Origin of the sequence: Streptococcus marmotae, from assembly GCF_001623565.1 — a bacterium.
Taxonomy (GTDB): Bacteria; Bacillota; Bacilli; order Lactobacillales; family Streptococcaceae; genus Streptococcus; species Streptococcus marmotae.
The window spans coordinates 2,175,584-2,233,254 of sequence record NZ_CP015196.1; the positions used below are offsets into that span (position 1 = coordinate 2,175,584).

At 40.0% G+C, this 57,671-nt stretch carries 48 protein-coding genes and 10 pseudogenes (2 of these 58 running past the window's edge); 8 read left to right on the plus strand and 50 right to left on the minus strand.

What is annotated here, in order from left to right; all coding sequences use genetic code 11:
• The 9 genes and pseudogenes from A4H00_RS10690 to A4H00_RS12245 form a co-directional block, all read right to left on the minus strand.
• Positions 1–26: pseudogene (locus tag A4H00_RS10690) on the minus strand (ATP-binding cassette domain-containing protein) (it extends 1,570 nt beyond the left edge of the window).
• Positions 27–399: 373 nt separating this feature from the next.
• Entirely contained in the window at positions 400–549 is a 150-nt protein-coding gene (locus tag A4H00_RS11550; protein ID WP_157771006.1) for a putative cross-wall-targeting lipoprotein signal domain-containing protein, read from the minus strand.
• Between the two features lie 684 nt (positions 550–1,233).
• Positions 1,234–1,929: a CPBP family intramembrane glutamic endopeptidase gene (locus A4H00_RS10700; protein ID WP_067090969.1), complete on the minus strand. Its 696-nt coding sequence runs from the start codon at positions 1,927–1,929 to the stop codon at positions 1,234–1,236.
• Between the two features lie 464 nt (positions 1,930–2,393).
• Positions 2,394–2,666, minus strand: a pseudogene (locus A4H00_RS12240) (thioredoxin family protein); the annotation flags it as partial.
• 117 nt (positions 2,667–2,783) lie between these two features.
• Entirely contained in the window at positions 2,784–3,086 is a 303-nt protein-coding gene (blpZ, locus tag A4H00_RS12455; protein WP_418080448.1) for an immunity protein BlpZ, read from the minus strand.
• A 200-nt stretch (positions 3,087–3,286) separates the two neighbouring features.
• Positions 3,287–3,409 (minus strand): hypothetical protein, encoded by a 123-nt coding sequence (locus A4H00_RS12305; protein ID WP_257721978.1) that lies wholly within the window; start codon positions 3,407–3,409, stop codon positions 3,287–3,289.
• Positions 3,410–3,835: 426 nt separating this feature from the next.
• Positions 3,836–4,060 (minus strand): Blp family class II bacteriocin, encoded by a 225-nt coding sequence (locus tag A4H00_RS10720; protein WP_067090978.1) that lies wholly within the window; start codon positions 4,058–4,060, stop codon positions 3,836–3,838.
• A 40-nt stretch (positions 4,061–4,100) separates the two neighbouring features.
• The gene (locus A4H00_RS10725) at positions 4,101–4,520 is read right to left on the minus strand and encodes a hypothetical protein (RefSeq protein WP_067090981.1); all 420 of its coding nucleotides are present in this window, start codon (positions 4,518–4,520) and stop codon (positions 4,101–4,103) included.
• A gap of 175 nt (positions 4,521–4,695) precedes the next feature.
• Positions 4,696–4,791 carry a ComC/BlpC family leader-containing pheromone/bacteriocin gene (locus A4H00_RS12245; protein ID WP_157771007.1) on the minus strand — a complete coding sequence of 32 codons (96 nt, stop codon included), beginning with the start codon at positions 4,789–4,791 and terminating at the stop codon, positions 4,696–4,698.
• Positions 4,792–5,319: 528 nt separating this feature from the next.
• Between A4H00_RS12245 and A4H00_RS11565 the strand changes: the two are divergent.
• A pseudogene (locus A4H00_RS11565) lies at positions 5,320–5,544 on the plus strand (transposase); the annotation flags it as partial.
• 129 nt (positions 5,545–5,673) lie between these two features.
• Here A4H00_RS11565 and A4H00_RS10730 read toward each other — a convergent pair.
• Both A4H00_RS10730 and A4H00_RS10735 read right to left on the minus strand, forming a co-directional pair.
• Complete coding sequence (locus tag A4H00_RS10730) at positions 5,674–6,033, minus strand: hypothetical protein (protein WP_067090984.1); 360 nt, start codon at positions 6,031–6,033, stop codon at positions 5,674–5,676.
• 39 nt (positions 6,034–6,072) lie between these two features.
• Positions 6,073–6,306, minus strand: coding sequence for a bacteriocin-type signal sequence (locus A4H00_RS10735; protein WP_067090986.1), 234 nt, complete (start codon positions 6,304–6,306; stop codon positions 6,073–6,075).
• A 301-nt stretch (positions 6,307–6,607) separates the two neighbouring features.
• On the opposite strand from A4H00_RS10735, the gene A4H00_RS10740 reads away from it, so the two are divergent.
• From A4H00_RS10740 to A4H00_RS11570, 3 genes are all read left to right on the plus strand, one after another.
• The gene (locus tag A4H00_RS10740; RefSeq protein WP_067090990.1) at positions 6,608–8,761 is read left to right on the plus strand and encodes a peptide cleavage/export ABC transporter; all 2,154 of its coding nucleotides are present in this window, start codon (positions 6,608–6,610) and stop codon (positions 8,759–8,761) included.
• Between the two features lie 11 nt (positions 8,762–8,772).
• On the plus strand, positions 8,773–10,125 hold the full coding sequence (locus A4H00_RS10745; protein WP_067090993.1) for a bacteriocin secretion accessory protein: 1,353 nt from the start codon (positions 8,773–8,775) through the stop codon (positions 10,123–10,125).
• Between the two features lie 102 nt (positions 10,126–10,227).
• Positions 10,228–10,386 carry a ComC/BlpC family leader-containing pheromone/bacteriocin gene (locus A4H00_RS11570; protein WP_082815641.1) on the plus strand — a complete coding sequence of 53 codons (159 nt, stop codon included), beginning with the start codon at positions 10,228–10,230 and terminating at the stop codon, positions 10,384–10,386.
• Positions 10,387–10,436: 50 nt separating this feature from the next.
• On the opposite strand, the gene A4H00_RS10750 is transcribed toward A4H00_RS11570, so the two are convergent.
• The 23 genes and pseudogenes from A4H00_RS10750 to cdaA all read right to left on the minus strand — a co-directional run.
• Entirely contained in the window at positions 10,437–11,774 is a 1,338-nt protein-coding gene (locus A4H00_RS10750) for a sensor histidine kinase (RefSeq protein ID WP_067090995.1), read from the minus strand.
• Positions 11,775–11,787: 13 nt separating this feature from the next.
• A complete protein-coding gene (locus A4H00_RS10755) occupies positions 11,788–12,525 on the minus strand; it encodes a response regulator transcription factor (RefSeq protein WP_067090997.1) in 738 nt (245 codons plus the stop codon).
• Position 12,526: 1 nt separating this feature from the next.
• On the minus strand, positions 12,527–12,868 hold the full coding sequence (locus tag A4H00_RS10760; protein WP_067090998.1) for a LytTR family DNA-binding domain-containing protein: 342 nt from the start codon (positions 12,866–12,868) through the stop codon (positions 12,527–12,529).
• A gap of 605 nt (positions 12,869–13,473) precedes the next feature.
• Positions 13,474–13,837, minus strand: a pseudogene (locus tag A4H00_RS11700) (helical hairpin domain-containing protein); the annotation flags it as partial.
• 545 nt (positions 13,838–14,382) lie between these two features.
• Positions 14,383–14,511 (minus strand): annotated as a pseudogene (locus tag A4H00_RS11930) (transposase); the annotation flags it as partial.
• 41 nt (positions 14,512–14,552) lie between these two features.
• A pseudogene (locus tag A4H00_RS11705) lies at positions 14,553–14,636 on the minus strand (TIGR01457 family HAD-type hydrolase); the annotation flags it as partial.
• Between the two features lie 9 nt (positions 14,637–14,645).
• A complete protein-coding gene (locus tag A4H00_RS10770) occupies positions 14,646–15,266 on the minus strand; it encodes an NUDIX hydrolase N-terminal domain-containing protein (protein WP_067090999.1) in 621 nt (206 codons plus the stop codon).
• Positions 15,250–15,992, minus strand: a pseudogene (locus tag A4H00_RS10775) (acyl-ACP thioesterase domain-containing protein). The gene A4H00_RS10770 and the pseudogene A4H00_RS10775 overlap by 17 nt, the downstream one beginning before the upstream one ends.
• Positions 15,992–17,131, minus strand: coding sequence for a radical SAM family heme chaperone HemW (gene hemW, locus A4H00_RS10780; protein ID WP_067091626.1), 1,140 nt, complete (start codon positions 17,129–17,131; stop codon positions 15,992–15,994). The pseudogene A4H00_RS10775 and the gene hemW overlap by 1 nt, the downstream one beginning before the upstream one ends.
• A 314-nt stretch (positions 17,132–17,445) precedes the next feature.
• The gene (locus A4H00_RS10785; RefSeq protein ID WP_067091000.1) at positions 17,446–19,710 is read right to left on the minus strand and encodes a glycogen/starch/alpha-glucan phosphorylase; all 2,265 of its coding nucleotides are present in this window, start codon (positions 19,708–19,710) and stop codon (positions 17,446–17,448) included.
• A gap of 167 nt (positions 19,711–19,877) precedes the next feature.
• Positions 19,878–20,588: a purine-nucleoside phosphorylase gene (gene deoD / locus A4H00_RS10790; protein WP_067091001.1), complete on the minus strand. Its 711-nt coding sequence runs from the start codon at positions 20,586–20,588 to the stop codon at positions 19,878–19,880.
• 11 nt (positions 20,589–20,599) lie between these two features.
• Positions 20,600–21,409 (minus strand): purine-nucleoside phosphorylase, encoded by an 810-nt coding sequence (locus A4H00_RS10795; protein WP_067091002.1) that lies wholly within the window; start codon positions 21,407–21,409, stop codon positions 20,600–20,602.
• Entirely contained in the window at positions 21,400–21,939 is a 540-nt protein-coding gene (locus A4H00_RS10800; RefSeq protein WP_067091004.1) for a ClbS/DfsB family four-helix bundle protein, read from the minus strand. The genes A4H00_RS10795 and A4H00_RS10800 overlap by 10 nt, the downstream gene beginning before the upstream one ends.
• 1 nt (position 21,940) lies before the next feature.
• Positions 21,941–23,152, minus strand: a complete 1,212-nt coding sequence (locus tag A4H00_RS10805; protein WP_067091006.1) for a phosphopentomutase — start codon at positions 23,150–23,152, stop codon at positions 21,941–21,943.
• 86 nt (positions 23,153–23,238) lie between these two features.
• The gene (gene rpiA, locus A4H00_RS10810; RefSeq protein ID WP_067091012.1) at positions 23,239–23,913 is read right to left on the minus strand and encodes a ribose-5-phosphate isomerase RpiA; all 675 of its coding nucleotides are present in this window, start codon (positions 23,911–23,913) and stop codon (positions 23,239–23,241) included.
• A 128-nt stretch (positions 23,914–24,041) separates the two neighbouring features.
• On the minus strand, positions 24,042–24,620 hold the full coding sequence (locus A4H00_RS10815) for a LemA family protein (protein WP_067091014.1): 579 nt from the start codon (positions 24,618–24,620) through the stop codon (positions 24,042–24,044).
• 109 nt (positions 24,621–24,729) lie between these two features.
• Positions 24,730–25,512 carry a TPM domain-containing protein gene (locus A4H00_RS10820; RefSeq protein WP_067091016.1) on the minus strand — a complete coding sequence of 261 codons (783 nt, stop codon included), beginning with the start codon at positions 25,510–25,512 and terminating at the stop codon, positions 24,730–24,732.
• Positions 25,513–25,549: 37 nt separating this feature from the next.
• Entirely contained in the window at positions 25,550–26,134 is a 585-nt protein-coding gene (locus A4H00_RS10825; RefSeq protein WP_067091018.1) for a uracil-DNA glycosylase family protein, read from the minus strand.
• A gap of 72 nt (positions 26,135–26,206) precedes the next feature.
• Entirely contained in the window at positions 26,207–27,604 is a 1,398-nt protein-coding gene (gene pepV, locus A4H00_RS10830; RefSeq protein ID WP_067091020.1) for a dipeptidase PepV, read from the minus strand.
• A 246-nt stretch (positions 27,605–27,850) separates the two neighbouring features.
• Positions 27,851–29,392, minus strand: coding sequence for an ABC-F family ATP-binding cassette domain-containing protein (locus A4H00_RS10835; protein WP_067091023.1), 1,542 nt, complete (start codon positions 29,390–29,392; stop codon positions 27,851–27,853).
• A 101-nt stretch (positions 29,393–29,493) separates the two neighbouring features.
• Positions 29,494–30,846, minus strand: a complete 1,353-nt coding sequence (gene glmM, locus A4H00_RS10840; protein ID WP_067091025.1) for a phosphoglucosamine mutase — start codon at positions 30,844–30,846, stop codon at positions 29,494–29,496.
• Between the two features lie 18 nt (positions 30,847–30,864).
• Complete coding sequence (locus tag A4H00_RS12250; RefSeq protein ID WP_335339465.1) at positions 30,865–31,581, minus strand: CdaR family protein; 717 nt, start codon at positions 31,579–31,581, stop codon at positions 30,865–30,867.
• Positions 31,582–31,590: 9 nt separating this feature from the next.
• A pseudogene (gene cdaA / locus A4H00_RS12255) lies at positions 31,591–32,424 on the minus strand (diadenylate cyclase CdaA); the annotation flags it as partial.
• Between the two features lie 234 nt (positions 32,425–32,658).
• Between cdaA and murT the strand changes: the two are divergent.
• The 4 genes from murT (at position 32,659) to A4H00_RS10865 (ending at position 37,577) form a co-directional block, all read left to right on the plus strand.
• A complete protein-coding gene (gene murT / locus A4H00_RS10850) occupies positions 32,659–34,002 on the plus strand; it encodes a lipid II isoglutaminyl synthase subunit MurT (RefSeq protein ID WP_067091630.1) in 1,344 nt (447 codons plus the stop codon).
• Position 34,003: 1 nt separating this feature from the next.
• A complete protein-coding gene (gene gatD / locus A4H00_RS10855; protein WP_067091027.1) occupies positions 34,004–34,792 on the plus strand; it encodes a lipid II isoglutaminyl synthase subunit GatD in 789 nt (262 codons plus the stop codon).
• The gene (locus tag A4H00_RS10860) at positions 34,789–35,085 is read left to right on the plus strand and encodes a lipopolysaccharide assembly protein LapA domain-containing protein (protein ID WP_067091030.1); all 297 of its coding nucleotides are present in this window, start codon (positions 34,789–34,791) and stop codon (positions 35,083–35,085) included. The genes gatD and A4H00_RS10860 overlap by 4 nt, the downstream gene beginning before the upstream one ends.
• 956 nt (positions 35,086–36,041) lie before the next feature.
• A complete protein-coding gene (locus tag A4H00_RS10865; RefSeq protein WP_067091033.1) occupies positions 36,042–37,577 on the plus strand; it encodes an ATP-binding cassette domain-containing protein in 1,536 nt (511 codons plus the stop codon).
• Positions 37,578–37,610: 33 nt separating this feature from the next.
• Here the strand turns inward: A4H00_RS10865 and A4H00_RS11710 are convergent, their stop codons facing one another.
• The 16 genes and pseudogenes from A4H00_RS11710 to A4H00_RS10935 all read right to left on the minus strand — a co-directional run.
• A complete protein-coding gene (locus A4H00_RS11710; RefSeq protein ID WP_099092176.1) occupies positions 37,611–37,772 on the minus strand; it encodes a hypothetical protein in 162 nt (53 codons plus the stop codon).
• A 711-nt stretch (positions 37,773–38,483) separates the two neighbouring features.
• Positions 38,484–39,796: pseudogene (gene obgE, locus A4H00_RS10870) on the minus strand (GTPase ObgE).
• Between the two features lie 74 nt (positions 39,797–39,870).
• A complete protein-coding gene (locus tag A4H00_RS11580; RefSeq protein ID WP_082815644.1) occupies positions 39,871–39,996 on the minus strand; it encodes a DUF4044 domain-containing protein in 126 nt (41 codons plus the stop codon).
• A gap of 69 nt (positions 39,997–40,065) precedes the next feature.
• Positions 40,066–41,850, minus strand: a complete 1,785-nt coding sequence (gene uvrC, locus A4H00_RS10875; RefSeq protein ID WP_067091043.1) for an excinuclease ABC subunit UvrC — start codon at positions 41,848–41,850, stop codon at positions 40,066–40,068.
• 100 nt (positions 41,851–41,950) lie between these two features.
• Positions 41,951–42,691 (minus strand): LD-carboxypeptidase LdcB/DacB, encoded by a 741-nt coding sequence (gene ldcB, locus A4H00_RS10880; RefSeq protein WP_099092177.1) that lies wholly within the window; start codon positions 42,689–42,691, stop codon positions 41,951–41,953.
• A gap of 32 nt (positions 42,692–42,723) precedes the next feature.
• Entirely contained in the window at positions 42,724–43,119 is a 396-nt protein-coding gene (locus tag A4H00_RS10885) for a PaaI family thioesterase (protein WP_067091047.1), read from the minus strand.
• Complete coding sequence (pynA, locus tag A4H00_RS10890; protein ID WP_067091050.1) at positions 43,113–43,826, minus strand: pyrimidine 5'-nucleotidase PynA; 714 nt, start codon at positions 43,824–43,826, stop codon at positions 43,113–43,115. The genes A4H00_RS10885 and pynA overlap by 7 nt, the downstream gene beginning before the upstream one ends.
• 768 nt (positions 43,827–44,594) lie before the next feature.
• A pseudogene (locus tag A4H00_RS11585) lies at positions 44,595–44,746 on the minus strand (putative holin-like toxin).
• Between the two features lie 173 nt (positions 44,747–44,919).
• A complete protein-coding gene (locus tag A4H00_RS10895; RefSeq protein ID WP_067091053.1) occupies positions 44,920–48,189 on the minus strand; it encodes a DEAD/DEAH box helicase family protein in 3,270 nt (1,089 codons plus the stop codon).
• A 1-nt stretch (position 48,190) separates the two neighbouring features.
• Entirely contained in the window at positions 48,191–50,071 is a 1,881-nt protein-coding gene (locus A4H00_RS10900; RefSeq protein WP_067091056.1) for an Eco57I restriction-modification methylase domain-containing protein, read from the minus strand.
• A gap of 284 nt (positions 50,072–50,355) precedes the next feature.
• Complete coding sequence (locus A4H00_RS10905; protein WP_067091060.1) at positions 50,356–51,240, minus strand: DUF4300 family protein; 885 nt, start codon at positions 51,238–51,240, stop codon at positions 50,356–50,358.
• A gap of 372 nt (positions 51,241–51,612) precedes the next feature.
• Positions 51,613–52,718 (minus strand): IS3 family transposase gene (locus A4H00_RS10910; protein ID WP_099092148.1). Its coding sequence is split into 2 segments (ribosomal slippage): positions 51,613–52,442 and positions 52,442–52,718, totalling 1,107 coding nucleotides; the frame shifts between segments, so codons are not numbered across the junction.
• A gap of 148 nt (positions 52,719–52,866) precedes the next feature.
• Entirely contained in the window at positions 52,867–55,332 is a 2,466-nt protein-coding gene (locus A4H00_RS10920; RefSeq protein WP_067091064.1) for an FAD-dependent oxidoreductase, read from the minus strand.
• Between the two features lie 98 nt (positions 55,333–55,430).
• Complete coding sequence (locus A4H00_RS10925; protein ID WP_067091067.1) at positions 55,431–55,691, minus strand: metal-sensitive transcriptional regulator; 261 nt, start codon at positions 55,689–55,691, stop codon at positions 55,431–55,433.
• 229 nt (positions 55,692–55,920) lie between these two features.
• Complete coding sequence (locus A4H00_RS10930) at positions 55,921–56,475, minus strand: NADPH-dependent F420 reductase (RefSeq protein WP_067091070.1); 555 nt, start codon at positions 56,473–56,475, stop codon at positions 55,921–55,923.
• A protein-coding gene (locus A4H00_RS10935; protein ID WP_067091075.1) for an NtaA/DmoA family FMN-dependent monooxygenase crosses the window boundary here: on the minus strand, positions 56,472–57,671 show its 3' portion. 144 nt of this gene lie beyond the right edge of the window; the window shows 1,200 of its 1,344 coding nt (coding positions 145–1,344); its start codon lies off the right edge, out of view; the stop codon is at positions 56,472–56,474. Before A4H00_RS10935 ends, A4H00_RS10930 begins: the two co-directional genes overlap by 4 nt.

Consider the following 57,671-nt stretch of genomic DNA (forward strand, 5'->3'; position numbering starts at 1 on the left):
AGAATCTCAACTATTTTCTTCGGCATCCTATACAACCTCACTTTTCCCACTTAATATCGTTTCTTTGCCCGTTATTACACCGTAGAACGGCAAATAATCCTTTTAAAAGTATATCATAAAATTATATTCTCTATACCAAAAGTGGTGCATTATAGCACGCCGTACACATGAAAACTTTCTCTTCATCCTTTTGGGCCCTGACATCAATTTTGAAAAGATAGCTTTTTAAATCAATCATCGTAGTCACCTCATAATATAGTATACCACTTTGATTGATTTTGTCATGATGAATCTAGTTTTCTGAAATCAAAAGTTTCTTCATGCGTTTGACGTGCTTAGCATGATAAACGTTTTTTCATCAGTCGTGTTCGTATAAAGTCAAACCACCATTTTAGGGCTTCATTCTGATGGAACACAAGCAACAAAATCCGTAACCACTGTCCCAAGGGCAACTGAACAATGCAGGCGATACTTCTTACTTTTACGAAAGACAGACTTTCCTATTTTTATGGACTGACAAGAAAATGATGATTCCTTTGGTTCGGTCATAGACATTCCTTCTTTTGATTAGGAGTTGCATAAAGTTAGACTTGCTGTCACTCTTTTCCTCATCATAAAAAGAAGGTTTGATTTTGGTATCACAGAAAAGAAGGCAAAAAAATACCTATAAAATATGGATAATAAACTGATATTTCCTCATAGACTATTCATTAAAAATCTTAAGAACTCTTCTGATATCCAAAAGCATCTCAGAGAGATATAATTGTAGCGTTGCTTGTCTAAAGAAAGTAAAAACGCTACTCAGCAACTACTCACATTTATTGAAAACCGGATTAACCACTATCCAAAGAAGATGGTGAGTTACAAATCTCCTAGAGAATTTTTACTCGCTGACTAACTTGAAGTTGAAATTTAGCTTTCACAACACTCTCCAGTTTTTAACCTCGTTATTAAGAGTGAAAATTTTCAAGAGTTTTACCGCTTATCTTACAAAAAATAACAAAAGACGATAAAGCAACTGCTCTATCGCCAAATAGATTAACTACATCATTACCTTTGGTGGTTCTATCGGTTTGGGAATCGGAATCGGTTTACGAAATTTTGGTTTGGAAGGAGACTTGCAAATACAATGACAATTCCCGACATTTTCAAGTTCTCCTCCTGTAACATGAGTCAACTGACTCACGGTAAGTTCTTTCATCATAAATGATACCTCTTAATAATATCTATTTTTTACATAAAAATTAAGATTAAATAATTCACCACAGAAAAAACAACTAACAAACTATTGTTAAGAAGATGAACAGCAATTGAATCGACAATATTACCTCGACGGGCATAAGCTAGATAAAATATCGCTCCAAGAGCAAAATAGGTAACAAATTCAATCGGATAGACAACATGTAGGATAGCAAATATAGCAGAGCTAACAAGCAACTTCAGCCATTTATGATGTTCCTTAAAGAAATAGTGACTGAAAAAACCTCTAAATATCAATTCTTCCATAATAGGGGCAAAGACACCAATTGCAATATGAAAGGCTATGAAATACAGCGGAAACATCTTCATCACCTGTTCATTTGTTGCAAGCAAGGCCGCATCATTCGCAGATGTTTGATTGCCTGTAACCAGTTGAGTGAGGATTGTCCCACCGATTGCTACGACACGGGTGGCTAAGTAAAAGAGCAAGGCTATCCCAAAATCTTTCCAGCCAAATCTGTATTTTTTCTTACCCGATTTCTTTTGGTACTGTTTCCAAACTATTACGACAATGGATATGGCCACAATTAAGTACCCGATACTCGCTCCCCATCTCATCGGTTCTGCCGTTGTTTCTTGCGTCCCAATCAGCCTCATGGGAAATATATTGATGAGCAGACTGAGCATGATGAGACCGATTAACTTCATGATATTTTTAAACCGTTGCATTGATTATTCCTCCATCTTTAATCCCAAATATTTTATTCCAATTACTACCAAAGACATGTCCAGTCCAACTCCTAAACAAAATAGACTATTCAAATATCGCTCACCTGTTTTGAGGAACATCCCTTTTTTATCCGTTTCTAATGACGTGTTACTAAGAGGGAGGACCTGAGAAGAACAGCCTTTTGTTCCCATCTTATTAAAAGAAACTTCTTCTCTTACTTCCATCACTTCTTTAGAAAACTGAACAATATTTAAAGAAGTCGATACCAATCTTTGGATTTTTTGATTTGTACTCGCTATTTGATGAGAAGCTGATGTAGCGAGTTTATCAGATACTACTCTGTCTTCGGAGAACATTTGTTTCTCACTTTTCTTATCGGTATCCGACATCTCGACTATCTCTTCAGAATGTTTATCGAGCTCATTTTTGAGTTCCTCTTTTTTATCTTTATTATCATTTGGTTGCTCTGGAGCTTTGCCAAGATAAAGATAATCATAAAGTTGTTGCGGAGTCACTCCTCCACCAACCCAACCAGAAATAGGCTTGCCATTTTTTAGGTACAGTACCGTAGGTGTTCTTGGAATCCCAATTGTTTTAAAGACAAATTCTTTAGCTGTATCATTAAAATCTTACCGTCAGTATTATAATACTCCAATCGATTATCAATAATCCGATTAAATTCTTTTAAGTCTAGAGAAAATTGACGGCAATAATAGCAAGTCCCACGACCAAAGTGAGCTGATCACTATTTTACAAAATACTTCTAAATAGATTTCATATTTTTAATTATATTGCAGTATATAAAATTCAATTAAAAATAGCCAGTTCTATGCTTAACTTATTATCTTACTTTTTACTGAATCCTATCTTTATTTTGTTTCTCTTTTATCAACAATCTTTCGAGTACATATAGTCTAAGAATAAATGGTATAAGTATGCAATGTATCCCACACACCATTATGATAAACGATAGCATAGGTATAAAATAAAATATAGCGACCATTGTAGTCGTCAACAATAGTATATTTGATGCAACTTCATCTGAAGCAAATTTTATTATGTACGGAGTTAGGCGATCTAATATTACTGAATCTGGAAAAAAGATTATTTTGCACATCTTGCACCTCCAAACTAATTCTGATATTTGTTCAACCATAATTAATTTTGTAAAATTTTAATATATATAAAAGAGAGGAAAACAACTACTCATATTTTACACAAAAGAGTATTCGTCCTCATCTATTAAATCTCTATCTACTTTCTAATGTAGGAAAACGATAGCAGCTGCAGCTCCCCCTGCTGCACAAATAGCATAAATCTGTGGTGTTGGAAAAGGCACTGTTTACAAACAGAAACTTAAACCTTCAACTGCTCCACCAACTCCTGACAGGAATAAATCTGCCCCATTTTTATCTCCACCTTGGATAATAGATAATTCTTCTTGTGATAAATCACAAATTTTAAAAATAGATTTTCCATCTTAGTCCTACCTCTTTCTCTTTAAATCAATATCACATATGCATAAAATATATCCTACAGCATTGAAAACAATGAAAATATGGCTATAAAATAGAATTAACTTCGAATCCAACCCAAGAAATAGCCTAACTATAAAATAAAGAAGCAATAACATCTGAACAAATTTTGTATATTTCAAAAATTCTTTGAATCGATCTAATGTCTGTTTCAGAGTAAATTTTGTCTTAAGACTTTTATTTAAAAATAGAAAAACAACTATCTCAAATAATGAACTATATAAAGCCAACATTAATAGATTCAAATAACTAATTTTTAAGCTCATACCTAAGATTATTGTTATTAATACTGTCACAGAAATTGGAATAATAATTTTAAATTTAGCCATTGTCTGTCCTTCTACTCATTGTCTAAATCTCTGGTAAACTATTAGTTAGCTCTAATAATTGCCCAAGTTCCGGTACAATACTGAGCACCTAAAATTGCTTCCCCTAAGGTTCCAACAACAGGAAAAACACTACCAGCAGCACCTGCTGCCGTACAAACTGCTAAGACATGAACAAACTCCTCAACTCCTACTTTTTCTCCACCTTCAACAGATGTCAGTTGCTCAATATCCATACGTTTAAATTGTGAGATAATTTGTGTATTCATAATGAATACCTCTTTTTTTATTTTTAGTCTCAGGCTCAGTTCAATCCTGAAGTCTATAATACTTTAATCCCCAAGCTAGTAAGCTAGCAAGTAAGAAACTAATAAAAGCACAAATAAAGCCAATAATCTGTTGATAGGTTTCCAAAGCTGTAAAGCCACGGAAAATACCTAGGCCCCCTAAACAAATAAATAGAAGGATAAACATTATTTGAATTGTTCTAGGGCTTACCACAGGCGAAAATTTTAATTTATTTTCCTGCTCGTATTTTATCTCTCTAATAAAGTAAATATTACTTACCACATTAGCTAAAAATAGAATTCCAAATGCTACCCGAATAAACAGAGAAAGCTTTAATAATTCTCCAGAAAATATTATTACCAAAAAGAAAAAAATAGGTATTTGTCCTGTTATAAAACGCATTATTTCTAATTTTTGTCGTCTAGAAATACTTTTTTTCATGCAAACACTTCCATTCTATGCATTAAAGGTATAATTAACAAGTTAATGCCCCGCCGATACCTCCAATCACAGCCCCCACGGCTCCTGTTCCAATTTCATAAGGGCCTAAAAACACCGTTCCACCAGCTGTTGCCATATAGGCTTCACCGGCACACTTTCCAATACTTGGAGCACTTTATCCCACTTGACCCCAATTAACTTTACCACCCACTACAGTATCAAGATCATTGGAGTTCAAAGAATTAAATTGTTCTACTGTTTTTGTATTCATAATGAATACCTCTTTTTTATTTTTAGTTTCTGTCTTGTTGCAACTTTGACAAGTTTAGTATAACACGATAAAAAATATTTTATTTTTAAAATCTTCAAATGTCTTATTTTCATCATGAAATGTAGTTTTTCAAAAATTTTCAAGAGTTTAATACTTAGTGAAAATCAAAGTTAGCATTTTGGAAACTTACCTAGATGGTTTCGTCAGCAGCTAGCTATTTTTTACTATCTGTTGCATTTGCTGAAAAAACATCCTATTTGACTCACTTAGCCTGCTCTATTTTATAGCAAAAAATGACTAGTTATAGATAAAAAGGCTATTTTTAAAATTAAATGAGTATAAAGAACGAATGACAATCAAAAGGCTTGTCCGCTGGTAAAAGTTTTCAAGAGCTATTAATAGCTTATTATCTACCCGCTTACTGTCCTTCAAAACTGTTAATATCTCCAGTATATTTTCTTAAAATTTTATTGTGTCATAGTTCGTCTGATGATCTGCACCTTGAAAAATATGCTTTATCTCATTTCAGGCTACTCATGGTTTGAAAACTATAAAATCGGTCGTCTACGAAAACCAATTGAGACTGTATTTTCAAGCCTAGAACAATTTGGAATAGAAGATTTACGCTGTCGCAATTTAAGAGCACTAAAATTTAGGGTCGAAGCAATATTGCTCACCTACTCACTCATGCTTAAAACAAGTCATGGGGACTTTGGTTTGAGTTTGAGATACTCTCTAGCTTATGTATTATAATCAACTAGCACAACAGGTTAAATTTAGTAATATGCTAAAAGCTACAGTTGGAAAGTTGAGAAAATGTAATAGACAAAAGTTATTCACTATTCAAAATTAGTTATTAAATTTCATTCCTTGGATTGATATTCAACTATTTCTATTTTTTTTGTATATTCTCATGATGGATGCAGTTATCAACATAATTCCAATCCCTAAAGCAAGCAAAATCATTATGGAATTCACCACAATAGGTACTATTGTAACACGATTGATAAGACGCATTACAGATAGAGACGCCAAGAAAAGGAAAGCGTATGATTCTAGTCTAAGCAAAGACTGCATTTGATTATCAACTGCCCTTAAAAATGGTGGCAACAAAAACAAAGTGAGTATTATAAGAAATATATTAGATGTAATTTCTTCCCCATTGTTAAAAAACAAAATCATGAGCATATTTGTAACAATTATAGTAACTGCACATATAATGAAAGAACTTTTTTTTACCATTTTTCTCACCTCCAACTTTATACTCTTTACTAAACGATGTTATGTTGCAAGTCCATAGCCCATATAAGCTCCTGAAGCAGCACATGTAGCAAGATAAACTGCTCCTGCACCCCAACCAATCGGATTAGTAGCCATAACAACCGCCATTGTTGCTCCTAGGTAAACAGAACCACCAGTAAAAACACGATCCCAATTGGCTCCAGCTTCAATTGCCATCAGTTCTTCTGTAGTAAGTGATGTAAAAACACTTGAATCAAATGTAATTGTATTCATAGTGAATACCTCCTTATATAATTATTTCTATTTTGTCTTGTTGCAACCTTGACAAGTTTAGTATAGCACCTTCTTTTAAAAAATTTTCGCCATTTCCTGAACAGTCATTTAACTTTCCTAAACAGGAAAAATTTTCCGTTTGGTACTAATAACTAATCATTCAAGAATCATATTGATAAGACTACCCAATTTCTAATTTACCATTCGAGACGTTTCAATAACCATTTAAGATTTAAAGCTTCCTTGCTTAGCTGTTCATGACATAATAGACTTGTAAATGAACACGAAAGGACCTATACAAATGACATCCTACAAACGAACATTTGTCCCACAGATTGATGCTAGGGACTGTGGTGTCGCTGCGTTAGCTTCCATCGCAAAATTCTACGGTTCGAACTATTCTCTAGCCCACTTGAGAGAGTTAGCCAAAACGAATAAGGAAGGGACGACTGCTCTTGGGATTGTAAAAGCCGCTAATGAGATGGGATTTGAAACAAGGGCTATTCAAGCAGATATGACCCTTTTTGATATGGAAGATGTACCTTATCCCTTTATCGTCCATGTCAATAAGGATGGGAGACTTCAACACTACTATGTCGTCTATCAAGCAAAAAAAGACTATCTGATCATCGGTGACCCTGATCCGACAGTCAAAATCACGAAGATGACTAAGGAACGCTTTGCCTCCGAATGGACAGGGGTTGCCATTTTTCTAGCCCCTGAAGCAAGCTATAAGCCGCATAAAGATAAAAAGAATGGACTATTGAGTTTTCTTCCTTTAATTTTTAAACAGAGCTCTCTTATCTTCTATATTGTACTAGCAAGTCTCCTAGTCACTCTCATCAATATTAGCGGTTCTTACTATATTCAAGGAATTTTAGATGAATATATTCCTAATCAGATGAAGTCCACTTTAGGAATTATCTCTATTGGCTTGATTGTCACCTATATTCTCCAGCAGATAATGAGTTTCTCTCGAGACTATCTTCTCACTGTATTGAGTCAGAGACTAAGTATTGATGTCATTCTGTCTTATATCCGCCACATCTTTGAATTACCCATGTCCTTTTTTGCCACACGGCGGACAGGGGAAGTAATCTCCCGCTTTACAGATGCCAACTCCATCATTGACGCTTTAGCATCCACCATTCTATCCCTCTTTCTGGATGTCTCTATCCTCATCATCGTTGGTAGTGTCCTTCTGGTACAAAATACCAATCTTTTTTTACTATCACTGATTTCCGTCCCTATCTACATTGCCATTATTTTCATCTTTATGAAACCATTTGAAAAGATGAATCATGATGTCATGCAAAGCAATTCCATGGTCAGCTCCGCTATTATTGAAGATATTAACGGTATCGAAACCATCAAGTCATTAACTAGCGAAGAAAGGCGCTACCAGAAAATTGACAGCGAGTTCGTTGACTATCTAGATAAGTCCTTTAGATTAAGTAAGTACTCTATCCTACAAGGAACTCTAAAACAAGGAGCTCAATTAATCCTTAATACGGGTATTCTCTGGTTTGGAGCTAGATTAGTCATGGATAACTCGATTTCTATTGGTCAACTAATTACCTTCAATACACTGCTCAGCTATTTTACCCATCCTCTGGAAAATATCATCAACCTTCAAACAAAATTACAATCTGCAAAAGTAGCTAATAATCGTCTAAATGAAGTTTACTTGGTTGAATCAGAATTTAGCGATAGTCAGACACTAACAGATAGCCAATTTCTTTCTGGTGATATTCAGTTTGAAGACCTTTCCTACAAGTATGGTTTTGGTCGTGACACCTTATCAGACATCAATCTGACAATCAAAAAAGGCGACAAGGTGAGTCTCGTAGGGATTAGTGGTTCAGGAAAGACGACTTTAGCTAAAATGATTGTCAACTTCTTTGAACCCTACAAAGGACGCATCACCATTAACAATAACGACCTCAAAATGGTGGATAAAAAAGTATTGCGAAAACATATCAACTACCTCCCTCAACAAGCCTATATCTTTAGCGGTTCTGTTTTAGAGAATTTGACCTTGGGTGCTAATCAGATGATTCGTCAAGAAGATATTTTAAGGGCTTGTGAAATTGCAGAGATCCGCCATGACATCGAACAGATGCCTATGGGCTATCAAACAGAACTCTCTGACGGAGCAGGTCTGTCCGGTGGTCAAAAACAACGGATTGCCCTAGCCAGGGCTCTTCTCACCAAAGCTTCTGTTCTCATACTCGATGAAGCGACAAGCGGTCTTGATGTCCTGACAGAAAAAAAGGTGATTGATAACCTGATGACGATGACTGATAAAACCATTATTTTTGTAGCTCATCGACTTAGCATTTCTGAGCGAACCAATCAGGTCATTGTCCTTGACCAAGGAAAAATTATTGAGACTGGCTCTCATCAGGAACTAATGGCTAAGCAAGGCTTCTACCATCATTTATTTAGTAAGTAAGGAGATGCTCCATGAATCCAAATCTGTTTAAAAGCGCTGAATTTTATCAACGACGTTACCACAACTTTGCGACACTCCTGATTATTCCTTTAATCTTGTTCGTTAGCTTTCTAGTAATTTTTTCGCTATTTGCCAAGAAGGAAGTCACTGTCACCTCACGAGGAGAAATTACTCCAACAAAGATTATCGCTTCCATTCAATCAACCAGCAATAACACCATTCTTACCAATAACCTAGTAAATAATCAGCTAGTCAAAAAAGATGAGGTCATCATCAAATACTCTGAAACCATGGAAAGCTCTCAAAAGCAGGCTATAGAAACGCAATTAGCCCTCCTTCAGCGACAAAAAACTGGACTTGAAACTCTCAAATCCAGTTTAGAGCAGGGTACAAATCTTTTTTCAGGAGATGATGAATTTGGCTATGTCAATACGTTTCATAACTTTATCACACAATCACAAGATATCGAACTTGGTATCTCGAAAGTCAATACGGAAGTGAACAACCAAGCCGCTATCGCTAGTAATACTGTCGCAGCAATCGACAATCAGATCAACGCAATCCATCAGCAAATCTCCGAATATGAAGAGCTTCGCCAAGCAATTATCAGTCAAGCTCCCAGCTTATCAGTAGGCAATCCTCACCAAGCTACTCTGAATACTTACTTGTCTCAAGCCCAAAATCCAGCTACAGTAGATCAGTACATCTCACAAATCAATCAAAGTATTTCTAGTCTTGAAAATTCCATTGCTAGTCTCACTATCCAACGTGCAGGTACTGGAAGTATCTCTACTTATGATACTAGTTTGGGAACAAAAATCGAAGTTCTCCGAACTCAGTTCCTACAAACAGCTTCTCAGCAGCTCACAACTGTCGAAAATCAAATCACCGATCTAAAATCTCAGCTTGAACAAGCAACTGTTCGATTGGATAGCAATACCATCAAAGCTCCAGAAACGGGAATTATCCATTTCAATAGTGAATTTGAAGGCAAGAACCTTATTCCAAACGGCAGTGAAATCGCTCAAATTTATCCAAATATTAGTGAAACAAGAGAAGTTCTCATTAGCTACTATGTTCCTTCAGAATATGTCTCATTGCTTGAAAAAAATCAGATCGTTCGTCTCAACCTTGAGAAAATAGGGAATCAAGCAATCACTATTATTGGAAATATCCAATCCATTGATAAGACTGCTACCAAAACAGAACAAGGAAATCTCTTTAAGATTACAGCATTAGCGAAACTTCCTGATAAGGGTAGTACACTTATCCAATACGGCTTGCAAGGACGTGTGACCAGCGTTATTGACAAAAAAACTTACTTTGATTACTATAAGGATAAAATCTTACATCATTCTCAATAAATTCGCCATTCAGGAAATTTCAAAGTCTATTCCAGAAATAGCCACACAATTGATACAATTTTGATTATAATAAAATAAAAATTATATAAAGGAGGTCCTAAAATGGACAAGAAACAAACACTAACACAATTTCCTGAGCTAACCTGTTCTGAACTTCATCACATCTCTGGTGGGAATTGGTGGACGGATGTTTTAAATAGATTTAAACAAATATCCGAAATAAAATTAACTGGAGATATTAACAAACATCAGCTAGGATAAAGTACATTGAAAAGGCATAGAGATTACCCTATGCTTTTTCAATTTATAGCTTACTCAAGACCGATTTCTAAAATTTGGCAAAAAGTGTAATCCTGACTGGTCGTATTAAGGGAGGTGAGGGGATAATGTTCGAGTATTTTCATCACATTATATAGTCCAACTCCTCTATTACTACCTTTTGAACTGGTTCCAAAAGAATAGATTTCTGAGGTATCAATCACTTCTTCTTTCATGGAATTTTCAATAATCAACATCTGTTTATCATCGACCTGCAATAAGGCAATATTAATCTTAGGCACAGTAGTGCCTATTGCTGCATCAATAGCATTATCTAACAATATCGAAGCAATGGTGATAAAATCAACCAACTCCATGCCTCTTGGCTCAAAAACTTCAGGGACCTCTAGAGTGACTGATATGTTATTCTCACTAGCCTGCATAAACTTTGCCGCTAACAGACTTTTTAAGGCTGAGTTTGGAATATTCATCAAGCGACCAATATCATATTTCGGATTCCGCAATCTTTTATGAGAGTCCTTTAATACAGTTTCATAAATTTCCTTGATTTGAGAAATATTATCATCTTCAATACTTAACCGCAAGGTCGTCAACAGATTTGCATAATCGTGTCGAAATCCTCTCACCTCTCGATAAAGCTCTTCGACATGATGACTGTAATTTTCCATATTACTCAGCTGTAAGGTTTGTTGGAGTTGCAATTTCTTTTGCAATTTTTCTCTTACATGCCTATCTAATTGCTTGATAAGGCCCATAAAAATAATTAGATAAACTACTAAAATCAACCTACGATAATCAATAGTCATTATTCCTTCATCATACTCTAAATAGGTTAAAAATTGCATCAAGACATAATAAATAACCATAGCCCAATTTGTGCGGTAGAGCACTCGCTGATCTTTCAAGTCAATCAGACTGGTTTGTAATTTTATAAAATCATACTGTGACCATTTTAGAAAAAGAAAGACAAACACTAGACTTAGTAAAGCACTAAAATAATAAAGACTATCATTTAATGATGAAATCTTTCCTTGCTCCAACAAGGATAAAATAAAGTAAGAATTAATACGATGAAAGAGATTCCACAAAGTAAGCGGAAAAAGACCGTAGAAGATAAGCAATGTTTTAGGCAGTGGCTTCAAAAACACAAAAGATAGTAATAAACAATATAGTGGTAAGTCTAAATAATACAATAAATTATTTGGCATCACCTGCTTCACAGTTGCTAAGATTACTGCTATTAAGACGCGAAGAGCCAGTGCTATGAAAATAGATCGTGAAGAAAATCGGATACGATTGATAGCGAAAAATAAGACGATGACTAAACCATTAGATAGAATAGCTTCGATAAAGTACGGAATAATCTTCATAAATCCTCCTCAATTAATGTAGCTGCTCAATCGATGACAAGGTCCCCTCCATCTTTTGTCGTGCAATCAAACAACTTGCTCCATTAGGAAAATAGAGAAGTTTAGCTTGCCTGTCCACTTTAACAACATTCTTAGGATTGATAGCAAATGAACGATGACATTGTACTAATCTCTTCTCCTGTTTTAGAATATCTGATAAGCTCGCGGTAAATTCCATTCGGTCAGTCTTGGTATAGAGAATAACTCGATGAGGAAGTGGAGAAGTCTCTATATAATAGACGTCTTCAAAAGGATATTGAACCTGAGCATATTTCGATTTGAAATAAAAGGAATCATCAGCTATTGTTTTACCCTCCTTACTTTTTGCATAGAGTAGAGCTGCTTCAATGCGAGATTCAAATTCACTAGCAGATAATTCTTTATCGATATAATCCAATGCCGATACTTGATAACGAAATGATAACGGCATAAACTCAGAGTGAGTTGTTACAAACACAATAATTGCATAGGGATCAATTGCTCGAATCTGTTTAGCAACTTGAAGACCTTTGAGTTCTTCTGACTTTATCTCAATATCCAAAAAAAATACCTGATGCGAACCTCTCTGGTGAATGGAATGAATCAACTGATCAGGCTTTCCAAAAATATCAAAATACGTTGGCTCAATCTGATGTTTCTCTAGTAATGTTTCAATCACTTGCTCAAGTCGGGTTTGTTGCCTAAAATCATCTTCCAATACAAATATATCCATACTAAAAATCTCCTTTATTGAGCCATTGTTCTACCAAATGTTGATAACGACGTCTAGAAAACCGAACTTGACGCTCTCCCTCATACCCAAGAAGAATCGTCTTATTTTGAAGATTAATTTCAGTCACTTTTGAAATATTCACTAAACAATTTCTATGGCATCTAACAAAATAATCTGAATAAAGGCTTTCTATATTTTGAAGTTTCTCTAAAATAGCATAGGTCTTTTTTTCAGTCACAATTTCAATATAGTGTGGTTTTTCCGGATGTGACTTTATATAATAAACATCAGCTATCCTCACCTTCATCGCATGTTGCTTCGTTTTAATCATCATAAAATTCATTGGTTTCCCTCCTTTTAATCAAAGAATATCACAAAACCAATGTTCCATTTGTCCTCAATCCCAAATGGTAATCGAAACATCCTGAATGGCAAGTCATTTCCTATTTAAGAAATTTTAATAACCATTCAGGAAATACCCTATAAGACTAACTAAAATAATGATAAACTAATACATACTAAACTTTGGAAAGGAATAGTTATGATTGAAATTTTTCCAAATTCTTTGATTAGTTTCTTTATTGCTTTAATAACTAAAATATATTTATTAAGTAAAAGAAAATATCGTGATATCAAGATTTCTCTCTATTATCATCCCTATAAATCTCATATTCCTACTACCTATTTTATCATAAAATCAATGTTTTTATCAGCAAATCAGCTGAATTTGTATTTACAAGATATACGAGCTCATTCAGAACTCGCAAATATTATCATCATTGGAAGTCACATCAACTACGAAGAACTTTTCAGAAATCATTATCGAGTGTTTGGAGTCATTGATACCACAGAAAATAAATCTCTAAAGTTTATTAGAGATCAAATTCATTTGTATTTAGACAGTCTATATGATTCAAAGAACGTGTAGGGCTGCAAAGTGTTGGGATGAATTGCTCCAGTCAGGTTTATCTTCTCATAATCATATCTAGCCAATCGTCTACTTTGTGGATCAATATTATTGAAATTGAACAACACTTCGACTACTTTATTAAGATGAGCGAGCTTATCCTGTAAGTCCGTGATAATCAAATCTAGTTGAGCAATCTCTTTAACTAGTTCGTCTTTTACTTCTTGATAGGACTGGCTATTAATCTCCAACTCGACCAAGAGGTTTATTTCCAAATTTTTCCTTGAAACTTGCTAACGTTGGTCGTCTGCATTTCGAAATATGCTTACTGTCATGTGTCAACTGACGAATCAAATCATGCCCTCGCATATAGCGATTCAATCTAGAATTCTCTTTGTTATGAATGACACAAAATCAGAGATTTTAGTGGATCATAAAGTGATGGCTCACTATCCTACCATTCAGGATTTTGGGCAAGCGCAGGTTCTTGGAAACCTTTTGAAGAGGTGATGACATAGGAGTTTCAGATTTCAGTCGATATTTCTAAAAAAATCAACTGAAATCTGAAAAGATAAACGCTAAGCTAGACGAGGCGGATGTAAGGTGCAAGCTTCGCTACTTTTATGAATCTTTTAGTCGAGAGTTACTGCCTGGCGGAATTGTTCTATCAGAGCAAGTACAGAAGGATTTTCAGAAATAGCTAATCTTGTAAATTCTCTAGAAGCATTAAAGGCGGCTAATAGACCAATACGAATTATCTTTTAAGGCTTACACTCAAGAATGCATTCTGGTGTAATGAAAAAAATTTACATTTTAACGCATATTCAGCAAAGTAAAAAAGTGAGTATAGCCATTGTTAACTGTAGCAGGTGAGCCTAATGAAGCACAAGAGGAGACCAAATTCGTCTTCTCTTTGGAACTTTTCGGAGACAAGCTAAAACGGTCTTTTCTCAGACCGTTTGACTATTTAAAGTGAAGAAGATGCGTTTCTTAAAGTTGTCAAAGTTGCTATAGCTAAAAGCATTGCATCTGATGGCTTTGATGAGTTTGTTAACTGATTCAAGTTTAGCATTGAAATAATACCCTACAAAAAGATAGGAAAGATTTCATTCCTGCAAGGCATAAACAAAGCTCCTGCTGAAATATGGTCTTTTCCCTTATAAATCGTACCGTCTAAATCAATCAAATATCCTGTATAGGTCATCTAGTCTCCTCATTCAAACCGTGCTTCCCAATGCTCCGCCTGATGTGCTTCAAAACAAAGCGCTATTTGTTCGGCTGTATTTTTCGTCAAAGACAGGAGAGGTAAATCATCCAAAGCAAAGTAGTCACTTGCAATGGTTTCTAAATTTGCCTGAAATTGCCCATCGATTCTTCGGCATAGGTAAAAAATCTTGGTCACATGGTAGGCAGAACGACTAGGATTGCTCTTTGACTTATCCAAAATAGCCACTAATCGCTCCACCTCTACTTCAAGTCCTGCTTCTTCCTGTACTTCTTTGATGACATTGTCCATCGTTGACTGATCGACATCGCACCAGCCTCCCGGTAGCGACCATAGGCCATCATTTTCTTGCACCAAAAGAATTTTCTCTTGTTCAATAATCGCTGCTCGTGTGTCTAATTTTGGGGTCTGATACCCCGATTCATTACAAAATAAATCTTGTACTGTTTCCAAGGGGAAGCCTGAGGGCTCAACCAACATTTCAGCAGCTATCTGGCGAATTTCTTCAAAGCGTTCGATGTCATAGACATCCTTGCCATAAGCCAGACCTGTCTGTGCCAAGGCCTGCAAACGGATGGCCCATTTGAGCCAGTTATCCTCTGTTGCCATCTCTTTTCTCCCATTTGATCATACCTTGGGCATTGAGCTGGCCTTTGGACCAGATTTCATGGTGGCTGATACCTTCTTCCTGCACAACTTTTGTCGTCACTGTGGCCCCTGGCGCCACTTCTTTTATGTACTTAAGCTGAAAATAGGCTGGCCGATACTGAAGAAGAAAATCATAATCTAGACTCTCATACATCCATTCGAGGTACTTGCTATTGTTCACATGGCCATTTAAGTCTATGTCAAAATACCGCACTCTCTCTCTGCCTCAACAGCTTCTTCTAAGAGGTCATATTTCGGTGCACGTGCTACTTTTTTCACTTTTTCTGATTGATATGGAGCAATCAATTCCTCTGGAACAGGGCTGACCTTTCTCGTCTCAAAATCAATCAAGACAAAATAAGCTAAAATTTTAATCAGTAAAGCTCCTGTTTCATCATAGACATGAAAAGTCCGATAGCAGAAAAACTTATTGTAAGAAATTGCTTCTGTCTCAATCGTAATCGCTTCCTGATAGTGTGGCAATCGAGTGATATCCACTTCATAATCCGTCACCACCCAGACAAGGCCATACTGCTCAAAGATTTCCTTATCTCCGCGCCCTAGAAGATCTGATTGGCGACCAGATAAGGCTAAACAATAGGCTAAAAAGCCTGGAATCTTTAATTCTTGCTTGACATCTACCATATCAAAGGGCAGAGTCAGTGTTTCCTGATAACGTAGTCCCATTAGTCCTCTCCTAGTATAAATCGTTCTGCAACCGTATCCCCAAGAAACAGTCCCTTCTTGGTCATTCGAATACGTCCCTCTGTTTCTTGAAGCAATCCTTCTGCTTTCAACTCTGCTACAACCTGACCATAGAGTCTCTCAAAGGAAGTCTGGAATTTTTCTTCAAATCGTGCAATGGAGACTCCTGTCTTTTTCCGCAAACCTAAAAACATTTCTTCCTCCATTTGCTCAGCTTGCGATAACTGCTCTTCGTGAAGCCTTGCATGACCTTTTTCACGAATGGATTTTAAGTAATGTTGAATCGGCCCACGATTACGATACCGCATACCCTTGATATAACCAGAAGCCCCTGCTCCAAGTCCAAAATATTCTGCATTATCCCAGTACATGAGATTGTGTCTGCTTTCAAAGCCTGGCTTGGTGAAATTGGAAATCTCATAGTGCTCAAAGCCATTTTTTTCCAATTCCTGCAAGATGTACTCGAACATATCTGACTCGACATCTTCATTGGGTAGGTGCAGATTGCCCCTGCGCTGTCGATTCATAAAAACAGTATGGTTTTCTAAAATTAAGCTATACAGGCTCATATGAGGAATGTCAAGTTCTAAGGCTCTTGCTACATTATCCTTGACCTGCTCCATGGTTTGACCTGGTAAGGCATAGATTAAATCAATCGAAATATTATAAAAACCAGCCTCTTTTAAAGCACCAATCGTCTCATAAATCTGAGCTTGATTATGAGAACGCCCAATTTTCTTGAGCATCCGATCATCAAAAGTTTGAACACCCAGTGAAACCCGATTGCATTTGGATTTTCGGAGAACAGCGATTTTATCAGCTGTCAAATCTCCAGGATTGGCTTCAATCGTAAATTCTTCCACTTCCGACAAGTCTAGGATAGCTTCTAGATTTGTCAGCAAGTAATCTAATTGCTCTGCCGAGAGAGCTGAAGGTGTCCCGCCCCCAATATAGAGCGTTTTTAAAGGCGGTAAATCATAGAAACGTACTTCTTCCATGAGAGCAGCTAAATACTCATCAACAGGCTGGTTTTTAATAAATACCTTTGAAAAATCACAATAATAGCAAATCTGCGTACAAAAAGGAATATGCACATAAGCTGAAGTCGGTCTGTTTGTCATGAAGCTATTATACCACACTCACCCCTTTTCGTCAGAAAGAGGAAATGGAAAGGGAGTTAAACAGAAAGCAACTCCTGTTCTTATCCGCTTATAACGTAGCACTCACTTGTTGCGCTTCTGGCATCTCTTGAGCGCAAGATAAAAAGGTCCACCGGACCTTTTCACACTCACCCCTTTTCGTCAGAAAGAGGGAATTGGAAAGAGAGTGAAACAGAAAGCAACTCCTGTTCTTATCCTCCTCTTATAACATACCACTCACTTATTGCGCTTCTAGCAGCTCTTGAGCGCAAGATAAAAAGGTCCACCGGACCTTTTTATTTCTCCAAATGCCAAATATCTTCGTTGTACTGCTCAATTGTGCGGTCACTTGAGAAGAAACCTGCTTTGGCAATATTAACAATAACTTTTTCTAACCAAGCGTCGCGGTCTTCGTAGTCTCTCAACATCCGTTCCTTGGTTTCAATGTACTCTTCTAAATCTAGAAGGGTCATAAAGTAATCATTGTGCCTAAGATTGTCTTGCAATCTCCACAAGCGCTCGTCAATTCCTCCTGCTTGGCGAATAACATCACTGGTAATAAAGTCTACTAAGGGACGAATGGCTTCCTTTTCATAGAAATGATGTGGGTGATAGGTACCATTTGCATAATGATCAATGACCGTCTGACTATCTTGACCAAAGATGTAGATATTATCATCGCCAACTAGCTCATGGATTTCCACATTTGCGCCGTCATCTGTACCAATTGTCAAGGCACCATTTAGCATAAATTTCATATTTCCTGTCCCAGACGCTTCTTTTGAAGCAAGGGAAATCTGCTCTGAAATATCTGCTGCTGGAATGATGAAACTTGCTTCTGTTACATTATAATTTTCAATCATCACTAATTGTAGGTGTGGGCTCACTTCAGGGTCATGCTGAATGACTTGTGATAAGACCAAGATCAAATGGATAATATCTTGCGCGATTGTGTAGGCTGGAGCCGCTTTTCCGCCGAAGAATACGGTCAATGGACGAGCAGGAATATTCCCCGCCTTGATGTCCAAATACTTATGAATGACATATAAAACATTCATCTGTTGCCGTTTGTATTCGTGCATCCGTTTGATTTGCACATCAAATATTGAATCCGGATTGACCTCAACCCCTTGTGTTTTGGCAATATGGCGTTGCAATTTCCGTTTATTGTGGTGTTTAATCTTTTCTAATTCCTGTTTGAGTGCTACATCGTCCTTATAACCAAGCAAGTCTTCCAAGGCCTCTGCCCGACGGTGATAATCACGACCAATCAAGTCATCCAAATAATGGGCTAAACGTGGGTTGGCATGCATGAGCCAACGGCGGAAGGTAATCCCATTAGTCTTATTATTGAATTTATCAGGATACAAGTCATAAAAGGCCTTGAGCTCAGATGATTTTAAAATCTCCGTATGAAGCGCAGCAACTCCATTGATTGAGTAGCCATAGTGAATATCCATATGCGCCATATGTACACGACCATGCTCATCAATGATATTAACTGCAGGATCGTTCTCGATTTCTTTTGCACGGCGGTCCAATTCTTCAATAAATGGTACTAAGTGTGGGACAACTTTATTCAGGAATTCCAGTGGCCATTTCTCCAAGGCTTCAGACAAAATGGTATGGTTGGTGTAAGCTGTCATGCTCTTGACAATCTCCACAGCTTCATCAAAGGCAATGCCACGCAGTTCCAAAAGACGAATCAATTCAGGAATAACCAAGGAAGGGTGCGTATCATTGATTTGAACCACCGCATAATCTGCCAAATCATGCAAGTTTGAACCTTTAGCAATTGCTTCATCAATCAAAAGTTGCGCAGCATTTGACACCATAAAATACTGTTGGAAAATTCGCAAGATTTTTCCTTGGTCTGTCGAATCATCTGGATACAAGAAAAGAGTCAAATTACGGAAAATATCATCCATATCAAAGTCGATACCGTCATCAATGATATTGTCATCAACAGACGCCAAGTCAAAGAGACGAAGACGATTTTTCTTTTCTGTCTTATAACCAGGCACATCAATATCATAGAGTTTTGAAGTCAAGATAAAATTCGCAAATGGTACTTGATAGGAAATCGGAGATTCTGTCAACCAAGAACGTGGTGTAATCCATTCATTTGGAACAGCTGACTGCTGATGATACTGGAATAACTGACGGAACAAGCCAAAATGATAGTTCAAACCAACACCGTCACCACTCAAGCCAAGACTAGCAATGGAATCAAGGAAGCAGGCTGCCAGACGACCCAAACCACCATTGCCCAAAGAAGGTTCCATCTCCATTTCTTCAATCGTAATCAAATCTTTTCCAGCTACTGCTAGCTGGCGTTTTACTTCATCATATAAACCTAAGTTAATCAGATTATTCGACAAGAGTTTTCCAATCAAAAACTCTGCTGAAATATAGTAAACTTTTTTCTTTTGGTCATTGGTGCATTTTGCTTCACTCCGCTGCTTTGTAAAGGCAAGAAGGGCATAATATAATTCCTGATCCGAACAATCTTCAATGCGCTTTGCATACATGGTTTGCACAAAATTTTGTAAATTAATCATTGTTTTTGTAAACTCCTGCCGTTTTCATTTTTTATAGAAATAAATATGCAAATTTTCCACTTTTTTTGGAAACGTTTTCCTACGTATTATACTATATTTTGACCCAAAAGGCAAGTCTTGAGCAAGAAAAAATTTACACCTAAAGATGTAAATTTTTTCAGAATAGCTTACTTAGAAATCAGTGTTTCAAGACCAACTGTCATCATATCTGTGAAGGTTGTTTGACGTTCTTCTGCTGTTGTATCTTCATCTGGATTAACAAGGCTATCTGAAATGGTCATAATGCCTAGGGCTTCTACACCATGTTGTGCAGCAAGGTAGTAAAGGGCTGCTGCTTCCATTTCAACAGCATGAACGCCCATGGTGCCTAACTTGATATTTTGCTCAGCAAAGTTTGAGTAAAAGACATCAGACGACAAGACAGAGCCCACATGCGTGGTCATACCTAATTCTTTAGCAATATGATAGGCCTTGTCCAGCAGATTGAAACTAGCAATCTGTGGGAAGTCATACATAGGCCAATCGTTGCGAATGATGTTTGAATTGGTCGCTGCTGCTTGTACCAAGACCAATTCACGGACATGGACATCTGGATTGAGTGAACCTGCGGTCCCCACACGAATCAAGCGTTTTACACCATAGTCCACAATCAACTCACGCACATAGATAGAAATAGACGGCATTCCCATCCCTGTTCCCATCACGCTCACACGCTCCCCTTTGTAAGTCCCCGTGTAGCCATACATGCCACGAATTTCGTTGAACAACACCGCATCTTCTAAGAAATTTTCTGCGATGAATTTTGCCCGCAAAGGGTCACCCGGTAATAAAATCTTGTCAGCAATCTCGCCAACTTTTGCTCCAATATGAATAGACATCTCTTCTCCTCTTATAAACCTGCCAAGACTGCTTTGATGAAGCCTTTGAAATCTTCCTTAATGCGTGTTGTCACTTCGACGACCTCTTCATGATTGAGTGAACTTTGGAACCCAGCTGCATAGTTAGTAATCGCTGAAATTCCTAAAACTTTCATCCCTGAATGCACGGCCACAATGACTTCTGGTACAGTTGACATACCGACCGCAGAAGCGCCCATGGTTTGGTAGGCACGGATTTCCGCTGGTGTTTCATAAGTTGGACCAGACACACCTAGATAGACACCTTCTTCTACCTGAACACCAATCTTCTCTGCAATTTCTTTCGCTTTGGCACGGTAATCCTTGCTGTAAGCATCTGACATATCTGGGAAGCGTGGACCAAATTCATCCAAGTTTTCACCAATGAGCGGATTGGTCCCAATCATGTTGATGTGGTCATTGATCATCATAAGAGTTCCTGGGCCATAGCCAATACCACCTGCTGCGTTTGTCACGATGATACTATGACAGCCAAGTGACTTCATCACCCGAACTGGGAAAGTAACGACTTCCATTGGATTTCCTTCATAGAAGTGGAAACGTCCTTGAAGAGCCAACACTTTCTTACCCGCCAAGTCTCCATAAACTAATTTACCAGCGTGACCGACAACAGTCGATTTACCCCAGTTTGGAATCTCTGCATAGTCAATGACAATCGCATTTTCTACTTCATCAGCCAATTCGCCCAAGCCAGACCCCAAAATCAAGCCAAATTCTGGCGCTGTAAGCCCTTTTGCTTCCAAAAAGTTCTTTGTTTCTTGAATGTTTTCCATTAATGACATCTTTTTTCTTTCTCCTTAGTTTGATATTCTTTCTTCCACTTCCGAATCTTTGTTCGAAAGTTAGTAAAGGGTGCAACGGTATTGATATGAATCCATTTCCAAACAGACCACTTGCTGGGCGTTGAACTAGCCCATTTTCTGATTTCTGGCTGAAACAATTCCTCATCGGTGTAGCGATTTACCTGCTCTAAGATAGCGCCCACCTCTTTTTCAAACTGCGTCATCAACTCTTGCAAAGAGTAGTCTGCATACTCTCTATAAAATTGCTGATAGAGTCCGCCGAGCTGATTCCACTTAAAGTCTCTATGCGGTGTAATCACGTCAAGTCCTGCCTGCTCATCCTTTTCCCAGCCTTGCAACAGTTTCAACCAACCTAATTGATAGGCAAGCATCTGGGCTGGACTGCGATCCACCCCGTCTAGCAGCAAATCCTTGTCCTGCTCAGAAATCACCGAAAATTCTCCAATAAAGAGGTCGGCTTTTTTCTCTATTTCTGCTAGTAAGGCTGCCTTGGATTCATATTTTTTCATATTATACCAATTTATCTAGGAAACTTTCTCCAATTTGGCTCTTTTCAACGCCAAAGTTATCCGCAATGGTCGCTGAGATGTCCGCAAAATGCCCAACTGGAATACGGCCTGCACCTGTGAGCGATTTTCCAAAGATGAGCAATGGGACATACTCACGGGTGTGGTCTGTTCCGACATAGGTAGGGTCATTTCCGTGGTCAGCCGTAATCATGAGGAGGTCATCTTCACGAAGGTTTTCAATAATTTCTGGCAAGCGGGCATCAAATTCTTCCAAGCAATCGCGGTAGCCTGCTGTATCACGACGATGTCCGTAGACTGCGTCAAAGTCAACGAGGTTGGTAAATGACAGACCTTTTGTAAAGTCTTCATTTTGCAAGGCCTTGATGAAATTATCCACACCGTGGTTGTTAGACTGATTATGACCCATATCGTGGGAAATTCCTGCACTATTGAAGATGTCGTTGATCTTTCCAACACCGTAGGTATCAATACCTGCTGCTTTCAAGTTATCAAGCACGGTTGGAGCAAATGGAGAAACAGCATAGTCATGACGGTTAGCAGTCCGTATGAAATTGCCCGGTGTTCCCACATAGGGACGCGCAATGATGCGACCTAATAGAGATGGACGCTCAAGTGTAATCGAACGTGCGTATTCACAGATTTTATAAAGTTCTTCTAGTGGAATAATGTCCTCGTGAGCGGCGATTTGAAGAACAGGGTCGGCAGATGTGTAGACAATCAACTCACCTGTTTCCATTTGGCGTGGACCAAAATCATCAATAACTGCTGTTCCTGAATACGGTTTATTGGCCTCACGAATGATTTTTCGTCCTGAAAATGCTTCAATTTTTTGGAGAAGCTCTTCTGGAAAACCATCCCAGAAGGTATCAAATGGATCAGTGATATTAAGTCCCATAATTTCCCAGTGACCGGTCATAGTATCCTTTCCACGTGATACCTCTTCTAATTTTGTCACATAACCTGTTGGATTTTCCTCAGCAGCAACGGTTTTGAGCGGTGTAGTACGCTCGATATTGCCCAGACCAATCTTTGCCATATTTGGGACATTCAAACCTGCCGTTTCTGAGATATGACCTAAAGTATCTGACGTCGTATCTGGCTCTCCTGCATTAAAAAATTGATCTGCATCTGGTGCAGCTCCAATCCCTACGGAATCAAGCACCACAACGTGCATACGTTTAAATTTTGCCATTTCTTTCTCCTTTAAATGAATGATTACTTCTATTATAACACAAAAACGCTTTCCTAGTCATTTCTAGGCAAAGCGTTTCCTGCATCTCATCGTTTTTCAAGTAAGCGTGGCCCGTCTGGGTAGCCTACGATAACTTTTGAAATCAACTGGATAAAGAGGCCGTGCTCTACGACACCCACTGTCTGGTCTAATTCATCGGCAAGGACTTCCGCATCGGCAATCTCTTTTAAGTCTAAGTCAATGATGTAGTTTTTCATATCGGTCACGAGTTTTTCTCCGTCTTTCATACGGAAACTTGGGCGATAGCCTTTTTCTTCAAATTTCCGAAAGAGATTTTCAGCGCCATACTGAACCACTTCAACTGGTAATTTAAAGGCTCCTAACGTTTCAACAACTTTTGACTCATCCACAATCCAAATGCAATCCTTGCTATTGACTGCAACAATTTTTTCCATTAAAAGAGCAGCACCACCACCTTTAATCCCATTAAAAGCAGCATCCACTTCATCAGCACCATCAACTGTGATATCTACATAGGCTACCTCATCAATGGATTTTAAAGGAATTCCTAGAGAAGCAGCGTGCTCGGACGTAGCACTGGACGTCGTTACACCAACGATGGACAATCCTTCTTCCTGAACACGGCGTCCTAACTCCTGTACAAAATAATAAGCAGTAGACCCCGTTCCAAGACCCACAATCATTCCATCTGTCACAAATTCAGCAGCTTTTATCCCCACCTGCTCTTTCAAATTTAGCATCTACCGACTCCTTTTAAAACGTTTTCCATTACAGTATACCATTTTACTATCCGTATTGGAAATGAAAATTGCATTTTGAAAAGTCAAAAAAACACCTCTGCTATCACTAGAAAGAGGTGTTTGATTGCTTATTTATCCCCAAGATTGACACTTGGGACAGTTGTTGCGGCATCCGATGTCGCTTGGAATAAATCTACTTTCTCATAACCAAAGATTCCTGCGTAAATGCTGGTTGGGAACCGTTTGATTTTCTTATTGTAGGCTGTCGCAATAGCATTAAAATCTTTACGAGCAACCAAGAGACGATTTTCTGTTCCTTCAAGCTCTGTGATTAAGTCGGACACTTGTTGATTCGAATTAAGTTGCGGATAATTCTCTGTGAGGACGAGGAGTCGAGAAACCGCTGAATCGAGCTGACTTTGACCTTCCTTATATTCGGCAGAACCTTGTTTGCTAGATCCGATTTTAGCACGCGCATCAGCAATAGCTGTAAAGACTTCTGTCTCATGCTCCATTGCTCCTTTTACAGAAGAAACAACGTTTGGAATTAAGTCATACCGGCGTTGCAACTGGGTATCGACATTAGACTGGGCATTTTCAACCTCAGCATAGCTATCGACAAGACCATTGTATTGACCAATGGCTCCCACTGCAACAAAAACAATCGCTAAAATGGGAAGTAAAATATAGAGTAATTTTTTGTTCATCATTTTTCCTTTCTTTTTACGGTCTTTTCGTTTTCTTTTACCATTCAATCGTGAGTCGCAGACATAGGGCACTCGTTAACGACGTAATAGAGAAAAACGAAAGACGACATTACCAACCAGATGAGGCACCGCCTCCGCCTCCGCCGCCACCAGACCAGCCACCACTGCCGGATCCAGATGATCCTGAGGAATGATCACTAGAACTGCTAGAGCTGTTGAGCAACATCCATAGAAGCAAGTCTCCACCACCGCCGCGGCCACCACGACCTCCTCTACCACTGCCCTTTAAGATGATAGCCATGACAATCACGACAATTAAGATTGGAACAACTGCAAAGACAGAATCATCATCGCTATGTTCTTCTTCAAACTCATCCATACGTGCTTGAGCCCTATTTGTTCCATAAAAGGCATCGCCAATGGCATCCACAATATAGTGGACACCGCCGTTGTAATCCCCTTCTCGGAAAAAACTACGCGCGTCCTCTAAGATGCGTCGCGCTTCGACATCTGTCAACACAGTTGCAGCATTATCTGAGGTCTCTATCCGAAACTTACGATCTTCAAGTGCGATGACAAGAAGCACACCATTATTGGTACCTGAAAAGCCGACCTGCCATTTGCGAAACACTTCATTCGCTAAAGATTCGATATCTCCTGAAAGGGAATCTGTCATATAGACCCCGACCTGAAGTTGCTCGGTCGTTGATTTCCAAGCATGATTCTCACTATCAATGGCTTGAATGGTGTCACTTGATAGGGAATGGGTCTCATCTAGCACCGTTGACTCTAGCGGTCTATCAGGGACTTGGGCATACACGGAGGGAGTAAACAGCAGGAACATCAGAGGGATTAGGAACAATCCGACAATCCAACGTACACCTTTCTTCATAGGAACACCTCCTTTGTATTATTATAGCATATTTCCCCTATTTATTTAAGATTTGTGCTATGTTTTCCTGTAATCTTGGAATGAGCTCCGTTTGAAACCAAGGGTTTTTCGCCTGCCAGATATTATTGCGTGGAGATGGATGCACGAGCGGTAGATACTGTGGTAAATAGTCTTCATAGGCTTTGACTGTTTCAGTCAATGTGCGTTTTCGTCTGTCTCTCAAGTAATATTCTTGCGCATATTGACCAATCAAGAGGGTCAACTCAAGCTGGGGCATCATCGAAAATAACTCTGGGTGCCATTTTTCTGCGAACCCCTTTCTCGGTGGCAAATCGCCTGATTTTCCCTTACCTGGATAGTAAAAATCCATGGGTAGAATTGCAATCTGTCCTGACTGGTAAAATCTCTCCTCATCCACACCTAACCAAGCACGCAAGCGCTCCCCACTCGGATCTGCAAATAGCCGACTACGCTCTTGCGCCTTCAAACCTGGTGCTTGACCAACAATCACAATCCTTGCCCTGCTGTCTACCTGAAACAAGGGCTGAATCCCTTTTTCTGTATAAGCTTGATTGTCTGGGTCTGCCATGATGGCTGCACGTATTTCTTCTAAGTCTAGCATGCAAACACCTCCTTTGTAAAAAGGGGCTGGACTTGAGCCCAACCTCCTCTTTAACCTATCATTTATGATGACTTATTTGACCAATTCATAGATTGCTTCTGCGTAAATAGCAGCTGCACGCATGAGGTCTTCTACATCCGCAAATTCATTGGCTTGGTGCATAGTATCTGTATAACCAGGGAACATAGCGCCGTAAGCCACACCACGTTTCAAGAGACGGCCAAAGGTTCCACCACCGATGACTTGTTCATGACCATGTAAACCTGTTTGACGTTCGTAGACATCCAGCAAGGTCGCCACCAACGGATCTTCCATTGGGACATAGTGCGGAGTATGACCGTGTTCTGATAAGGTTACATCTGCTACCGACAACTCCTTCAAGACTGCTTGAATCTCTTCTGGACTTGTGCCTTTTGGATAACGGAAGTTAAGCGCAATGGTATTGTCAGTAGCTACTTCATCAAAACGGAAAACACCTGCATTCATAGACAGTGCCCCCATTTTCTCATCTGTATGTGCCACTCCAAGCGCTTCACCCTTGTGGTCTTCAAACAAGATTTGTCCTGCAACTGCAAGGTAATCCTTAGCTGGTCCTGCAAAATCAAACTGGTTCAAGAAGCGAGCAAGATAAGTTGCCCCATTCACGCCAGATTGTGGAGATGCTCCGTGAGCTGATTTTCCAATAATGGTCACTTTGTACTTGTCATCTTCTTCAACAAGTTCAAATGCGACCTTGTATTCTGTCGCAAAGGCTGCCAATTTAGTTGCTAGGTCTGGCAAGCTACCTGATACGAGGGCTGTTGCAGACTCTGGCACCATATTTTCACGCAAGCCGCCTGTAAAAGTGTGCAGACGTGCTGCTCCGCTATTTTCTCCAGCGAAATGAAGATACTCGGTCATATTTCCTTTTTCACCATTGATAATCGGAAACTCAGCGTCTGGTGAGAAACCAAAATCAGGTTCTTTGACACCACTATGCTCAAAGTAATAATCCATATCCGCCCAACCAGATTCTTCATCTGTTCCCACGACAAAGCGAACTTTCTTGGAAATCGGCAAGCCTAATTCCTTAATGATTTTGAGACCATAGTAGCAAGCCATGGTTGGTCCCTTATCATCGCTTGAGCCACGTGCATAGAGTTTCCCATCTTTAATGGTCGGCGTATAAGGATCTGTATGCCAGCCGCTTCCTGCTGGCACTACATCCATGTGGGCAAAGATACCAAGGACTTCATCACCGTCACCGTACTCAAAATGCCCAGCATAGTTGTCTACGTTCTTAGTTGGATAGCCGTCACGCTCCGCAATCTCTAAAAATTTGTGGAGGGCTTTGACAGGTCCAGGTCCAAATGGATGTTCGGCATCTGCTAGGCTATCGTCTCTCTCGGAGTTGATTTCTAGCAAACTAAACAAATCAGCTAGTAAATCCTCACGGCGTTTTTCCACCTCTGCTTTAAAATCAATTGTCATTTTTTTCTCCTTTTCAAGTATGAATTGATACCATTCTATCATAAAATGAAAGAGATTTCATATATTTGACAAGAAAAAGACGGACATGCAAGAGGAAACATGCGAGAGTTGAATTCTAGGGAAGAAATTTTCAATACAAAATACCAGACTTAGAGCCGAGAGAAAGCAGATTCAATGAAAAATTGCCCTCTATGCTCTGAACTCTATAGAAAAAGGTTGGTGACCTAACCTTTTTCTATAACTCTATTACATCTCATTAAAATCCCAGACATCATCCACCCATCCTTGGTAGAAATCAGGCTCGTGGCAGACCATGAGAATCGAACCTTTATAGGCTTGCAGGGCACGCTTTAATTCATCCTTAGCATCGACATCCAAGTGGTTGGTCGGCTCATCCAAAATCAAGACATTGTTTTCACGATTCATCAAAAGACAGAAACGCACCTTGGCCTGCTCTCCTCCTGATAAGACCTGAATCTGGCTTTCAATGTGCTTGGATGTCAGACCGCAACGAGCCAAGGCTGCACGGATTTCCGCCTGATTGAGGGCAGGAAAGGCGTCCCAGACTGCTTCGAGTGGTGTTTGACGGTTACCACTAGCTGCCTCTTGTTCAAAGTAACCAATTTCTAGATACTCTCCCTGCTCAACCTGACCACCTAAGGACGGAATCAAGCCTAATAAACTTTTTAGCAAGGTAGATTTTCCTATCCCATTCGCTCCGATAATGGCAATTTTCTTATTGCGTTCAAAGGTCAGATTTAGTGGCTTGCGATTGAGAACACGGTCATAGCCAATTTCCAAATCTTTGGTCTGAAAGATAAAGCGACTCGGAGTTCGTGCCATTTTAAAATCAAAGGACGGTTTTGGTTTCTCAGCCTGTAGCTCAATAATCTCCATTTTATCAAGTTTTTTCTGGCGAGACATGGCCATATTACGGGTGGCAACACGAGCCTTATTACGGTTGACAAAGTCCTGAAGGTCGGCAATTTCTTTTTGCTGACGCTCATAGGCTGCTTCTAACTGGGCACGCTTCATGGCATGTACTTCTTGGAACTGGTAATAGTCACCTGAGTAGCGCGTTAATTGTTGATTTTCCACATGGTAGACAATATTAATCACGTCATTTAAAAATGGAATATCATGGGAAATCAAAACAAAGGCATTTTCATAATTTTGCAAATAGCGTTTGAGCCAGTCAATATGCTCCGCATCCAAATAGTTGGTCGGCTCATCAAGCAGTAGAATATCCGGTTTTTCAAGCAAGAGCTTGGCTAATAAAATCTTAGTCCTTTGTCCACCAGATAACTCCGTAACATCGCTATCCATCCCAAAATCCATGACTCCTAAAGCACGAGCCACTTCATCAATCTTGGCATCCAAGGTATAAAAATCACGACTTTCCAAGCGATCTTGTAATTCCCCAACTTCTTCCATAAGGACATCTATGTCAGCATTTTCATCTGCCATAGATAGGTAAATCTCATTGATGCGCTCTTCTGTCTTAAACAATTCATCAAAAGCGGTTCGTAACACATCACGCACAGATTGCCCTTTTTCGAGTTTCGCATGCTGGTCCAGATACCCTGCTGTAACATAGCGGGACCACTCAACTTTTCCCTCGTCTGGATGCAATTGACCTGTCACAATGGACATGAAGGTTGATTTCCCTTCTCCATTTGCTCCTACGAGTCCGATATGCTCGCCTTTTAAAAGGCGAAAGGAGACATTTTCAAAAATGGCACGATCTCCAAAGCCATGACTTAAATTTTTTACTTCTAAAATACTCACGTTTTTTCCTCTATCATCTATACATCAAAGGAAGTTTGAGACGGTGATTGGGTCCCAAACTTCCCTTTATGTTATTGTTCCATTACAAGCTGACAATTGCTCTAATCAATACCAATCTCTGCTCTCACCACATCAGCAATCGTATCAACATAGTAATCCACTTCTGCATCGGTCGGAGCTTCTGCCATAACTCGTAAAAGCGGTTCTGTTCCACTTGGACGGACAAGAATCCGACCATTACCAGCCATTTCATTCTCCATTTTTTCAATAATTGCAGCAATTGCTTCAACTTCCATCGCCTGATCTTTCATGCTATTTTCAACACGAATATTGACTAATTTTTGTGGATAGATGGTGACTTCACTAGCCAATTCAGACAGGTTTTTCCCAGTTTCTTTCATGATTTTGGTCAATTGAACAGCTGTCAACTGGCCATCTCCTGTCGTATTATAATCCATAAGGATAACGTGACCAGACTGCTCACCGCCGACATTGTAGCCTGACTTGCGCATTTCTTCGACCACATAGCGGTCACCAACAGCCGTTACAGCTTTAGCAATCCCTTCTCGGTCCAAAGCCTTGTGGAAGCCAAGGTTTGACATGACTGTCGTTACAATGGTCTGTTGCGCCAGTAATCCACGATCTGCCAAGTATTTACCGATGATATACATAATGCGATCACCATCAACCAACTCACCTTTTTCATCAACTGCAATCAAGCGATCGCTATCTCCGTCAAAGGCTAGACCAATTTGACTGCCTGTTTCTTTAACTAACTCCTGTAAGGCTTCAGGGTGGGTTGAGCCGACACCATCATTGATATTTAGACCGTCTGGTTTTTCTGCCATAACAGCTAATTGCGCACTCAAATCTGCAAAGACCTGACGAGCAGAGGTACTGGCTGCACCATTTGCTGTATCAAGAGCTACCTTCATTCCCTCTAAATCAAATCCTGTAGAAACAAGAAATTCCTGGTATTTTCTAAGACCTTCTGGATAATCGACCACATCTCCTAGACCTTGAGCAGACGGACGAGGTAGGGTATCTTCTTCCGCATCAAGGAGTGCTTCAATTTCTGCTTCTAATGCATCATCTAACTTAAAGCCATCACCTGCAAAGAATTTGATTCCGTTATCTTGGGCAGGATTATGGCTCGCTGAAATCATAACCCCTGCGCTTGCTTTTTCAGTCCGCACCAAATAAGCCACGCCTGGAGTTGCAATCACACCTAGCTTGTAGACATGAATCCCAGCAGACAAAAGGCCTGCTACTAGGGCTGCTTCTAACATTTGTCCTGAGATGCGCGTATCACGGCCAACGAACACCCGTGGTGTTTCGGTTTCATGTTGACTCAATACATAGCCACCAAAACGGCCTAGTTTAAAGGCTAATTCTGGCGTCAATTCAACATTTGCTTCTCCACGAACACCGTCTGTTCCAAAATATTTTCCCATTTTTATCTCTTTTCTTTCTTATTTTGTTTTTACGATTGTCGCTTGTAGGGTTGCATCATCTTGTGATAAGACGACAGGTAAGACATTTCCTTTATTGTCCACCGCTTGAATCGTTGCTGTACCTGAAAAATCATCAGATAGTTCATCTGCATCTGGTACAACCGCTTCAATTCGTTCAATGTGTGACATCGTATCTTCATCGGTTGTCACTTTCACAGAAGATACATTGACCGTTACTTTAGATAAGCTGTACCCCTCTGCCAATTGATTATTAGTAACGATTCCTTGAACCGCATAATTTTTACTAACTTTTTTTCCAATTTTAACGGTTATATTTTCTGGATTTAACTTCGCTTTTACACCCGTTGGCAAATTAGAAGTGACCAAATCTACAGTATGCGTACCGCTTGTCAAATTACTCAAATCTGCGCTGACCAAAAAAGTCCGAGTTGCTTCATCTGTTTCGCGTTGCAAAATAACTCTATTTGAGCTGGTTAAGGCAACTGAAACAGTGGAAGAAAAGCCTGAGATAAAATATTTCTCACTATCGTATTTGATTTCAATCGGTACATTGCTAAGAGTATGCGTGTACGTCTCTGATTCCGTTACTTGTTTGACTGGCTTTGAGGCCGAGATTGAATTTTTATAGTTGGTCGTTGTTGCATAAAAGAATAACACAAGTGCCATCAGAGCAGATAGCAATAAATGAGCGACTTTTTTTAACTTATCTTGCATTCTTTCCACCCCTAAGCGACTTAGCCAACTCTTTTTTTCCACTTCTTCAGGAATAAAGAGACGCCGTAGCTCCTCTTCAAAGTCTTCGATACTCAACCCATGCTTAAATAAGCCATTATAGGCCACAGAAATATTTCCAGTTTCTTCAGAGACGATAAAAACAAAGGCATCTGATACTTCTGCTAAACCAATTGCAGCCCGGTGTCTGGTACCGAATTCCTTGGAAATTCCTGCACTTTCTGTCAACGGCAAATAAGCACAAGAGACCGCTATTTTATTTTCTTGAATAATCACAGCTCCATCATGTAGTGGCGTATTTGGAATAAAAATATTGATAAGCAATTCACTTGAAATATCTGCATTAAGAGAGATTCCTGTCGCGCAATACTCACGTAAGGTTTGTGCCCGCTCCACTGCTACGAGAGCTCCAATTTTTCGGGGGGCCATATAGGAAACTGATTTGACAAACGCCTGAATCAACGCTTCTTCTGCACTTAATTCTACACGCGCAAACAATTGAGTCGTACGCCCAAGTTTTTCCAGACTAGTCCGAATCTCAGGGGCAAAAATCACCACAGCAGCAATAACCCCATAGGTAATAACCTGATTCATCAGCCAAGAAATGGTTTGAAGTCCGAGTAGCGTTGCCAAAATTTGGAAGAATAAAAAGAGAAAAACCCCGCGAACTAAGGTCATAATTTTGGTGCCTGCTAAGGCCTTACTAAAACGATAAATGATATAGCTGACTAGTGTAATATCAACTAGGTGCAACAGGGCTGCCCAAGGGCTGACTAATAGACTGGACCAATAATTGACATCGAGTAACTGGTTGAGGTTAAGCATCTACTTCACAAACTTTCTATATTCTTACTGTTCACATTATACCATACTTTGAAGCAAATTTTATGAAAAGACCATCGATATACCCCCTCCAAATTGTCATTCTTTTTTATCTTATCCTTAGGAATATGGTGAATCCACGAACACAGCTACGTATGCACCTCTTTTCAGCATGCTTACGCTATCGCCATCTCCACTCTAGAAAAAAGGCGTGTTTTATGATAAAATAAATCCATGATGAAACTAAATACAGCTTTCGGGCTTCTTGCAGGAAAAACATCTCAAGCGATCCTCAGTAAGCTAGGACGCGGGACTACACTGCCAGGAAAAATTGCCCTCCAATTTGATAAACACATTTTAAACAGCCTTGCAAAAGACTATGAAATCGTCGTCATTACAGGGACCAATGGGAAGACACTGACAACGGCATTGACGGTTGGCATTTTAGAAGAAGCCTTTGGATCCGTAACAACCAATACCAGCGGCGCCAATATGTTAACCGGGATTACCGCTACTTTCTTGTCTGCTAAGAAAAATAAGAATGGAAAGAAAATTGCGGTACTTGAAATTGACGAAGCTAGTCTAGCTAAGGTGACCGAATTTATTCAGCCAAGTTTGATTGTCTTTACCAATATCTTCCGCGATCAGATGGATCGCTACGGTGAGATTTATACAACCTATCAGATGATTGTTGACGGAGCTGCTAAGGCACCTTCCGCCACTATCCTTGCAAATGGGGATAGCCCACTCTTTCATTCGACCAAGTTAATCAATCCAGTAAAATATTACGGCTTTGCAACAGACGAACACGAGCCACAACTCGCTCATTACAACACCGAGGGAATCCTCTGTCCGCAATGCCACCATATTTTGCAGTATAAGATGAATACCTATGCCAATCTTGGTAGCTACATTTGTCTGTCTTGTGGATTTGCCCGTCCTGACTTGGACTACAAGCTCACCGACTTAAAAGAAATTACGCATGTATCTTCTACCTTCGTCATCGACGGTCAAGAATACAAGATTAACATCGGAGGCCTCTATAATATTTATAATGCCCTTGCAGCAGTCAGTGTGGCAGAATTTCTAGGTGTAACTCCTGATATTATCAAAGCTGGTTTTGATAAGAGTAAGGCGGTCTTTGGTCGTCAAGAAACCTTCCGCTTAGGAGATAAAGAGTGTACTCTCGTCTTGATTAAAAATCCAGTCGGTGCAACACAGGCTCTTGAAATGATTCACTTAGCTCCCTACGAATTTAACTTAGCTGTCCTACTCAATGCTAATTACGCAGACGGTATTGATACCAGTTGGATTTGGGATGCCGATTTTGAACGAATAATGGACATGTCCATTCCTCGTATCATCACAGGAGGAGCACGAGCATCTGAAATTGCACGAAGACTACGGGTAACAGGCTATACAGCAGAGGCGATTGAACAACATGAAGCAATTCCAGATGTTCTGTCTGCTATTGAAAGCAACCCTACCCAGCATACCTACATTCTTGCCACCTATACTGCCATGTTAGAACTGCGCGATATTCTTGCGCAACGGCAAATCGTTGGAAAGGAGATGAAATAATATGGTGTATACATCACTCTCAAGCCCAGCTAATGACTATCCCTATCAGCTCAACATTGCTCATCTCTACGGCGATTTGATGAATACCTACGGAGATAATGGAAATATCCTTATGCTCAAGTATGTTGCTGAAAAATTAGGGGCGAGTGTTCAAGTAGACATCGTATCGTTAGAAGATCAGTTTGACAAGGATTTTTATGATATTGCCTTTTTCGGTGGAGGACAAGACTATGAGCAGTCTATCCTTGCAAAAGATTTGCCAACTAAAAAAGATGCACTCGCTGAATTCATTGAAAATGACGGGGTGGTTCTTGCCATCTGTGGTGGCTTTCAATTACTTGGACAATACTATATCGAAGCAAGTGGCCGCAAAATTGATGGGCTAGGCATTCTTGGTCACCATACGCTCAACCAAGTCAATAACCGCTTCATTGGAGATATCAAGATTCATAATGAAGAGTTTAATGAGACCTACTATGGTTTTGAAAATCACCAAGGACGAACATTTTTAGCCGACAACCAAAAACCACTTGGCCGAACGATTTATGGGAATGGAAATAATAACGAAGACGGCGGTGAAGGTATGCACTACAAAAATACGTTTGGAAGCTACTTCCACGGTCCAATCCTCTCACGCAATGCCAACCTCGCTTACCGCCTCGTTACCACTGCCCTCCGCAATAAATACGGTCAGGACATAAAATTTCCATCTTATGATGACATTCTAGCTCTTGAAAAACCTGAAGAATACGGCGATGTCAAAAGTAAGGCTCGTTTTGAAGAAGAATAGGAGATTCTCAGCTGCACTACATTATCGTCCTACTACTAATCCTCCTCATTGCAGGCCTGTCTCTTGCCAATATGGCAACGGTCAAGGTTAGCTATCTCTTTGGTTCTTTCCAGTTACCTCTTATCATTTTGATTCTGATTTCAGTCCTGCTTGGTGCCATTATCGCTAGTCTTCTTGGCATGGGAAAACACTTCTCCATCAAAGGTGAGCTAAAACAAACCCAGAAAGAATTGGAAACTCAAAAACAAGCACTAAAAGAACAAGCTAAGCAAGAAGTACAAACAATAGAATAAGACCACGATAAAATCCCCCTATCATTCAGGATAGAGGGATTTTATCGTGGATTGAGAAAGGAATAGGACAAGGCAAGGAGCTACAGATAGAACTGGCGTTAACTGAGGATTACTCCATAATCCCTATTTCCAACCTTCAACAGTCTACTGGACTATTGAAGCAAAGCGACTTATACTCGTCAAAAATCAAAGTCTGACGTCGTTAACTCACCTTGCTGAACTTCAGTTCTAGCTACGATTTCGTTGCCTAGTCAGATTTTGATTTTTATAGAGTATAACGATGTCCTAATTTTTATTCAATTCACTATATTTTGCTTGAAAGAACGACAACTGCTGAGCTTCTCATACTCTATTCATATCAACAGTAGCCTTTTTCGATACGTTATAAAATCGTGCAAACGCAAACAACTTCCTTCTCAGTTTCATTGCTAACTTTTGAGTTTACGGTCTCAACAGTTCCGTTATGTGAGAGACTAACAAACAGTCCTTCGCTGACCCTATTTCTAACCTTAACAGTCCGCTGGACTGTTGAAGCAAGGTGAGTTAACAGCCGTCAGTTTTTGATTTTTGACGAGTATTATTTGCAATAATTTCTTGTCATTACCTCCCCTATTTCTGCAAATCCAAGTTTAAAAATCTATTGACAAGAAAATTTTTCTATGATAAAGTAAGCGTATACATATCCGGAGGTAATAGGAGAATGAACAACTAAGTCTATTGGTGAACGTTTGAGTACGGAAAATGACGTAGCCTTGCTACAGTCTTTTGCGTGCCGACATACTTTCCCTAGTAGACAGATAGTGGTTTGTATCTCTTTTTTTGCATGGACTTTTTGGGTCTCACCCTCTTTTTAAAAGGAAGCATTTGATACAAAACTCCAGCTCTACTAGCTAAAGTAGGGCTATTTTTGCATCTTGAAAGAGCGGTTTCTAGCTTCTTTTCAAAAAGGAGGATTTATGTTACAGATTAAACACTTGACCATGACTCATGAAAAAGATTTGACGGATTTGGTGACTGACCTATCTCTAGTCGTAAATAGAGGGGATAAGGTTGCTCTGATTGGAGAGGAGGGAAACGGAAAATCCAGCCTCCTCAAATGGATGATGAAAGAAGAGTTGGTTCAATCCTACATTCAGTTTACAGGGCAGATTTACCGAGATTTCGTCTATTATAGCTTTATTCCCCAGCAGTTACCAAAGCGACTGGAAACACTCACGCTCAACGATTATTTCTTTGGTCCAAGTGAGAGGAACGTGGACTATACTGCCCTCTACCGCTATGCCAAGGAATTGCAATTTGACAGCGAGCGTTTCGCAGATGCACAACTGCTTTCAGCCCTATCTGGTGGGGAAAAATTAAAAATTCAACTCATCAAAGAATTATCTCTAGAAACAGACATTCTCTTTCTCGACGAACCTTCTAATGATTTGGATTTGGCAACCCTCAAATGGCTAGAACGATTTATCCAACAAACTCCTAAAACCGTAATTTTTGTCTCTCACGATGAAACCTTTTTACGTCAAACCGCTACAAAAATCGTCCATTTAGAACGCATTAAAAAACGCCAAGTAGCACGGACAACAGTTCAAACACTGAATTACGCTAGCTACGCTCAAGGGCGGGAAGACCAGTTTCATCGTCAGCTCAAGCAGGCTCGCAACGAACGCTTGGAACATCAAAAGAAACTGGCACGCCACCACCGCATTCACCAAAGCGTTGAACACACTGTCCGCAATACCCATGACGCAACCGCAGGACGACTAATTTCCAAAAAGATGAAGGCTGTCCTTGCTCAAGAAAAACGCCATGAAAAAGAAGCAGCTGCTATGACAGAGATTCCGACTCAGGAAGATCACATTCGCCTGTATTTCAGCGAGATAGAGAGCTTGCCAGTTCACAAACCCATTATCGAACTAGTTGACTATTCTCTTCAAGTAGGAGATACAATCTTAGTTCCGAGTGTGCATTTTCGCTTTTTGACCCAGGAAAAGATAGGTATTATCGGCACAAATGGTGCTGGAAAATCGAGCCTCCTCAAGCAAATCTATCGTATGTTACAAGAGCAAGCTAGTTATTCGATTGGCTATATGCCCCAGAATTATCCAGACCTGCTTGATGCAACTGCTTCACCACTCGATTTTCTGACACATTCGCCTGATAAAAAAGAGGAGGAACGAGTCCTCACTCATCTGGCTAGTCTCCAATTTAGCCGAGAAGAGGCTCGCCATTCTATTTCCTCTCTATCTGGTGGTCAACAAGCCAAGCTACTCCTACTAAAAATGGTCCTAGAGGCCAGTCCAGTTTTATTACTCGATGAGCCTACACGGAATTTTTCGCCGACTTCCCAACCTCAAGTACGGCAACTCTTTCAGGATTTTGAAGGAGCAATCCTAGCTGTATCCCATGACCGAACCTTTCTTAAAGAAGTCTGCGATAAGGTTTACCTGCTGGATCAAAATGGATTGACTGAAATTCGCAAGGACGACCTATAATTGGAATGCAAAAAGCTGGGAATTTCCCAGCTTTTAGCCATGCTTTTCTTGCTTCATTTTCTCACGCTCAAGGCGAAATTTGCGATTTGGATTGAGTTTATTGAAGAGTTCCTCTAGTTTTTCTGCATTCCAAACATCGGCTGCCGAAACAAAATTTCCATCCTTATCCTTATAGGATATTGGTTTGTCACCCATAATAAAAACCTCCATTTTTTAGATTCCAAAGAGTTCGTAAAATTCATTTCCACACTCTATCATCACCATCGGTAACGACACCACATTCGTAAGCCTGATAGGTAGGGTACTGTAGCTGTCATGACATTCAGAAAGTCATTCGATATTAATTTAGTAATACCACTAACTACGTTAGTCTTATCTCCAACCTCCAAAGGTTCCCCAAACCTTTGGAGCTAATGAGAGGATTAAGCAGATCGCCATAACGACTGCCGTCCACATCCATTCGTTACAACACGTAGTCCAACCAGTCGGTATTACGGACGAGTACAGATAAATACGATTGATTAGCAAGCGTTACGACGTGAGGAACGGCATTCGATATTAATCTAGTAATGCCACTAACTACGTTAGTCTTATCTCCAACCTCCAAAGGTTCCCCAAACCTTTGGAGCTAATGAGAGGATTGAGCAGATCGCCATAGCGAATAGCATTCCAGACGTTACGACGTGAGACAAGAAATTCAATACTAATTTCTTGTCGAGCTAGTAAGGGGCTTAGGCAAAGTCTCATAGGATTTGCCGTCCACTCATTAGATAGCATCCATTCGTTACGACACGTAGTCCAACCAGTCGATATTACTGGTTGGACGGAGTTAGTAAGGTTGGTAGGTAGACCACCCTAGTGGCTACCGTAGCACATCAAGTCATTGACTTAGATGTGCTTCCAACGTTAATCCACAAACTCAAATTCAAATGTGCCGATTCGGACAATGTCGCCATCCTTAGCACCACGAGCACGGAGGGCTTCATCGACTCCCATACCACGCAATTGACGAGCAAACTTCATGACGGACTCATCGCGATCAAAGTTGGTCATAGTAAAGAGTTTTTCCAGTTTCTCACCAGATAAAATCCAACTTGCATCGTCCGCACGACTGATGTCAAATTCTGGTTCGTCTGGGTTAAAGCCATAGTAGGCTTCTTCTGCTTCAAAGTCTGCCTCATCGTACAAGAGGAATTCTGGGGTCTTATCAAGCAATTCAGCCGTTGCTTCTAACAGATTTTCTAGACCTTGATGTGCTAGCCCAGAAATCGGAAAAATTTGAGGCAGTTCATCAAACTCATCATAGTTGGCTGCTAATTTTTGCCTGAATACCTTCAAGTTTTCTTCCGCATCTGGCATATCCATTTTATTGGCTACGATAATCTGTGGACGTTCCATAAGGCGGAGGTTGTATGTTTCTAACTCATTATTAATTGCGATATAATCCTCATAAGGATCTCGCCCCTCACTGGCAGACATATCAAGAACGTGCAGGATGACTCGTGTGCGTTCGATATGGCGGAGGAACTGAGTTCCCAGTCCCACACCTTGGCTAGCTCCTTCAATCAAACCTGGTAAATCAGCTACTGCAAAAGATTCACCTGATTTGGTACGTACCATACCAAGATTTGGCACAATGGTTGTGAAATGATAAGCACCAATTTTAGGTTTTGCGGCTGTAATCACGCTGAGTAAAGTAGATTTTCCAACAGAAGGAAAACCAACCAAACCGACATCAGCTAAGACTTTTAATTCTAATTCGAGTTGGCGTTCTTCACCTGGTTCTCCATTTTCAGAAATTTCAGGAGCAGGATTTTTCGGTGTCGCAAAGCGAATATTGCCACGACCCCGCGACCACCATGCGCTACGATAAACTCTTGACCATGTTCTACCAAGTCTGTAATGACCTTGCCCGTTTCCGCATCTCGAACAGTTGTTCCCTGTGGGACACGAACGAACAAATCTTCTGCCCCACGACCATGCATCCCCTTGGTCATTCCTTTCTCACCAGAATCAGCCTTAAATTGGCGATTATAGCGGAAATCCATAAGGGTTCGCAAGCCTTCATCAACCACAAAAACAACGTTGCCACCACGGCCGCCATCTCCGCCCCACGGGCCACCATTTGGGACATATTTTTCACGGCGAAAGGCTACCATACCATCTCCGCCCTTACCAGCCTTAACCTTGATTTTGGCTGTATCTAAAAACATACTCATTTTCTTACCTATTTCTTCCTCTTGCTGCTTCATAAAATAAGGGCTAAAGGATTGAGTCCTCCTAGCCCCGCAGATTACCTAATGGCACTAATTGCTGGTAAAATCAGTCCAGCTAGTGTTGCCAAAACCATCACTACTACGATGATCAGGGTGATTTTTTCAAATGTATTTTTCTTGTGTTTTTCTTCTCCAAATGCCATGATGTCTCCTTTTACATATGAATATTCTATACATCTTTCCACTCATTTTATCATGAAAAGCTGATTATTTCAACGCTGATCTTGCTCATTTAGCTTTTCTTTTACCGCTTGGGCTACTTTATAAGGAACACCTGCTTCAGCAATTTCCTGTAAACTAGCTTCTTGAATTTTTGTCAAGGATTTAAAGTGTTTCAACAGAGTTTGTTTACGCTTTGGTCCAAGTCCTTCAATGTTATCCAGTTTGGATGAGAAGGAATTTTTTGACCGAACCTGCCTATGGAAGGTGATAGCAAAACGGTGTACCTCATCTTGAATCCGTTGCAGGAGGAAAAATTCCTGTGAATTTCGAGAAAGGGGAATAACCTGTAAAGGATTCCCAAAAAGCATATCGTGTGTCTGGTGTTTATCATTTTTTTGCAACCCAGCAATCGGAATACTCATACCGAGTTCTTGTTCAATGACTTCTTTTGCCACATTGACCTGACCTTGACCTCCATCAATGACAATCAAATCTGGCGGTGTTAAACCTTCCTTTTGGACACGACTATAACGGCGATAGAGTACTTCTCGCATGGAAGCATAATCGTCTGGTCCTTCGACCGTTTTGATTTTGTACTTACGGTATTCTTTTTTATTGGGAACACCATTTTCAAAAACGACCATGGCAGAAACTGGGCTGGTTCCCATTATGTTGGAGTTATCAAAGGCTTCTATCCGAACTGGCGTAGGAATACCAAGCAACTGGCCAATGTTCTCAATTGCACCTTGCGTTTTTTCCAGATTTTTTTCTAGGAGATTGAATTTCTGCTGCAAGCTGACACGCGCATTCTTGGTCGCAAGTTGGAGAAGCTGTTTCTTCTCTCCACGCTGAGGTTTGACAATCTTAGCAGCAACAAGACTTTTAACTGCTTCTTCATCAATATCCTGTGGAATCAGTACTTCTTTGGGAATTAAATGCTGTTGATTTCGATAGAATTGCCCCAGATAGGTCAAAAAGTCCTCTTCAGCCTCATTGTAATACGGAAAGAGGTTAACATTGCGCTCAATCAGTTTTCCTTGACGGACAAAAAATACCTGTACACACATCCAGCCCTTTTCGACATAGTAACCAAACACGTCTCGGTCCTGTAAATCCTTGGCCATCACTCGCTGCTTGGTGCGTAAGGTTGAAATAGACTGGAGAATATCACGGTATTCGGCAGCTTTTTCAAATTCCCAATTGTCTGCTGCAACCTGCATTTTTTCCTGAAGCTGGTGGACAATCTTGTCATCATGGCCTGTCAAAAATTGGCTGACTTCAGTCGCCATTTGGGCATAATCCTCTCGACTAGGCATGTGCTCACCATGTGCTAAACATTGACCCAAATGGTAATACAGGCAGTATTTGTTTTCTGGCAACTTGCATTTACGAAAGGGATAGAGGCGCTCAAGTAGCTTGAGGGTTTGGTTGGCAGCACCCACATCTGGATAAGGACCAAAATACTGCCCACCGTCCTTACGAACCTGACGGGTAATCATCAGGCGCGGATGCCGCTCATTACTAATCTTGATAAAGGGATAGGACTTATCATCCTTGAGCATGATATTATAACGTGGCTTATTTTCCTGAATCAGATTGATTTCTAAGAGCAGGGCTTCGATATTGGACTCGGTTACAATAAACTCGAAATCCGCAATTTCAGACACCAAAGCCGTTGTCTTAGTATCATGGCTCCCACGAAAATAGGAACGGACGCGATTGCGCAGATTTTTCGCCTTACCAACGTAGATAATCTTACCGTATTGATTCTTATGTAAATAACACCCTGGGCTATCTGGGAGTAATTCTAGTTTGTCTTTTATCAAATCGTTCATCACTCTTATTGTAACAAAAAAAGCAGGACTAGCCTACTTTTTTGTTGACTATCATCTCTGCTATTTTTTAATAAACATCCCTATATAAACTTTACACCTTCTAATCCTCATAATCTCCACCTGCGACTCCAAGGTATTCTTCAAGGGTTTGGCCAGATTGATAAATATCTGTCGCTTCTTGTCCAATATAGCGGATATGCCAAGATTCTGCCATGTAACCTGTACTATACTCTTTCTCAGGTAAATAGCGGACAATAAAGCCGTACTCATGAGCATGTTCTGCCAGCCATTTGGTCGCACTAGGTTCTGTTAGAAGGGCTCCACTACTATCCAAAATATCGTAGGCCAAGCCTGTCTGGTGCTCACTGTAACCAGCTCGTGCGGAATAACGATCTGCATTTCCTTTACCGTCATTTGCGACATAGGATTGGTAGAGGTTCGCCTGCGTCTCGTAGGAGCGAAAACCGCTATAGTTGGTCGTTGAAACATCATATCCTAGGGAGTACATTTGCGCCACCAAGTCACGAAAAGCAGCTACCGCCTCTGGCATTTCTCCAGGATTGTAATCACTAGCAAGAGGATGCTTTTTATTCACAATCACAATCTCACCATATTTTCCCTGTACACTATAATAAGAACCGTTGAAACTCGCTTTGGTAGCTGAATCTTTTGCTTCTTGAGATGCCTCTGTCGTTGAAGACTTACTTTCTTCTGCGACCTGTGATTGAGTTGGGGCAAGGGAGGATTCAGTAGTTGATGCTCCTTGCTGTTCAACCTTTGGCTTAGCACAGGCCACGAGTGCTACTAAAGATAAACTGAATAAAATGGATTTCATTTTCATGCATATACCTAGTTTCTATACTTCTTCCAAGACTACTGCAATCGATTTTTATGCTCACCTGTGACAAACATGGTAAAGGTAGCTTTGACAATTTCTTCCTGCTTTTGATTGGTTACAGTCACATCCACTACCTTAGTCGTTCTGCCGTCATGTACACACCTACCATCAATCAAAAGGGTATCTCCTAGCTTACCTGACTTGAGGTAATTGATACTCGATTGGAGCGTTACGGCATCAGCTCCCGTCGAAATTGCAACCAAGCCACTAATCTGATCACAAAGCGTAAAGAGATAACCTCCGTGGGCAAATCCATAATAATTTAAGGACTTTTCGACTACTTCTGTTGTAACCACGACATGACCCTTTTCAGATGAGACCATTTCAAAATTTTCAAAGACACGAATTTCATGCAAGGATTTAGCTAGCATTTTTCTCCTCCTGACTGATTGACTTGCAATAAGGTTAGCAATTCTTGATAATTGCTGACTTCATAGGTTGGTTTAGCACTAGTGTGATTTTCTAGCCCCTGTGGATTGTACCAAACAGTGTCAATTCCTGCATTATTGCCACCCTGAACATCTGCTGTCAAACTGTCTCCAATCATCAAGGCTGTTTCTTTGGTAAAACCTGTAATCTGCTCTGCTATTTTGTCATAAAAGAGAGCCTCAGGCTTTTTGGTCCCCATTTGCTCAGAAATAAAGATTTCCTTGAAAAAAGGTTGGATGGGTGAATGAGCCATCCGATTTTCCTGAATATAGGTCACACCATTTGTTGCTCCATAAAGCTCATATCCTAGGTCTGTCAGCTCCTGTAATAACTCTACAACCCCCTCAAATGTCTGACCCTGTTGGCTAATGAATTTCTGGTACAGAAGCGCCATTTCTCGGCCATCTACCTCACGACCAAAATGGGAAAAAGCGCGGGAAAAACGTGTGTTGATTAAATCAAGCTTGCTGATTTTTCCCTGCTCCAAATCCTTCCACATAGCCTGATTCATCGGTTTATAATAGGCTTTAAAGCTCGCCATATCTGTTACTTCCATAGCTTCCAAAAACTGGGTTAAGGCTACTTCCTCCCCTGCTGCAAAATCCAACAAGGTATGGTCAAGGTCGAATAGTAGAAATTGGTAATACAATTTTAAGTTTTTCCTTTCTAGGGGTGTGCAAGAGGTCCAAAGGGTGTGCATAATATAACGAATTGATTCACCTATCATTATACCACATTACACAAAGAAAATTACCTATTTTATAAATAGCTAATCCGCCCTAGGTATGCATACATTCACCATTCTCCAGCTTATATTTCTTCAAAAAAATAAAGAATGAGATAAAATAGCTGGTGCCCCTCAGTTTTATAGAAATATATCACCATCTACTTAAGCTATCACTTTTAGAGATTCACCTTCAACTCTCACTCCAATACTTCTCTACTATAATAAGAAAAAACCTGATGTCTCCACCAAACTAAAAAATGATCACGACAAACGCATGAAGAAAATTTTTCCAAATTATTTCTAAAATATGATTTTTTATTCTGAAATATTGAGAACCCAGACCTGTAATTGCCGAAAGCTAAACTTTCATGTAGTATTAAAGGATGAAAAACTAGAGAATTTCTCGAAAATCCTTCGGATTTTTCAAAAATATGTTTTATTATTTAGCTGTTTTGCTATAGGGAAAAGACTATGAGTATCCACTCTAAACTGTACTATAATTCGTAAATAGCTATTTCATACGTCTGTCGTGAAAAATGATATGATTACTTGAAATAATGACAGAATATGGTATAATGAAATAGAAAAAGGAGCTGAGCGGGAACTCAACTCCAATGTAGAACCGTTTAAGACGGTGACTCGTTATCAGACTATAACTCGTCCAACAACTCGTTCAAAAGTGGGGACGGGTTATTTCTTTTTGTCGTCATCTTTGAAAATTTTATAGCACAAGCCAATCAAAGTAATGGTAAAGCTACCAAAACTTAAGATAGTTTGTACAACTTCAAAAGCGGTCAAAAGAGTGCTCCCTCCTTTCCGTCAGATTTTGATGAATTGCCCATAGACATCACCTCTCTTTCGGATTCAGGAGCCACCGTCTTCACTTTTCTACAAACAATATTATACTACAAAAGTCGATAGAATGAAACCACCTGTTTCAGTCTAGTAACTAAATATAAAAATAAAGAGTGATGAGAAAATCAAATAATGATTTCCTGACCACTCTTGACGAATGCTATCCAAAATAGTGATCCACTAATTCTTGGATCTTTCCTTCCTTCGCTGCTGGAACTGTGTCACATAGTACAAAATTCTTCCGACTAATATCCTGTGCATAATGACCAAAGATAAAATTGGTTGCAATATTATAGATAATTTCAGTCGGTGCGAATCCGTAAACTTGCTGTTCTAAGATATGCTTTAAGCGATGGGATTCATCTGGAAAGGCAGAAATCAAGCCCTCGCTATTATACAATCGTTTCACAATTTCAGTAATATAGAGCCCAGATTTCATGTAGAGGTCTATAAAAGTCTTGTCTGGGTCATCAAAGATCCCTGGATTTTCTTTTTCGAGGTCATCCACCATCTTCTTTACCACACGTTTTGGGGTAAAGATTTGATTGGTCTTTTGAGGAGGAATATAGTCAAAAATATCCTCCTGATTATCTTTGAAATAATCTGCTAGCTCTGCTTTTTTACGAAGAAATTCCTGAATGGCTTCATCAAATGTTGCAGTATCAAAAAGATGTCCATCAAAATCCTGACCTCCATCTCGCAGATAACGAAACTGTTCTGTCGTGATGCCTGTCACTTCGTAAAAGACAGAATCAGGAACATAGGTATCGAAATTCTGCAAATTGAGTTTCTCATCACCATAGGCCATGATGAAACTAGGAATTGTTCTTGCAAATCCTCGCAAATGTCCACGAATTTCATCTTCTGCTACATCCCTAGCTTTTTCTACCTTCTTAACCTCTAGTTGTTCAATTAAAGCTTCTGGTAATCGAGTGACTGTTTCTTTCAGATTTTCTTCCAGCTTCGTCTTAAAGGCCTGCCTTGTTTCGATTATTTTTTCGGCAAGGTCGGCTTTTAAATTTTCTTGCTCCGTTTTATCTTCTGTCTGATGAAGGCGTTCTTTAAATTCTTCTTGAATATGTGCTTCAGCAATTTGGCGCTCCATCTCATGACGCTTCACTTGATTGTCCAGAGTTTCCTTGATCTGAGTCTCTATCACCTTTGTTTCTTTCGATTTCAATCCATACTCAGCTCTTAGTTCATCCACCAAAACAGGGGCTACAGCCTTGGTTACTTGCGTAACGAAATTAGCTTTAGAAGGATCTTCTACTTCTGACAGTACAGTGGATACAGATTCTCCTAGGCCATAGATCTTTTCACCAAATAGTTTTCCTTGCTGGTTGATGACAATCGTCGTATCGACTACCGCTTCTCCATTTTCATCGACGGTAACATGCGAAAAGTCTAAAAAGTCGTCGTCTGAACTAGTAGCCACTTTCCCATTTTCAGCAACTGGTAATTGGTCCAAAATATCAAGAACCGTTTGAGACGCTCTAAAAATACCTGCAATGTTATCAAAAAGGAGATTAGACATAAAGCCTCGTTTGAGAACTTCTGCCGCCTTAATCTGGCGAGGGATCGTGAGAACAGCCTTAGCATCAATTTCAACCATCTTCCCTTCTCGGTCTTCAGCGATAACTGGGAAGAAATTCAAGAGTTCGCGGATATTATCTTCTCTAGTGGTACTTGTCCCTCCACCGGATACTGTCGCTAAGGACAAGTTATTCGCAAACTCATCAAAGAGAATCAGGGTGCGCTCAGGGGCAAAGTCAAAGACATAGGCATTTTCTTTACGGTAATGATTGCCCTTGCTATCTGTCCAGCTATGAGGATTTTGAGCCCGAAAGGCTGCCTGCATGTAGAGAGCTGGTGACTTGATATTCGACAACATTAGAACAGCTGACCATTCTGGAATCGTCACACCAGTCGTTAATTGCCCCACAGATAGGGTAATCGTCTTGTCATTTGATTGAATAGCCTTGCGCACTGCGTCTAATGATTTCAACTTGGCACGGTCATCATCTTCTGACATTTTCCCATCTCCAGCTGCTAAGACAATCTGATAGTTTTCATAAATGGGATGCTCTTCCAATAATGTCTTTAGAGCCTTTGCAGAAGCGACACGGTCTAAGAGCCAAAAGGTATGCTTTAGCTCATTTCTCAGTTCTTTAGTTGAAAATGGATATTTTTCGTTCGTACTCAGGGTATCTAACCAATTTTTAACGGCTTGCTCATAGATAAACTGACCGGATTCATTGGTCGCAAAAAACTCATTTAAATCAAAGGCAAAATCAATGTTGCCACCATCCATCTGCGCTCCGTCTTCTAATTGCTCACCAATCATATGTGACATCTGGTAGGTAAACATATTGAGTTGAGGCAGATTTTCATAGGGGTTTTCTTGCTCGACTTCTTTTAACCACCTACTTTTGGCTTTCTGTTCATCTGCATAAGACCAATTGAAAATTTGTTCAGCAGTGAAATCTCCCTTTGCCAACGCCTTAAATGGTGTCCCTGACAAGTGCAAGGTGAAATTTCTCTTAATCTGTTGGAAAGCTGTATCTGTCTTAAAGGTATCAACTCCTTCATGCGCCTCATCAATAACCAGTAAATCCCAAGTCGTATCGGTTACCCATTTGAGTTTAGTGTAATTGCCCCCAAAAAAGATTGAGCCTTTCAAATCTTGCAAACTCAAAAAAGCAATTTGCCCTAGCTCCTCAGTTTCATCTAAATGCGATTTTAAATAGTCCGTATAGTCTTTTCGGCTCAATACAGGACGGTCTTTCAGACTATCTGACTCAGAAACAAACTTATAATGCGTTTTTCCAGCGATAAATGTCTCAAAGTCATCAAACCATGAATTGGCAATCGCTGGACGGTTGGTCACAATCAAAACATTTGTCGCCTGTGTCCGACAAATCAAATCATAGGTAGCTAAGGTCTTTCCAAAGCGAGGTTTTGCATTCCAGAGAAACTTGCCAGAAGGGTGCTTGACCATGTAGGCTGCAGTCTTTGCGACGGCCTCTTCTTGCTCCTGCCTCAAAACGTACTCTTGTCCCTGTCCAGGTTGATAATCGGACACATCGTGCACGACGAATTTATCAAATAACTGCTTGGCTTTATCGGGATGACCATTAAAATAAAACCACTCCGTCCTCGGACGACGCTCTACCTTGTGAAACTTGAGAAATTGGTGAAAATCATGGTCCTTAAACGTCTTCCCTTTATCAGGTTCTGTCAGATACTCCGCCTTTTCAGACCAGAGAATATCGGTTGTCACATGCGCCGTGTGGGTTTGTTCTTTAATTCGCTTTTCTACCTCACGCTCCGTATAGCCAATCTTGATCCACCCATCATTGTCAAGATTTTTAGGTGTGGTGTAGGCATAGATTTTGGGTCTGATTTCTTTTGAAGTTTGAATCTTAGCCATCTTATTCCATCTCCCTTACTTTCGTCTCGATGAAGGCGATTTCTTCTGGTGAAAGCTTATATTTTCGATATAATTGTCGGTCAATATCTGCCACTGATTGTGACCAATCAATGTCCGAATTGACCGTAAAGTCTTGGAGAGGGACTTTTGCCCAAGTGTTTCGTGAATTATGTTGAGTGATTTTTAGAACGCCTAACAGAACTCTTACAAAACGAGTTTTTACATATTTTAGACAAGAATTTGCCTCAAATTCTGATTTGAAATTACCAATAGATAAGAAAGTATCTGTATGCCCGATTAGGGGTTCCCCGATTAGGGGTGTAGATAACACTTCACCTAAGGCACCGCTTCCATTTGCTTCAGGAACAAAAACATTATAATTCTCAAACGTTTCTGGAAAATCTATATACCTAACATCAATATATTTATAGACTCTATCTGTACCAATTCTTCCAAGTAATTTCACTTTGCCAGTTTCAGGACTATCTGAAAATACAAAATCCAGTGCTGTCAATGACTTAGAAACAATCTTACTTTTTGTTCCTTTTCCTTGTAATTCCAATGCTTGAGGAAAGTCCTCAAACAGTTTTTTTGAAAATTTATATATACCTTGTGGATAGACAATATCTGAAAAAGGGGAAAATCCAGAGACTGTCATTACTTTTTTAACAATCTGATTCAATTCTTCGAAATGAGTAAAGACACCTATTTCTCCAAAGTTTTTTGTCTCGTCACGATAAGTAATCGCAACGCCACCTTTTATATCTGTATCTGGAAAGACTTTATTGCTCTTTTGTTTATATGACAACACTTTTAGATGTTTATCAGAAAGCATTTTCTTCATCCATGGCTTCGGTGTTTGCCCTGCATTAAAAAGAAAACGTGCTGGAGTAATTAAGCAAGATTTTTTAGCCAACTTATAAGATTCATCCATAAAATAGTGGTAAATCGGTTCGTCTCTTGCCCCGCCTTCCTCCTGATACGGTGGATTGCCAATTACAACATCAAATTTCATTGTTAATTCCTCGCTAGATAGGAGCTGAAAACCTATCATTTTTCCTGTTTTCCAATCTTTGATTTTTGTTTCTTTAGGTATGGGTAAGGGATCGAGCTCTGCTATTTCTTCAAAGAGATCTAGCTGAACAGCTCTTGGTGCTGTTGCAGAAAAAGGCGTTGTCTGCTCCAAACCGTCCATCTGGAATACATTATAGGAAATAATCGTGGCAATCTCTGTCTTTTGAGCGAGAGTTGGCGAATGGTGAAACTTCGCTACATAGTAATCGTCAAAACTTGCTAGTAAATTTTCACGCGCTAATAAGAGAGAATCCCCCTGATACTCATATCCATAGGAAGCCTGATAGGCACGCAGGGCTAGTTGGAAAAACGCAACTTCATCAGATACCTCACGGCTAATCCGCTGAAGCTTTCTGTCTAAAAAGCCCACACGCTCTTCTAAGGGGACTTCTTCTCCAGTCACTGCATCATAACGGCTGACCATGTAAGGTGCTTCACCACAGGTAATTTCTAACCATTTGGTATCGACATACTCTTCAAGAGTTGTTCCAACCAGCTCGTCTTCTACGTACCCGTTTTGCATCTTCACTAACCAAGTCGGGGTAAAGACTTCTGCACGTACTTTCGTGCGGTCTTTTTGCTCTGCCTTTGACTTCTCTGATCGTGGTTGGATGAGATTAGCATAGCCTCCTGTAATCCTTTTCGGTGTCATGCTATCTGCCACACCAAATCCTCTACCCAAAAATTCATAGGAGTGTGTCGCCCAGACAATCGACTTGTTGGTTGTCCTGTCCTTTAGCAGTACCGACAGCAATTCTTTAGACTCTTTCGCTAAGCCTTCTTCACTAATATCAATCTGTGCCATCATCGCTCCTTTCTTTATCGTGTTCTTAGCTCTCATTATATCATAAAATAAGACAAGTGAAAAAAGCTGTTCGTGACAATCGTCCTATTCTGATTAGCTTTCCCTTTTTATGCCATGTAGATTTCTTTGTCTTACAGCGACTTGTCGGAACAGTACAAGAAGCCGTTTCAAAAGAAGTATAAAAAACAAGAGTTCACTGAATGAATTGCACCCCAAGCGTTAGATTTTGACTCTAACTTTTTGGGGGCAATCACACTTGAACTCCTGTTTTTTTATTTATGAGTAAATTACTGTACCCATTTGTTGTTGTCCATGATAAATGGTTTTGCCAATCCTTCTCCAGTATAATCTGCATATTTTGTCAATAGATACTGGTAGCAATCTTCCTTTGTCTCGAATTTAATCGCCTGATAGGGCTCTTCAAACGATAGCTTTTCTACGAATAGGAATCCATCATTCGTTGGTACCAACACACCGACATGGCCAATAAAGAGGGCTTCTCCATCCAAGTTATCATGCAAAACGACAGAAAGCATTCTTGCCTTGTCGTCAAACTTGAATTGTGAAAGGAAGTTCTCCATTTTTTTCGCATGAACCTTTACATCCGTCGTTGATTCTGTCTTCACTCTTGAGAACAATCGATTAAAGGCTTCTTTATCTTCCGTGTCAAAGAGTTTTCCGCTTTCAATTACATCATTGTCTATAAACAGCAACGCATCATCTTTTTCAATTGGGGGAATGTCCATCTTGTTTTTCAACAGCACATAGGTATTGATCCGACAGTTGGTTCCCACAAAATCACTGTGCTTTGCGGTCCATAAGTTGCTGATTTTTTCAACGTCATACTCTGTTTTGCTAAAAGGAGCAAAATCACCTTGTAAACCTGCAGAAGCGACAATTTCGTTGTAGTCATTCACAAGTTTAATGAAAGCATCTACGCTTTCCTTATCCAAATAAGTTGATAACAAGGCCTGCACATCTTCAACACTAGTCCGACTAGCTAAGTTTGTATAGGTCGCTGTCCATTGTGGCATTTCTTGCTGCGAACTGCTTGCAGTTGTTTCTTTGGTAACTGGTGATTCTGCTGTTTTTTCTACCTGCGAACAAGCACCCAGGCCTAAAAGCACTGCTACACAAAAACCAAATGTTACTCCTTTGGAAACTTTTTTCATCTATTCTTCCTCTTTATCTATTTCTTTCTGATACTCTATAAAAATCAAACCTTTTATGACTACTGTTACTCTACCAGTAGTATACCATATCAGGATCACTCTATCACTCATTTTCTACTGCAAATTTCGCTAAAATCCAGAGTGGGTGGGGAAATTGTTCATTTCACAACAATCTGTCACAAACATTTTCTAACACCCCACACTCTAAACGCTGTACTTTCTCCATTTTACAAAAAACGTTATCCTCCCTTTACTTCAATCCTAAAAAAACACCTCAGAAAAGCATAACCAAGTTGCGATACTTTTCGTGAGGTGCTTTTGTTTTGTTTGAAAAGGCAACAGTTTTCTGTACAGTCTTATAAAGTGTTTTTCTTAAGCGATACCTCGCTTAGCTATGGGAGTTTGGTAATTGAGACTACCGTGAATACGATGATGGTTCCACCAGTGGACATAGTCTCTTGTCTTGATGGCCAGTTCTTCCAGTGTTGAAAATTGTTCTTGATAAACAAACTCAATCTTGAAAGCACGGTAGGTGCTTTCAGCCACGGCATTGTCATAAGGGCAACCAGCTTGACTAAGAGAACGGGTGATACCAAAGGCCACTAGCATCTCATCAATCAGCTGATTATCGAACTCCTTGCCACGGTCAGAATGAAAAAGATTGACCTTGGTTAAAGCATAAGGGATACTCTGAATTGCTTGCTTTACCAGATCTGCGGTCTTCTGCCAACCGACTGACAGGCCAATGATTTCTCGATTAAAGAGGTCGATGATGAGGCAAACGTAAGCCCAACGCTGGTCTATACGAACATAGGTCAAGTCCGTGACAAGGGCTTCTAAAGGCTTGTGTTGGTCGAATTGTCGATCTAAGAGATTAGGAATGGGAGCTTCGTTCTTCCCTTTAGAACGAGGCTTGAAGACAGCTTTCTGGTAAACAGAGACCAAATTTAGGCGCTTCATGATGCGCCGAATCCGTCGGAGAGACAAGCAGATGCCTTCAGCTTCCAGGCATTTCTTGATTTTCCTAGCCCCGTATCTGGACTTGCTTTCAGAGAAAATGTTTCTAACCTTTCCTTCAATCTCTGCTTCAGATACAGGTTCAACGGCTTTGTAATAATAGCTAGAACGCGGGATATTTAAGCAACGGCACATGTCTACAATTTTGTATTTATCTTTATTAGCGGTGATTACTTCCCTTTTTGCGCCATAATCACCGCTGCTTGCTTTAAGATGTCAACCTGCATTTCAAGCTCTTTGTTTCGTTTTCTGAGGGCAATCAGCTCGCGCTGTTCAGCAGTAAGGTTATCAACGGTCTTAAACGATCCAGTTGTTTTGGATTGTTTCACCCACTTATCGAAGGTTGAAGGGGTTAGCTCATATTCTCTGATGAGCTCACTACGCTTTTTCCCTGCTTGGTAAAGGTCAACGATTTGTTTTTTGAAATCATCGGTGAAGTGACGACGTGGTTTTCTAGACATAAGGGATTCCTCTTTTCTTTAGTTCAGTGTAGAACACTTTATAATTTTTGTCTAGTTTAGTGTAACCTATTCAGTTCTTGTTTCAGTTGACTAGGGTAGACAAGACAGCCACTATCCCAAATCATACGAATAGATAGACCTATACACCTTAAATAAACAATTGCATATTTGCCTGCTCACTATCACCGATAAAGGTGGCAACGCCGCCATATTCAACAAAATCAAATAATTCGTCTTTTTCAATCCCCATTAAATCCATACTCATCGTACAAGCTACAAATTTTACTCCTAGTTGGTGTGCTCGTTCAATCATATCTGGGAGAGAATCAACTTTTTTCTCTTTCATGATGTGTTTAATCATAGCTGCTCCCATTCCGCCCATATTCATCTGCGAAAGAGGGAGGTTATCCGCTTTGGAAGGTAGCATAATATCAAATAGCTTAGCCAATCCGAACTTTTTCACTTTCTGTTTTTTCAAGATAGAAATCCCCCAGAAGGTGAAGAACATTGTCACCTTTTTTCCATAAGCTGCTGCTCCCGATGCAATAATCATGGAAGCTAAGGCTTTATCTAAGTCACCACTGAATACAACCATCGTTGCACCATTTTTTGTTTCCTGTAAGACCCCTTCTTGACCTAACGAAGGTATTTTCATCGTTTCAGTCTCTAAATGAGCAGACTTCCCTTTAGCAATTGTCGCAACTACTCTTCCATTTTCAATCTTATTGGATACAAGAGTGTTGCCCGTATTTTGACACCAGGCTTCAATATCTGCACTAAAACCAAAGTCACTTGCTTCAACCTTCATCTTTTGTCCGATAGACATTTTATCAATATTTTCTCTTACTTTTAAGATTGGTCCTGGGCATTGTAAGCCACAAGCATCTAATCGAATCGTTTCTGATGGTTCTTCCATGACTGCATCCATATCTGTCATCTGATTTGAAGACTCAAAGAGCATTGGTTTCAATTGGTATTTTGCAGCTTTGTAGGTTTTATATCCCCCGTCTAAATTTTTCACACCAAAGCCAGCCTGACTTAGTAGCCGTGCGGCATTGTAGCCTCGAAGCCCAACTTGACAAAAAACATAAATCGTTTGATCTTTTGGTAATTCTTCCAAACGATGGCGTAACTGATTTAGTGGAATTTGACGACTTGATTCAATTGTTCCAGTTGCTAATTCAAATTCTTCACGAACGTCCAAGAAAAAGGCATTTTTACTGACCAAATCATCAACCTGCGACCATTGGAAAGTTGCCACCCTGCCTGAAAGAATATTATCAGCAGTGTAGCCCAGCATATTGACCGGATCTTTGGCGGATGAATACGGTGGAGCATAGGACAATTCAATACTTGCAAGTTGGTCAGCACTTGCTCCAAACCGCATAGCCGTCGCAATCACATCGATTCGTTTTTCTACTCCTTCTGTCCCAACCGCCTGAGCTCCTAGTATCTTTCCATCTTTACCAAATAAGAGTTTGAGGGCAATCGGAGAGGCTCCTGGGTAATAGCCAGCATGTGAGTTTGGATGGATATGAATGACCTCATAGTCAATACCAGCTTGTTTTAATACTCGTTCGCTATTTCCTGTACTTGCTACGGTTAATTCAAAGACCTTGGCAACAGCTGTGCCCTGAGTTCCTATATAGGATGCATCAATACCGTTTATGATATCCGCAACCAGTCTGCCTTGACGATTGGCTGGCCACGCAAGTGGAATATGCGTCGGCTTGCCACTAACTAAATCAACCACCTCGATAGCATCACCAATGGCAAAAATATCTGGCATACTCGTTTGCATCTGTTGGTTTACTTTGATGCCACCTTTAAATCCCAATTCTAGACCAGCAGATTTTGCCAGCGTATTTTCCGGAAGAACCCCGATAGACAAAATGGTCATATCGGTTTGTAGGGTTTTGCCACTCGTTAAAAGTATCTCTTTCCCTTTTTTACGAAACTCTTTTACCCCGTCACCCAAGATCAGATTTACCCCATGGATATTTATCTGCGAGTGGACCATTTGAGCCATTTCTATGTCGAGGGTCGGCATCACTTGCGGTGCCATTTCAATCAATTGAACCTGAATACCTAGCTCAACAAGATTTTCCATCATTTCTAGGCCGATGAAACCACCCCCAACGACTGTTGCCCTACGGATATTGTTTTCTGCAATATAGGCCTTAATTTGGTCCATATCTGAAATATTTCTCAAACTAAAGACATTTTCAGATTGTTCCAGCCCGTCAATCGAAGGCACGATTGCCTTTGCTCCTGTTGATATGATAAGTTTATCGTAATATTCAACATAACGCTCACCTGTTTGATGGTTAACAACCGTCACATTCTTGCCTTGCGGGTCAATCTCTGTCACTTCAGAAAAATTTCTAACATCCAAACCATACTGTTGATTCATACCATCCACTGTTTGAAGCAACAAATTTTCCCGCTCCTTGATAACGCCCCCTACATGATAGGGAAGACCGCAATTCGCAAATGAAATGTATTCACCTTTTTCAAATAAGACAATTTCATCCTCTTCACTTAAACGACGTAACCTAGTCGCAGCTGTTGCTCCACCCGCAACTCCACCAATGATAACAATTTTTTTAGCCATAATATTCTCCAATCTTTTATAGCACCCATTATATACCCCTATGGGTATATTGTCAATAAAAAAAGTAACGAAAAATTTTCCGTTACTTGCTTTCTTTTTTATTTTTTTACAATTAGCTTAATGGCTTCCTGTAAACGTGCTTCTTGTTCCTCAGGATTATCAGATGGGTGCTCAATGCAGTCTTGGACCTTTTGAGCAATCGCAATTCCCATCATACTATTTATACTCGAGCGAACAGCGCTCAACTGCGTCACAATATCAATACACTCTTGATCTTCTTCAATCATTTTTTGAATGCCACGAAGCTGGCCTTCTGCTCGTTTCAACCGATTTATCATCTTTTTTTTATCTGTATCCATACCTTATATGGTATCGTTAGTTTTAAAAAAAGTCAACACTAAAACTTGATACCTCTAAAAATCAACACTTACATACCTCTAAGGGGTATAAAAAGGGTGATTACATCATTATTCAAACGACTTTTCCAAAGAGAGCGATTCTTTTTCGGACTGTGAAATTGGTTACCTATACATTTTGAGAAAACGCCAAGCGCTCTACCAACTATTCAGCGGTAGGCGCTTAAAGTCGTTATAAAGCAAAATCCTGTAAGGCCTTCGTATTCCCAGACTCTAATAAAGCCAGCTGAACACGTGCAAAAGCTTCTAAATCTCGACTATAATCTAGTGAACCTAAATCAATAACCTTAAAATGAGTTCGCCCAAGAAGTTGAATGAACTGTTCTTTGGCAGACGGATGATTTCCAGCAAGCAACACCGGAGGTTCTTCAGCAGCAGTGACGCGACTGGATGAAAAATTCGTATTAAAGGCTTTAATAATAGGCATATCAGGAAAGAGTTCTGCTAATTTTAAGCTGGCAGACTGGTCAGGCTCCAAAAGAGAAGTTCTGGTTTGATAATCCAGAGGATTGCTAATATCAATGATAATTTTATTAGCAAAATAGTCTTGATTGGGATAAAGCAAGCTAATCATATCCTCATAGGGAATAGCAAAGATGACAAAGCGACCTTTGACATCCTCTTTGCCTCGTCCTAAAATCTGAACAGAGATACCTGCTTTTTCAAAGTGATGAGCCAAGGCTTTTCCCATCTTTCCTTGACCGATAATTGTCACGTCTTGCTTCAATTTGCCTCACTCTCTCCTCTCAAACCATACTGATAAGGTACACCGAGATTCTCACGCAGAGTAGTTCCTTCATAATCCTTATGAAAGATCCCTCTTTCTTGCAGAATTGGGACGACTTCATCCACAAAACGAGGCAAATCTACTTCATATGAATCTGGCATTACCCAAAAACCATCTGCTGCATCAGATTCAAACCAGTCCGTCAAATGATCAGCAACGTCCTGAGCAGTACCGACAGCTGCTGGGTAGTAATCAATAACAGAGTGATAAACAAGCTCACGCAATGTCCAACCTTCACGCGCTACCTTAACAACATTTTCAATACGTGGGTCGCTGTAAGGGGTAATAACAATCTGATCCAAAATACTAGGATCAATTGGCCGTTCCAGATCAGCAGGTGTAAAATCAACACCTAGTACATAGCCGATATGGGCAACCCTTTGCAGGAAGGTATCCCCGTCTATGAAGCTGGCATGTCGTTCAAGCGCTTCTTTTTTAGTATCGCCAAGAAGGGGCATAACTCCAGCAATAAACTTGATATCATCAGGCTGACGCCCATTGGCAACTGCTGCTTGACGAAGGGCTTGGCGAATAGCCTGACCTTGTTCAATCGTCCAGACTTCACCGACAAAAACATCGGCGTATTTCCCAGCAAAAGCAATACTATTTTCAGAACCACCTGAATGGAAAATCACAGGCTGACCTTGCTGCGATGGTGGAATAGGTAAACTACCACTACTTTTGACATATTGTCCCTTAAAATTGATGGACTTAACCTGAGCGTAGTCCGCAAACTCCTTGGTTGAATGGCCTAATTTCAGTGCATCTTTTCCCCAACTTGCCCACAAGGTCTGAACAAGTTCTGTAAACTCATTAGCCTTACTATAGCGGTCAAAGCTATGCGCTAAATCAATCCCATAGGCATTGGCGCTGACGCCGTTTGCACCTGTTACAGCATTCCAGGCAACACGACCTTGACTCAAAGCGTCCAAGGTTTTGAATTGCCTAGCTAGTTCGTAAGGATTTGACCAAGACGTCGCTCGTGTAATGCCAAAGCCAATATGAGATGTATGATTAGCTATCAGCGTCGCAATCAACAGAGGATCCAGTCCCATGGACTGCATATCCCCATTGTTTGCAGCTTTTGTTCCAGGAAAATCTCCGAAAAACATAAATTGAAATTTCCCTTTTTCAGC

Coding starts and splice junctions, on each gene's coding strand:
- A4H00_RS11550 (WP_157771006.1), bottom strand. CDS start 549: ATGACCGAACCAAAGGAATCATCATTTTCTTGTCAGTCCATAAAAATA.
- A4H00_RS10700 (WP_067090969.1), bottom strand. CDS start 1,929: ATGCAACGGTTTAAAAATATCATGAAGTTAATCGGTCTCATCATGCTC.
- blpZ (WP_418080448.1), bottom strand. CDS start 3,086: ATGGTTGAACAAATATCAGAATTAGTTTGGAGGTGCAAGATGTGCAAA.
- A4H00_RS12305 (WP_257721978.1), bottom strand. CDS start 3,409: ATGGAAAATCTATTTTTAAAATTTGTGATTTATCACAAGAAGAATTAT.
- A4H00_RS10720 (WP_067090978.1), bottom strand. CDS start 4,060: ATGAATACACAAATTATCTCACAATTTAAACGTATGGATATTGAGCAA.
- A4H00_RS10725 (WP_067090981.1), bottom strand. CDS start 4,520: ATGAAAAAAAGTATTTCTAGACGACAAAAATTAGAAATAATGCGTTTT.
- A4H00_RS12245 (WP_157771007.1), bottom strand. CDS start 4,791: ATGAATACAAAAACAGTAGAACAATTTAATTCTTTGAACTCCAATGAT.
- A4H00_RS10730 (WP_067090984.1), bottom strand. CDS start 6,033: ATGGTAAAAAAAAGTTCTTTCATTATATGTGCAGTTACTATAATTGTT.
- A4H00_RS10735 (WP_067090986.1), bottom strand. CDS start 6,306: ATGAATACAATTACATTTGATTCAAGTGTTTTTACATCACTTACTACA.
- A4H00_RS10740 (WP_067090990.1), top strand. CDS start 6,608: ATGACATCCTACAAACGAACATTTGTCCCACAGATTGATGCTAGGGAC.
- A4H00_RS10745 (WP_067090993.1), top strand. CDS start 8,773: ATGAATCCAAATCTGTTTAAAAGCGCTGAATTTTATCAACGACGTTAC.
- A4H00_RS11570 (WP_082815641.1), top strand. CDS start 10,228: ATGGACAAGAAACAAACACTAACACAATTTCCTGAGCTAACCTGTTCT.
- A4H00_RS10750 (WP_067090995.1), bottom strand. CDS start 11,774: ATGAAGATTATTCCGTACTTTATCGAAGCTATTCTATCTAATGGTTTA.
- A4H00_RS10755 (WP_067090997.1), bottom strand. CDS start 12,525: ATGGATATATTTGTATTGGAAGATGATTTTAGGCAACAAACCCGACTT.
- A4H00_RS10760 (WP_067090998.1), bottom strand. CDS start 12,868: ATGAATTTTATGATGATTAAAACGAAGCAACATGCGATGAAGGTGAGG.
- A4H00_RS10770 (WP_067090999.1), bottom strand. CDS start 15,266: ATGGCAACAGAGGATAACTGGCTCAAATGGGCCATCCGTTTGCAGGCC.
- hemW (WP_067091626.1), bottom strand. CDS start 17,131: ATGACAAACAGACCGACTTCAGCTTATGTGCATATTCCTTTTTGTACG.
- A4H00_RS10785 (WP_067091000.1), bottom strand. CDS start 19,710: ATGATTAATTTACAAAATTTTGTGCAAACCATGTATGCAAAGCGCATT.
- deoD (WP_067091001.1), bottom strand. CDS start 20,588: ATGTCTATTCATATTGGAGCAAAAGTTGGCGAGATTGCTGACAAGATT.
- A4H00_RS10795 (WP_067091002.1), bottom strand. CDS start 21,409: ATGTCATTAATGGAAAACATTCAAGAAACAAAGAACTTTTTGGAAGCA.
- A4H00_RS10800 (WP_067091004.1), bottom strand. CDS start 21,939: ATGAAAAAATATGAATCCAAGGCAGCCTTACTAGCAGAAATAGAGAAA.
- A4H00_RS10805 (WP_067091006.1), bottom strand. CDS start 23,152: ATGGCAAAATTTAAACGTATGCACGTTGTGGTGCTTGATTCCGTAGGG.
- rpiA (WP_067091012.1), bottom strand. CDS start 23,913: ATGCTAAATTTGAAAGAGCAGGTGGGGATAAAAGCTGCTGAATTTGTG.
- A4H00_RS10815 (WP_067091014.1), bottom strand. CDS start 24,620: ATGAACAAAAAATTACTCTATATTTTACTTCCCATTTTAGCGATTGTT.
- A4H00_RS10820 (WP_067091016.1), bottom strand. CDS start 25,512: ATGAAGAAAGGTGTACGTTGGATTGTCGGATTGTTCCTAATCCCTCTG.
- A4H00_RS10825 (WP_067091018.1), bottom strand. CDS start 26,134: ATGCTAGACTTAGAAGAAATACGTGCAGCCATCATGGCAGACCCAGAC.
- pepV (WP_067091020.1), bottom strand. CDS start 27,604: ATGACAATTGATTTTAAAGCAGAGGTGGAAAAACGCCGTGAGGATTTA.
- glmM (WP_067091025.1), bottom strand. CDS start 30,846: ATGGGAAAATATTTTGGAACAGACGGTGTTCGTGGAGAAGCAAATGTT.
- A4H00_RS12250 (WP_335339465.1), bottom strand. CDS start 31,581: ATGCAAGATAAGTTAAAAAAAGTCGCTCATTTATTGCTATCTGCTCTG.
- murT (WP_067091630.1), top strand. CDS start 32,659: ATGAAACTAAATACAGCTTTCGGGCTTCTTGCAGGAAAAACATCTCAA.
- gatD (WP_067091027.1), top strand. CDS start 34,004: ATGGTGTATACATCACTCTCAAGCCCAGCTAATGACTATCCCTATCAG.
- A4H00_RS10865 (WP_067091033.1), top strand. CDS start 36,042: ATGTTACAGATTAAACACTTGACCATGACTCATGAAAAAGATTTGACG.
- A4H00_RS11710 (WP_099092176.1), bottom strand. CDS start 37,772: ATGGGTGACAAACCAATATCCTATAAGGATAAGGATGGAAATTTTGTT.
- A4H00_RS11580 (WP_082815644.1), bottom strand. CDS start 39,996: ATGGCATTTGGAGAAGAAAAACACAAGAAAAATACATTTGAAAAAATC.
- uvrC (WP_067091043.1), bottom strand. CDS start 41,850: ATGAACGATTTGATAAAAGACAAACTAGAATTACTCCCAGATAGCCCA.
- ldcB (WP_099092177.1), bottom strand. CDS start 42,691: ATGAAAATGAAATCCATTTTATTCAGTTTATCTTTAGTAGCACTCGTG.
- A4H00_RS10885 (WP_067091047.1), bottom strand. CDS start 43,119: ATGCTAGCTAAATCCTTGCATGAAATTCGTGTCTTTGAAAATTTTGAA.
- A4H00_RS10895 (WP_067091053.1), bottom strand. CDS start 48,189: ATGGCTAAGATTCAAACTTCAAAAGAAATCAGACCCAAAATCTATGCC.
- A4H00_RS10900 (WP_067091056.1), bottom strand. CDS start 50,071: ATGATGGCACAGATTGATATTAGTGAAGAAGGCTTAGCGAAAGAGTCT.
- A4H00_RS10905 (WP_067091060.1), bottom strand. CDS start 51,240: ATGAAAAAAGTTTCCAAAGGAGTAACATTTGGTTTTTGTGTAGCAGTG.
- A4H00_RS10920 (WP_067091064.1), bottom strand. CDS start 55,332: ATGGCTAAAAAAATTGTTATCATTGGTGGAGTTGCGGGTGGAGCAACA.
- A4H00_RS10925 (WP_067091067.1), bottom strand. CDS start 55,691: ATGGATACAGATAAAAAAAAGATGATAAATCGGTTGAAACGAGCAGAA.